At 49.1% G+C, this 57,671-nt stretch carries 50 protein-coding genes (1 of these 50 running past the window's edge); 29 read left to right on the top strand and 21 right to left on the bottom strand.

Going from position 1 to position 57,671, the window contains the following annotated elements; translation table 11 throughout:
* Positions 1 to 341: 341 nt before the first annotated feature.
* A complete protein-coding gene (locus DFP97_RS26955; RefSeq protein ID WP_114383781.1) occupies positions 342 to 2,141 on the top strand; it encodes an ABC transporter ATP-binding protein in 1,800 nt (599 codons plus the stop codon).
* A 240-nt stretch (positions 2,142 to 2,381) separates the two neighbouring features.
* Here the strand turns inward: DFP97_RS26955 and DFP97_RS26960 are convergent, their stop codons facing one another.
* The 4 genes from DFP97_RS26960 to DFP97_RS31005 form a co-directional block, all read right to left on the bottom strand.
* A complete protein-coding gene (locus DFP97_RS26960) occupies positions 2,382 to 2,960 on the bottom strand; it encodes a hypothetical protein (protein ID WP_114383782.1) in 579 nt (192 codons plus the stop codon).
* Positions 2,961 to 2,962: 2 nt separating this feature from the next.
* Positions 2,963 to 3,442: an RNA polymerase sigma factor gene (locus tag DFP97_RS26965; protein ID WP_114383783.1), complete on the bottom strand. Its 480-nt coding sequence runs from the start codon at positions 3,440 to 3,442 to the stop codon at positions 2,963 to 2,965.
* 208 nt (positions 3,443 to 3,650) lie between these two features.
* The gene (gene serS, locus DFP97_RS26970; protein WP_114383784.1) at positions 3,651 to 4,934 is read right to left on the bottom strand and encodes a serine--tRNA ligase; all 1,284 of its coding nucleotides are present in this window, start codon (positions 4,932 to 4,934) and stop codon (positions 3,651 to 3,653) included.
* A gap of 68 nt (positions 4,935 to 5,002) precedes the next feature.
* Positions 5,003 to 5,149: a hypothetical protein gene (locus DFP97_RS31005; protein ID WP_181873699.1), complete on the bottom strand. Its 147-nt coding sequence runs from the start codon at positions 5,147 to 5,149 to the stop codon at positions 5,003 to 5,005.
* Positions 5,150 to 5,300: 151 nt separating this feature from the next.
* On the opposite strand from DFP97_RS31005, the gene DFP97_RS26980 reads away from it, so the two are divergent.
* The 5 genes from DFP97_RS26980 to DFP97_RS27005 all read left to right on the top strand — a co-directional run bounded on the left by DFP97_RS26980 (position 5,301) and on the right by DFP97_RS27005 (position 9,759).
* A complete protein-coding gene (locus tag DFP97_RS26980) occupies positions 5,301 to 6,974 on the top strand; it encodes a GAF domain-containing sensor histidine kinase (protein WP_245976619.1) in 1,674 nt (557 codons plus the stop codon).
* Positions 6,971 to 7,624, top strand: a complete 654-nt coding sequence (locus tag DFP97_RS26985) for a response regulator (protein ID WP_114383786.1) — start codon at positions 6,971 to 6,973, stop codon at positions 7,622 to 7,624. Before DFP97_RS26980 ends, DFP97_RS26985 begins: the two co-directional genes overlap by 4 nt.
* A gap of 177 nt (positions 7,625 to 7,801) precedes the next feature.
* Complete coding sequence (locus DFP97_RS26990) at positions 7,802 to 8,350, top strand: NADPH-dependent FMN reductase (protein ID WP_114383787.1); 549 nt, start codon at positions 7,802 to 7,804, stop codon at positions 8,348 to 8,350.
* Positions 8,347 to 8,697, top strand: a complete 351-nt coding sequence (locus DFP97_RS26995) for a VOC family protein (RefSeq protein WP_114383788.1) — start codon at positions 8,347 to 8,349, stop codon at positions 8,695 to 8,697. Before DFP97_RS26990 ends, DFP97_RS26995 begins: the two co-directional genes overlap by 4 nt.
* A gap of 492 nt (positions 8,698 to 9,189) precedes the next feature.
* Positions 9,190 to 9,759, top strand: coding sequence for a hypothetical protein (locus DFP97_RS27005; protein WP_147275101.1), 570 nt, complete (start codon positions 9,190 to 9,192; stop codon positions 9,757 to 9,759).
* A 23-nt stretch (positions 9,760 to 9,782) separates the two neighbouring features.
* Here DFP97_RS27005 and DFP97_RS27010 read toward each other — a convergent pair whose 3' ends face one another.
* The 3 genes from DFP97_RS27010 to DFP97_RS27020 all read right to left on the bottom strand — a co-directional run bounded on the left by DFP97_RS27010 (position 9,783) and on the right by DFP97_RS27020 (position 13,770).
* Positions 9,783 to 11,780, bottom strand: a complete 1,998-nt coding sequence (locus DFP97_RS27010) for a GTP-binding protein (RefSeq protein WP_114383791.1) — start codon at positions 11,778 to 11,780, stop codon at positions 9,783 to 9,785.
* A gap of 159 nt (positions 11,781 to 11,939) precedes the next feature.
* Positions 11,940 to 13,343: an MATE family efflux transporter gene (locus tag DFP97_RS27015; RefSeq protein ID WP_114383792.1), complete on the bottom strand. Its 1,404-nt coding sequence runs from the start codon at positions 13,341 to 13,343 to the stop codon at positions 11,940 to 11,942.
* Between the two features lie 214 nt (positions 13,344 to 13,557).
* Positions 13,558 to 13,770, bottom strand: coding sequence for a hypothetical protein (locus tag DFP97_RS27020; protein WP_114383793.1), 213 nt, complete (start codon positions 13,768 to 13,770; stop codon positions 13,558 to 13,560).
* A 271-nt stretch (positions 13,771 to 14,041) separates the two neighbouring features.
* On the opposite strand from DFP97_RS27020, the gene DFP97_RS27025 reads away from it, so the two are divergent.
* From DFP97_RS27025 to DFP97_RS27080, 12 genes are all read left to right on the top strand, one after another.
* Positions 14,042 to 16,156, top strand: a complete 2,115-nt coding sequence (locus DFP97_RS27025; protein WP_114383794.1) for a multicopper oxidase family protein — start codon at positions 14,042 to 14,044, stop codon at positions 16,154 to 16,156.
* 135 nt (positions 16,157 to 16,291) lie between these two features.
* Positions 16,292 to 16,795, top strand: coding sequence for a hypothetical protein (locus DFP97_RS27030; protein ID WP_114383795.1), 504 nt, complete (start codon positions 16,292 to 16,294; stop codon positions 16,793 to 16,795).
* Between the two features lie 122 nt (positions 16,796 to 16,917).
* Positions 16,918 to 17,412, top strand: a complete 495-nt coding sequence (locus tag DFP97_RS27035; protein ID WP_114383796.1) for a hypothetical protein — start codon at positions 16,918 to 16,920, stop codon at positions 17,410 to 17,412.
* Between the two features lie 106 nt (positions 17,413 to 17,518).
* Positions 17,519 to 18,238, top strand: a complete 720-nt coding sequence (locus DFP97_RS27040; protein ID WP_114383797.1) for a DUF421 domain-containing protein — start codon at positions 17,519 to 17,521, stop codon at positions 18,236 to 18,238.
* A gap of 79 nt (positions 18,239 to 18,317) precedes the next feature.
* A complete protein-coding gene (locus DFP97_RS27045) occupies positions 18,318 to 20,585 on the top strand; it encodes an ATP-binding protein (RefSeq protein ID WP_114383798.1) in 2,268 nt (755 codons plus the stop codon).
* Between the two features lie 123 nt (positions 20,586 to 20,708).
* Positions 20,709 to 22,304 (top strand): histidine kinase N-terminal 7TM domain-containing diguanylate cyclase, encoded by a 1,596-nt coding sequence (locus tag DFP97_RS27050; protein ID WP_181873700.1) that lies wholly within the window; start codon positions 20,709 to 20,711, stop codon positions 22,302 to 22,304.
* Positions 22,305 to 22,341: 37 nt separating this feature from the next.
* Positions 22,342 to 23,709: a TrkH family potassium uptake protein gene (locus DFP97_RS27055; protein WP_114383800.1), complete on the top strand. Its 1,368-nt coding sequence runs from the start codon at positions 22,342 to 22,344 to the stop codon at positions 23,707 to 23,709.
* A gap of 145 nt (positions 23,710 to 23,854) precedes the next feature.
* Positions 23,855 to 24,532, top strand: a complete 678-nt coding sequence (locus DFP97_RS27060) for a futalosine hydrolase (RefSeq protein ID WP_114383850.1) — start codon at positions 23,855 to 23,857, stop codon at positions 24,530 to 24,532.
* A complete protein-coding gene (locus tag DFP97_RS27065) occupies positions 24,529 to 25,368 on the top strand; it encodes a 1,4-dihydroxy-6-naphtoate synthase (protein WP_114383801.1) in 840 nt (279 codons plus the stop codon). The genes DFP97_RS27060 and DFP97_RS27065 overlap by 4 nt, the downstream gene beginning before the upstream one ends.
* Before the next feature lie 231 nt (positions 25,369 to 25,599).
* Positions 25,600 to 26,310, top strand: coding sequence for a hypothetical protein (locus DFP97_RS27070; RefSeq protein ID WP_114383802.1), 711 nt, complete (start codon positions 25,600 to 25,602; stop codon positions 26,308 to 26,310).
* Entirely contained in the window at positions 26,307 to 26,852 is a 546-nt protein-coding gene (locus DFP97_RS27075) for an RNA polymerase sigma factor (RefSeq protein ID WP_114383803.1), read from the top strand. The genes DFP97_RS27070 and DFP97_RS27075 overlap by 4 nt, the downstream gene beginning before the upstream one ends.
* A complete protein-coding gene (locus DFP97_RS27080) occupies positions 26,845 to 27,099 on the top strand; it encodes a hypothetical protein (RefSeq protein WP_114383804.1) in 255 nt (84 codons plus the stop codon). Before DFP97_RS27075 ends, DFP97_RS27080 begins: the two co-directional genes overlap by 8 nt.
* Before the next feature lie 446 nt (positions 27,100 to 27,545).
* On the opposite strand, the gene DFP97_RS27085 is transcribed toward DFP97_RS27080, so the two are convergent.
* Together DFP97_RS27085 and DFP97_RS27090 are read right to left on the bottom strand one after the other, a co-directional pair.
* Positions 27,546 to 27,926, bottom strand: coding sequence for an ArsR/SmtB family transcription factor (locus DFP97_RS27085; RefSeq protein WP_114383805.1), 381 nt, complete (start codon positions 27,924 to 27,926; stop codon positions 27,546 to 27,548).
* Position 27,927: 1 nt separating this feature from the next.
* Positions 27,928 to 28,356, bottom strand: a complete 429-nt coding sequence (locus DFP97_RS27090) for an SRPBCC family protein (RefSeq protein ID WP_114383806.1) — start codon at positions 28,354 to 28,356, stop codon at positions 27,928 to 27,930.
* Between the two features lie 437 nt (positions 28,357 to 28,793).
* Here DFP97_RS27090 and DFP97_RS27100 point away from each other — a divergent pair, with 437 nt between their 5' ends.
* Together DFP97_RS27100 and DFP97_RS27105 are read left to right on the top strand one after the other, a co-directional pair.
* Entirely contained in the window at positions 28,794 to 29,513 is a 720-nt protein-coding gene (locus tag DFP97_RS27100; RefSeq protein WP_114383807.1) for a 3-ketoacyl-ACP reductase, read from the top strand.
* A 132-nt stretch (positions 29,514 to 29,645) separates the two neighbouring features.
* Positions 29,646 to 30,212 carry a beta-class carbonic anhydrase gene (locus DFP97_RS27105; RefSeq protein WP_114383808.1) on the top strand — a complete coding sequence of 189 codons (567 nt, stop codon included), beginning with the start codon at positions 29,646 to 29,648 and terminating at the stop codon, positions 30,210 to 30,212.
* 83 nt (positions 30,213 to 30,295) lie between these two features.
* Here DFP97_RS27105 and DFP97_RS27110 read toward each other — a convergent pair whose 3' ends face one another.
* Complete coding sequence (locus tag DFP97_RS27110; protein ID WP_114383809.1) at positions 30,296 to 31,075, bottom strand: APH(3') family aminoglycoside O-phosphotransferase; 780 nt, start codon at positions 31,073 to 31,075, stop codon at positions 30,296 to 30,298.
* Positions 31,076 to 31,218: 143 nt separating this feature from the next.
* Between DFP97_RS27110 and DFP97_RS27115 the strand changes: the two genes are divergently transcribed.
* Positions 31,219 to 31,986: a DeoR/GlpR family DNA-binding transcription regulator gene (locus DFP97_RS27115; protein ID WP_114383810.1), complete on the top strand. Its 768-nt coding sequence runs from the start codon at positions 31,219 to 31,221 to the stop codon at positions 31,984 to 31,986.
* A 232-nt stretch (positions 31,987 to 32,218) separates the two neighbouring features.
* Here the strand turns inward: DFP97_RS27115 and DFP97_RS27120 are convergent, their stop codons facing one another.
* Positions 32,219 to 33,133, bottom strand: coding sequence for an NAD(P)/FAD-dependent oxidoreductase (locus tag DFP97_RS27120; protein WP_114383811.1), 915 nt, complete (start codon positions 33,131 to 33,133; stop codon positions 32,219 to 32,221).
* A gap of 251 nt (positions 33,134 to 33,384) precedes the next feature.
* Between DFP97_RS27120 and DFP97_RS27125 the strand changes: the two genes are divergently transcribed.
* Positions 33,385 to 34,353: an MraY family glycosyltransferase gene (locus DFP97_RS27125; RefSeq protein ID WP_114383812.1), complete on the top strand. Its 969-nt coding sequence runs from the start codon at positions 33,385 to 33,387 to the stop codon at positions 34,351 to 34,353.
* A gap of 66 nt (positions 34,354 to 34,419) precedes the next feature.
* Here DFP97_RS27125 and DFP97_RS32005 read toward each other — a convergent pair whose 3' ends face one another.
* The 9 genes from DFP97_RS32005 to DFP97_RS27170 all read right to left on the bottom strand — a co-directional run bounded on the left by DFP97_RS32005 (position 34,420) and on the right by DFP97_RS27170 (position 51,429).
* Positions 34,420 to 40,602 (bottom strand): rhamnogalacturonan lyase family protein, encoded by a 6,183-nt coding sequence (locus DFP97_RS32005; RefSeq protein WP_114383813.1) that lies wholly within the window; start codon positions 40,600 to 40,602, stop codon positions 34,420 to 34,422.
* A gap of 161 nt (positions 40,603 to 40,763) precedes the next feature.
* Positions 40,764 to 41,852, bottom strand: coding sequence for a GerAB/ArcD/ProY family transporter (locus tag DFP97_RS27135; RefSeq protein WP_114383814.1), 1,089 nt, complete (start codon positions 41,850 to 41,852; stop codon positions 40,764 to 40,766).
* Positions 41,853 to 41,869: 17 nt separating this feature from the next.
* Positions 41,870 to 42,097, bottom strand: coding sequence for a hypothetical protein (locus DFP97_RS27140; protein WP_114383815.1), 228 nt, complete (start codon positions 42,095 to 42,097; stop codon positions 41,870 to 41,872).
* Between the two features lie 6 nt (positions 42,098 to 42,103).
* On the bottom strand, positions 42,104 to 43,336 hold the full coding sequence (locus DFP97_RS27145) for a Ger(x)C family spore germination protein (RefSeq protein WP_114383816.1): 1,233 nt from the start codon (positions 43,334 to 43,336) through the stop codon (positions 42,104 to 42,106).
* On the bottom strand, positions 43,314 to 44,921 hold the full coding sequence (locus DFP97_RS27150) for a spore germination protein (protein ID WP_114383817.1): 1,608 nt from the start codon (positions 44,919 to 44,921) through the stop codon (positions 43,314 to 43,316). The genes DFP97_RS27145 and DFP97_RS27150 overlap by 23 nt, the downstream gene beginning before the upstream one ends.
* Before the next feature lie 174 nt (positions 44,922 to 45,095).
* A complete protein-coding gene (locus tag DFP97_RS27155) occupies positions 45,096 to 46,352 on the bottom strand; it encodes a TolB family protein (protein WP_114383818.1) in 1,257 nt (418 codons plus the stop codon).
* 144 nt (positions 46,353 to 46,496) lie between these two features.
* A complete protein-coding gene (locus DFP97_RS27160) occupies positions 46,497 to 47,807 on the bottom strand; it encodes an ABC transporter substrate-binding protein (protein WP_114383819.1) in 1,311 nt (436 codons plus the stop codon).
* A 126-nt stretch (positions 47,808 to 47,933) separates the two neighbouring features.
* Positions 47,934 to 49,577: a response regulator transcription factor gene (locus DFP97_RS27165; protein WP_114383820.1), complete on the bottom strand. Its 1,644-nt coding sequence runs from the start codon at positions 49,575 to 49,577 to the stop codon at positions 47,934 to 47,936.
* Positions 49,570 to 51,429 (bottom strand): sensor histidine kinase, encoded by a 1,860-nt coding sequence (locus DFP97_RS27170; protein WP_114383851.1) that lies wholly within the window; start codon positions 51,427 to 51,429, stop codon positions 49,570 to 49,572. Before DFP97_RS27170 ends, DFP97_RS27165 begins: the two co-directional genes overlap by 8 nt.
* Positions 51,430 to 51,581: 152 nt before the next feature.
* Here DFP97_RS27170 and DFP97_RS27175 point away from each other — a divergent pair, with 152 nt between their 5' ends.
* The 6 genes from DFP97_RS27175 to DFP97_RS27200 all read left to right on the top strand — a co-directional run bounded on the left by DFP97_RS27175 (position 51,582) and on the right by DFP97_RS27200 (position 55,958).
* Positions 51,582 to 52,472 carry a carbohydrate ABC transporter permease gene (locus DFP97_RS27175; RefSeq protein WP_114383821.1) on the top strand — a complete coding sequence of 297 codons (891 nt, stop codon included), beginning with the start codon at positions 51,582 to 51,584 and terminating at the stop codon, positions 52,470 to 52,472.
* Positions 52,472 to 53,311: a carbohydrate ABC transporter permease gene (locus tag DFP97_RS27180; protein WP_114383822.1), complete on the top strand. Its 840-nt coding sequence runs from the start codon at positions 52,472 to 52,474 to the stop codon at positions 53,309 to 53,311. The genes DFP97_RS27175 and DFP97_RS27180 overlap by 1 nt, the downstream gene beginning before the upstream one ends.
* A 117-nt stretch (positions 53,312 to 53,428) precedes the next feature.
* A complete protein-coding gene (locus tag DFP97_RS27185) occupies positions 53,429 to 53,935 on the top strand; it encodes a hypothetical protein (RefSeq protein WP_147275102.1) in 507 nt (168 codons plus the stop codon).
* The gene (locus tag DFP97_RS27190; protein ID WP_114383824.1) at positions 53,907 to 54,509 is read left to right on the top strand and encodes a hypothetical protein; all 603 of its coding nucleotides are present in this window, start codon (positions 53,907 to 53,909) and stop codon (positions 54,507 to 54,509) included. The genes DFP97_RS27185 and DFP97_RS27190 overlap by 29 nt, the downstream gene beginning before the upstream one ends.
* A complete protein-coding gene (pyk, locus tag DFP97_RS27195; protein ID WP_114383825.1) occupies positions 54,506 to 55,576 on the top strand; it encodes a pyruvate kinase in 1,071 nt (356 codons plus the stop codon). Before DFP97_RS27190 ends, pyk begins: the two co-directional genes overlap by 4 nt.
* Positions 55,577 to 55,757: 181 nt before the next feature.
* Positions 55,758 to 55,958: a hypothetical protein gene (locus DFP97_RS27200; RefSeq protein WP_114383826.1), complete on the top strand. Its 201-nt coding sequence runs from the start codon at positions 55,758 to 55,760 to the stop codon at positions 55,956 to 55,958.
* A 178-nt stretch (positions 55,959 to 56,136) separates the two neighbouring features.
* Here the strand turns inward: DFP97_RS27200 and namA are convergent, their stop codons facing one another.
* On the bottom strand, positions 56,137 to 57,168 hold the full coding sequence (gene namA, locus DFP97_RS27205) for an NADPH dehydrogenase NamA (RefSeq protein ID WP_114383827.1): 1,032 nt from the start codon (positions 57,166 to 57,168) through the stop codon (positions 56,137 to 56,139).
* A gap of 160 nt (positions 57,169 to 57,328) precedes the next feature.
* Here namA and DFP97_RS27210 point away from each other — a divergent pair, with 160 nt between their 5' ends.
* Positions 57,329 to 57,671: the 5' portion of an Lrp/AsnC family transcriptional regulator gene (locus DFP97_RS27210; RefSeq protein WP_114383828.1), read on the top strand. Its footprint extends 95 nt past the window's final position; 343 of the gene's 438 nt are visible here — the first part of the coding sequence; the start codon lies at positions 57,329 to 57,331; the stop codon falls past the right edge of the window.

The raw sequence follows: 57,671 nt of genomic DNA on the forward strand, positions 1-57,671 counted from the left end.
TGGGTTACCTATCTCCAGAGCAGTTTGAAGCTCTGTACAAAAAAAGTATTAGCTAATTGCTCTTATTTAGTGTCCACTTTCTTGACTGAGGTCCAAAGTTACTTTTAACCACAAACATGACTTGTCCAGTTCACGAGATTAATTAGGAATGGTGCGCACCTATGCTGCCATGTGAATGAAACGGGTTTGGTGTAGGAGCGATATGGACAGAGAATCCGTTATTGAGTAAAAAAGGTTTAAATTCACCAAATAAAGGACGTGCGGTCCACTCAACTTGGAATCATCTTAAAATCAATGTCTTGGATTAAATTGTTTAACTCATTATAAGATCGGAGGATGGCATGAGTCTCCAACCTTTATCCAAAGGCACTTCTGAAGCCCCAAGAAAATCTGTCTTTTCCTTACTGAAAGACCGGACGTTCCATGATCTATTATCTATTATCAAAAAGTACAAATGGTATTACGTCAGCGCGGTCGGATCACAGCTATTGTTGACCGCTGCGGCGCTGCTGTTTGCCGACACAAGCCGCCGGTTGTTCAACATGGCGCCGAATGTGCCCCGCGGCTCGCTTGCGAATATTTTGCTCGTATTTGCATGCATCGCCGTTTTCCAGCTCGTCTTTACCTTTATAAACAACTGGATCCGTTCCGCGCTCAACGAGTCGGTCGTCTATGAGATGCGGCGCAACATTCTCGGTCATCTTCAGCGTCTTCCACTCTCCTTCCACGAGCATAATCACAGCTCAAACTCCGTTAATATCATGCATAATGAGCTGGAAATCGCCAAAAACTTCATCGTCTTTGATGTGCAGCGGCTTATTGCTCTGCCGATTTCTTTTATATTTGTAGGTATATATCTTCTCTCCGTACACCCGATGCTCGGTCTGATTGCTATTGCGATAGGCCCGCTGCAAATGTTGAGCAGTCTGGTTTTAAAAACGAAATTCAAGCAAGCGGCAGAGCTGCAAAACCGCGTCACGCGGGACGTATTCTTCACCATCGGCGAAACGCTGCACGGTATCCGTGAAGTAAAATCGAATCAAATGGAAAATAACGTGGACAGCCGAATGGCCGAAATCCAGCAGCGCGGCGTGGCTTACAATGTACTGTTGACCAACATCAGCACTATCCGCTCTATCGTAAAAGATCTGCCTGGGCATCTCGGCTATATTGCCGGAATCGGTATCGGCGCCGCCTTAATGGCTGCAGGTGAGATCGGTGCAGGCGGTCTCGTCGCATTCATCACCTTGCTGGATAAGGTAGCCGAGCCATTCACGGTGCTCGTAGACACGATTAACAATTTACAACGGTCCGTTTCGGGAGCGAGGCGATTATATGAAGTTATGGATATGGCCGAAGAGGATACGATGACGGGGCAATCGCTAGCACCGGGAGCGCCTTCCGTCAGCTTTGATGAGGTCGCGTTTCAATATGTGGAAGGAACAGCGACTCTTCAAAATTTATCCTTCTCTATTCCGGCAGGAAGCTCTCTTGCCTTGGTAGGTCCGAGTGGGGCAGGCAAAAGCACGATTGTTAAGCTGCTTTACCGCTTCTATGACCCCGAGCAGGGAACGGTCACGCTTAACGGCAAGCCGCTTGAATCGTATGCGATTCATTCGGTACGCGAGCGTATGGCGCTTGTATCGCAGGATATATTTTTATTCGACGGTACCGTGGCTCAAAATATCGAGGTGGGAAGACCCGGCGCCACCCGTGATGAAATTATTCGTGCCGCCAAGCTGGCCCAAGCCTATGATTTCATCGAAGCGCTGCCGCGCGGAATCGATTCGGAGATTGGCGAGAGAGGGATTAAGCTGTCTCACGGCCAAAAGCAGCGTTTGTCGATTGCGAGAGCCATTCTTCGGGACGCATCACTCCTCATTCTTGATGAGCCAACATCGGCGCTCGATGTCGAGACGGAAGCATCGTTTCAGCGGGACCTTGGAGAATGGGCTTCAAATTGCACAAAAATCATTATCGCACATAGACTCTCCACGATCCGTGAAGCGGACTTCATCGTGTTCATCGATCAAGGAGAAGTGGTCGAGTCCGGCACAGCCGAGCAGCTGCTGAGCAGAAACGGACGCTTCCGCAGCTATTGGGAGAAGCAAAGCGGCGGTATGTATGCTGAGATAACATAGTTCCTTTTGTTAGGAAAGGAATAAAGTCTTAGTTGGGTTTATTGACTTTTGCGGTTTCTGAATAGACAGACAGTCAACCTCTGAGAGAAATAAGTATTAGATTAAGCAGAATAATAATACAGCGGCAGCTTGGGAAATAATGTCCTAGACTGCCACTGTTTTATTGCTATAGGCTAAAATGCGAGAATCTTGGAGTTTGGTCGAAAAAAAGGGACCCCGATTTCGGGGCCCCGCATATCCTTAAAAGTTGTTGTAGATCGCGTCGGCCGTTACTTTCCCGCTCGTGACATCTCCCGAGGTGAAGCCGGATACCGTGTTGCCTACTTTAAACTCCTTGCTTACCAGTTGCTCTGACGGGTCCGGAGCCGTAGGGCCCGAAATGCCGTAAGTCGTGTTTTCCGTTACCGTTACCCACAGTTCACCGATCCGGAAGCTTTGGCCGTCAGCGCTCACTTCTTCAATGACGCCGTCGATGTTAACCCGATGCTTCGCCGCAGTACCCTGTCCCGGGTTATTACTTTCTACGATGCCGCTAATTGGGCCTTTTACGATTGGGTCAGGGGTAGAGCCGTTGCCGGTTTGGTTAACTGCATAAATGCCCAAAGTTAGTACCGCACATGCCGCAATACCAGCCGTCCAGATGGCCGCCTTGCTTTTCTTTGCTGCCGAATTCGTTGTTTTCAAATGAATCTCTCCTCTACGTTTATCGTTATCGATCTGTTTGTGCCCTTCAACGTTTAATCGTTCAAGTGTGCGTTCTTGAAAGTCTTCACTCATTTTCAATTTGGAAATGGCCGATTTGTAACTTGATTTCTTCATATTCACAAATCACCTCCTAATACCCCTTTAAGCTGATTACGTCCGCGCGCAAGCCAAGTCCCTACGGTTGCGGGCTTGGTATGAAGAATGTCCGCTATTTCTTCCAAGGAGTAGCCCTCATAATAATGCAGATGGATGGGGATACGGTATTTCTTGTCAATGGTCAATACAGCCTGCAGGACCATATTTTCTTCCTTTGGAAGGTATGACAGGTTGTCCGGTATCGGGTTCCGGCTTTTAAACCAGCCCGTCTTCAATGTGTTCTTGCATTTATTGATCGTCGTTCTGATTAACCAGGCTTTCTCATGTTCGCCGCTCTCAAAGGCGGGGGATTTCTGGAGGTAGGCCAGGAACACGTCCTGCGCCACTTCCTCCGCGTCGGCAACGTTTTTGAGATAGGCGAACGCTATCTTGACCAGGCTGTCGGAATAGTTGACCACGGCTTTGCGAACGGATTCATTGAGCTCATATGAATCGTGCACCTTAAGTCCCCCTTTCACTAGAAATACAATTGAACAGCCCGTTATTTTTCATACTGCTAAAAAAAGATTTTGGGATTTTGGTTTAAGACGGCTCCCGTTACAGTATGTCCTTCTGCAAATTCCGGCAACAGTACGCGAGCTCCTGACCCCAATAATAGGAAAAGCGGCAGCCATGGACGAAATAAAGTCCTAGACATGCCGCTTTTCTTTATTTACCTTGGGTTAACCGTTTCAATCCATTCATATAAGGCTGCAACGCAGCCGGAATACGAATCGAGCCGTCCTCTTCCTGATGATTTTCGAGAAGCGGAATAAGAATCCGCGGGCTTGCTACTGCCGTATTGTTAAGCGTGTGACAGTACCGCAGTACACCGCTATCGTCTCTATAGCGGATATTCGAGCGGCGCGCTTGGAAGTCGTGCAGGTTCGAAGACGAGTGCGTCTCCCCGTAAGACTGCCTGCTGGGCATCCACGTCTCGATATCGTATTGCTTATACGTTTTCTGCGACATGTCGCCGGTACAAACCGCCATAACCCGGTACGGAAGCTCCAGGCATTGCAGAAGCTGCTCGGCATTAGCCGTAATTTCCTGCAATAACGCTTCCGAAAGTCCGGGATCCGCTTTACATACGATGACCTGCTCGACCTTAGCGAACTGATGAACACGGTATAAGCCATGGACGTCCCTGCCTGCCGATCCGACCTCGCTCCTGAAGCAAACCGATGCGGCAGCCAGCTTAACCGGATTTTCGACGTCTACGATCTCATTTGCATAATAAGCGACCATCGGAACCTCCGAGGTTCCGACGAGCCATTTATCCTCATCCGTCAGTCGATAGGTTTGATCCTCCCCTAGCGGAAAAAAGCCAGTATGACTCATCGCTTCGGTACGAACCATCAAAGGTACGTCGAGCAATGTGAAGCCTTTTTGGATAAGCAGATCAATAGCCAGCTGCTGTACAGCCCGGTGGAGAAGTACGCCTGCTCCCTTCAAGTAATAGTTGCGGCTTCCCGCTACCTTTACACCGCGCGGGATGTCGATCATATCGTGAAGCCCGCCCAGGATCATATGATCCTTATGCTCAAAATCGAAGCTTGGCGGTGTTCCCACTCGCTTCAATTCCAAGTTTTCCGCATCCGAACGCCCATAGGGAGTGTCAGGCGAAACCACGTTTGGAACGAGTTCGAATAGCTTGTCAAATTGCCGTTCAGCGTCTGCAAGCCCTGCTTCGGTAATGCACAGAATCTCATTGATTTCTTTTACATTCCGCTTATTTTGCTCAGCTTCATCAAGAGCTCCCTGCTTCACAAGTGTACCGATATGATACGACAGCTTGTTCCGGGCCTCCCTTAGAGTATCAGCTTCCTGCTGAAGCAGGCGTTTCTTCTCATCCCATTTCAGAAGCTCCGTTATGGAAACCGCAATCCCCTTCTGATTCGCCACCGTTTGAACCTGCTCGCCATTCTCCCTAATCCATTTCATGTCCAACATGCCACCGCGCTCCTTTTCTCATAAAAAATACAAAAAGCGCCCTCATCCCTATGGGACGAGGAGCGCTTTTACTCGCGGTGCCACCCAAATTGACCAAACAGCCAGGCAGGCTGTTCAATCCTCTTTGCTCCGCGATAACGGGCGGGTCCGGTAAACTTAGGGGGAAGTTCCTTCTTCCCCTTGACGAGAACGCCTCCAAGTTGGATGCTCTTCATTGGCGTGATCCGATGTTTAATTTTTTGTATTATATCGTATTCGGCTGAAGATATACAAGTGCTAAATGGCAATGATATTGGAAATTAAAGGTTTTAGTCCGCTGTTTCACGAATACCATACTAGGAATAAACGGAACGGAGGAACGGTAACGTGGCGGAAGATCTTCATGTACAGGAGCTGGCAACACTCAAAACGATAGCAGAGACATTAAATCAATCCAATGACCTGAACTATATGCTGGATGCCGTATTAGACAGGCTGCTCGAGGTAACCGGGCTTTCCTTCGGCTGGATTTTTCTTGCGGGCAAAAATAATGAGTATGAATGCGTTGCGGACCGCAATCTGCCGCCTGGCCTGCTCTATAAAGAAAAACAGCTGATGCAGTGCGGCTCCTGCTGGTGTCTCGACCGCTATTACGATGGCCGGCTCAAAAATGCCGTCAATATATTGAGCTGCAAAAGACTTGAAATCGCAAAAGCAGCAAAAAGCGGAGATACATGCGGGTTCACCCACCATGCGACCGTACCGCTCCGTATTGGCGAGCGAAAGTTTGGCCTACTAAATGTTGGAGCACCTGGAAAAGAGCATTTTACAAACGAAGAACTAGCGCTGCTCCAGGCAGTAGCCTTTCAAATCGGAATAGGTGTCGAGAGAATGAGACTGCATGAAGCGGAGCAGCGAAGAGCGGAGCTATTTGCCCGGCTTGGCGAGTTCAGCCGTTCATTAACAGCTGCTTTTAGCGGGGAAGATGCTCACTCACAGTTAACGGAACGCGCCATGCTGCTGATCGGCGCACATTTTAATTGGCCGTTGCTGGCATTGGCGGAGCGCTCGGGACATGATTTTTCGGTGCGTATGACTCGCTCAGGTGATCAAGAGCTAGCATCTAATATACGCATACCAATTACACAGGCCGAATGGCTGGTCCAGGCTTCGCGTACGCATAGTTATCAAGAAATAGATATCTCCGCGCTTAGCAATGAACATGAGCTTATCGGGCTATTTCCGCCCATTCAATCGGCAATGGCAGCTCCGGTAGCGTTCGGCGGCAATGCGGCATATGGAGTGCTCCTCATTGGTCATAACAAGACTGACGGATTAAATCAGGCTGATGGTGCGGTCTTGGAGGCCATCGCCGAGCATATGGCTATCGCCTTCGAAAACGCGCGCCTTGAGGAGAACCGCCGGGAGCTAACGCGGCTGGAGGAGAGAAACCGATTAGCCCGTGATTTGCACGATTCCGTATCGCAGATGCTGTTCTCGATCAGCATGACAGCCAAAGGAGTCGAATCTTTTTTGGAGGACAATCATTTAGATACAGCCAAAAGTGCTGTTAAAGACATGCAGGTCTTGTCCCGGGAGGCATTGAAGGAAATGCGCTCGCTCATTATGCAGCTGCGGCCTGCAGGTGTGGAGAAAGGTCTTTTAACTGCATTGATCGAGTACGGTACACGGCTTGGCTTACAAGTAAACGGGCAAGCAGACGGTGTTTTGGCGTTAACGCGCACAGTTGAAGAATCATTATGGCGTATCGGTCAAGAAGCGTTGAATAACGTCTCTAAGCATGCCCATTCAAAAAAGGTCGATATTACGTTGTCTGTCAGCTCTAACGATATCGTGCTAAGCATTTCGGACTCTGGCCGGGGTATGGTGAAGAAAAGGAAGTCAGCAAAGCTAGGTTCATATGGTCTGTCCATCATGCAGGAACGCGCTGAAGCTCTTGGCGGCCGGTTTCGCCTGACCAGCCTGCCCCAAAAAGGAACGACTGTAGAGGTTATCATTCCTCTTTCATCTGATTCAGAAGGGAGACCCCGAGAGAAATGACGATTAAATTACTATTGGCCGATGACCACACGATGGTACGCCGCGGTCTGCAGGTATTTTTATCCACGCAAACGGATTTGGAGCTGATCGGCGAGGCGTCGACCGGACAAGAAACGTTAGAGAAAGTAGCGGTTTTACAGCCCGATGTCGTATTAATGGATATTAATATGCCCGGCATAAACGGCATTGAGGCCACCAAGCAAATAAAGCTACTGCATGCTCAAGTAAAAGTAATCATACTTACTTCCTTTTCCGATCAGGATCACGTCCTCCCTGCCCTTCGCTCCGGCGCCAAAGGATATTTGCTCAAAGATATCGAACCGGAGGACTTAGCCCGCGCCATCCGCAGGGTATATGAGGGAAAAGTAGAGCTTCATCCTGAGATAGCCGGTCATCTGGTGAACCAATATGCCGAACCGGATCAAACCGCATATCCTCCAACCGATGACAGCATTTCGGAGCTAACGAAACGGGAGCAAGATGTACTTAGACTTATTGCGGCCGGAAAAAGCAACCGATCCATTGCCGAAGAGCTGTTCATTACGGAAAAAACAGTGAAAACCCATGTCAGCCATGTTTTAAGCAAGCTTGGGATGAGTGATCGCACGCAGGCTGCCATTTATGCGCTCAAGCACGGGCTGGACAAATAAAGACAGCATTTTTTGAAATCAGACTAAAGTCGTAGAGCATTCAGCCAATGGTTGCATGCTTTTTTAACAGGAAAATCATTCTAATTGTGGACGTCATGCCGGTGACAGAGTGGTACGATAAAACCAATCAAATCGACATTCACCATTCACAAATTGTAAAAAGAGAGGGTAATTCCTATGAAAATTACGATCATTACCGGCAGCAACCGGAAATCTGCGACCAGCACGCGTCTCGCTGCGCATGTAGGACAGCTTATTTCGCAAAAAGGACATAGCGTCGTGCTGTTTGATTTATTTGAGCGGCCATTGCCTTTCTATTCGCCCGATGGCGTGGATCAGAACCATGAATCCATCCATCAATTAAGGCAAGCTATGCAGCAGGCCGACGGGGTCATACTCGCATCGCCTGAGTATCATGGCAGTATATCCGGGGTATTAAAAAATGCGCTGGACTACCTTGGGCAGGAGCATTTTCACGGTAAGGCCGTACTGTCCATGAGCTCCTCTGGCGGAGCAGTCGGCACCAGTTCGCTGCAGCAGCTGCAGGCCATCGTGCGTAATTTGCACGGCATCAACTCGCCGGAGTGGATTTCGATTGGGGGAGCGCAGCGCAATTTACTGTCGGAAGGATTGAACGGCTATGAAGGAGGCGGGCAGGAGCTCCATGACCGCATTCATCGCGTAACTTCATCATTCCTTGAGCTGGCGGCGATGGTACGCAAATGAAAATCAAAGAATCGGGATTGATCTTGTTTTTGGAAAACTACGAGGAAAACGTGACGTTTTATACGGATAAACTTGGCCTTCCCCTCAGAGAAAGAAAAGAAGGGCTTTCGAAGCTTGATTTTGGCGGAAGCTACTTAATGGTCGAACATAAAGGCGTATCGAGTGTTACAGAAAAGACGAGGGCCCAAAATCCAACCGTCATACGGATAGAAGTCCAAGATTTCAATGAGGCTATAAACGAACTTAGAAATCGAGGCGTAACCGTACAGGTTCATCGGTTTGACTGGGGGACCATAGGAGCCTTTACGGATCCGGAAGGTAATCGGATAGAAATAAAGGATTATTAAAACATGTGATGTTGTCTGATGAAAATAAAGGTTTAGACTAATCAGCATAAAGATGCAGCGGCAGCTTCAGAGTCTGAAAGTTTTGATATGAATACATTCGGCGCTATAATTATCGCAATTAAGCCCATGCGTGGTGTTTAGATATTTATGATAATCTTGATCTGATGGTGTCGTAAAAAACATCATAGTTAATAAGAAAACAATTGCCAAAATAACGTATCTTTTTTTCTTTATATTGATGTCCCCCTTAACGTTTGAAATGACCATCAATTCCCCTTTTTACTTGAATTCTATTTGTGTAAATTGTTGCACTCTACCCTAGAACTTTATAAACAATGTACTTTCACTGTTCCATTATCATCTTCCAACACAGCATTTTAAACTTACTCTCGCCACTATTTATGGTTGAAAATGTTGCGGATGGTTTAAGATGGTTACAGGAAGGGTATACGCCATAAGCCGCCCTTTCCACCATTCGTGAAGGGGGAACTTATGATGATTAAATGGATATTTGAGCCTTTAATGATACATAAGAAGAGCATTGCCGCATGGACAGCATTTGGAATAGGATTGGCATTATTGACAGGCTGCGGAAATTCAACACCGAAAGATATGGTGAATCCCGTGCCAAGCGCTGCCTCCTCCACAGCTCCGGCAATTACAACTGAGGAAACGCCAGCCATGAGCAAGGAGGACAACCCGTTCGCTGCCGCAGGCATTGACGATCCGAAAGCTTTTATCAAAATGTTCGAGATTGCCAAAACGGCTGTAGCAATCGGTGATAAGGAGGCCGTTGCTGAGCTTGTTCTATTTCCGTTAAGAGTGAATGCTGAAACTTCCAGGGAGGTAACCTCGAAAAAGGAGTTTATTGATCAATACGATACAATTATCACCGATCCGGTCAAAGCTGCGCTTGCTAAGCAGAAAGTGGATGAACTATTCGTGAGGGACCAAGGCGTGATGGTCGGGGCTGGCGAGATCTGGTTCGGAGCATCCGCGGAGGAGCCGCAGGTCTATGGCATTATAGCCATTAACCTTGCTGCGGCCGCCTCTCAGGAATAGCTTTCGGTCTTTAACGATTGCGGCTATGATCCGGCAAGCGCTTTGCGAACGGACAAAATATATTTGGATTGATCAAGAGGGTTAACGCCCCGTCGTACCCGCTCCGCTTGTACGTCCGGCGGACATTCTCGATAGCCTGCGAAAAAGGTAGACAAAGCTCCTCGGCCCTTCGTGAGAGAGCCGAAGCGCGCGGGGAAATCAAGGGACGTTGCGACTGGCAGTGTCCCTTCAATTTCCATCCGTTCTTGCCGAACGACAGGCGTATCGAACTCGCCCCGCATTAGAATAAGCTCATTCATGAGCTTGCCGCCGGTCTCCTCCGGCACGGAGAGTCGGAACGAAAGCATCGGCTCAAGCAGCTTAACCCCGGCCCGCGATAATCCATCCATGATGCCCATCGGAGTGGCAACGGCAAAATCAAGCGGATGCGTGTGCCACACATGGTGCTCGCCTTCTATTAACGTAACCTTCAAATCCGTTACTTCCCAGCCGAACAGCCCTTGCTGCAGCGCTTCCGGAACACGTCTAGCTACTTCATTCTGATAGCTATCAAGCAATCGTTCAGAGCGGACGACGGATTGGTAGCTGAGTCCGCTGCCGCGTTCGCCCGGTTCAATCGTAAACCGCAAAATGGCCCAGCAAGGCTTCGGCATCGTATAGGCAATAAAGCCTTCACCTGCTTGCGCCGGTGTTTCTTTATAGATGACGGACGGCGAGCTAAAGTCCGCCTTCAAGCCGTAACGGCTGTTCAGAACATGCGTCAGCACCTCGATCTGAATCGGCCCCATAACCTTGAGGTGCAGCTCTCGTTGCTCCTGCAGCCACTGCAAATCGAGCAGCGGGTCTTCATCCGCCAGCTCTTGAAGCGCGGTGACGACGGCCGGATACTCGGCTTCATTGCTCCAGCGCACCTGTACCGTCAGCAGCGGAACCGCGAGCCGCGTCTCACCGGGAACATAAGCGGCGCAGCCGATAATATCGCCAATTCGCACCTGATTCCAGCCGCATACGGCAGCGATATCGCCTGCGGCCAGCTTACCGACATCCTCGGCCTTCTGACCGTCGATTTTCCGAATTTGCGTCACTTTCTCTTCAATCTGCTGCGTTTCGTTACGAACCGAATCGCGGTTGCGAATAACGCCGCTGTATAGGCGCACGTATGCGATTCGCCCCATTGCCGAATCACGCTCAATGCGGAAGACGACACCCGATAGCAGTCCGTCCTCAGAGACGGAAGGCGGCGGCAGTAGTGTAACCATCGCTTGCATTAACGGCTCGATGCCCATTCCTTTGTTCGAAGCGCCGAACAATACCGGGAACAGGTCCGCGCTCCGTGTCAGTGAAGGAAGCGCATGGTTCAGCTCCGATTTCGGCAAGGTGCCGATGTCTAAATACTGCAGCAGCAGCGATTCGTCCCGATCCGCTACGGTTTCCTCGAGCAGCTGCTTATAGGCTGCCGCTTCTGACCGCGTACCAGCACCTGAGTCAAGCAAGCTATCTGCGCCGCTAAAGCTGTCCTCCACGCCATTCGGAGCTTGTACCGGCGCTGCCTGAGGCGACAATAACCGCCGAATTTGCTTCAGTGTTCCGAGTGGATCTGCTCCGACACGGTCCATTTTGTTCACATAGATAAGTGTTGGCATATTTCGTTCCCGCAGCGCATGCCAAATGACCTCCGTCTGCGCCTGCACGCCCTCCACAGCAGAAATAATGAGCACCGCCCCATCCATAACGCGCAGCGAACGCTCAACCTCCGACAGAAAATCGACATGACCCGGCGTATCAACGAGGTTAACGGTTACTCCATTCCAAGTGAATCTTGTTGCAGCCGCTCTTACCGAAATGCCGCGCGACCGTTCGACCTCCAGATAGTCAGTCTGAGCCGTACCTGCGTCTACGCTGCCGAGTGAGCGAATACGGCCGCTATGAAAAAGAATTTGCTCGGTTGTTGTCGTCTTCCCCGCGTCAACATGAGCGAAAATACCAATATTCCGAATATATCGTGGGTCATTAAGCTCCATTATCCTTGTCTCCCTTACTCGCTGCTCCTCCCCATATCCTACCTCTGATAACGCTTTGCGGCAATAAGAAAACGGCTTACCAGGAAGATGCCCGATAAGCCGCTTAGATAAAAGCTACATTACGATTGCACGACAGACGGCTTCTATCACGCATAACGATTAAGTCTGCACGGCAGCCGCCCTCTCCTTATGATCGCGCTTGACCAGCGCATGCTGCTCCCACGCCCTGCTCTTCCAGCGGAAAAACATAATAAACGCACGCAACCACTCATCCGCCGCGATGGCCAGCCATATGCCCGCAAGTCCCAAATCCAGCTCAAAAATAAAGAAGTAGCCTAGCGGAAGACTCATCGCCACCATGGAACCCATGCCGATCCACAGCGGATATTTTGCATCTCCTGTCGCCCTTAGCGAGTTGACGAGTATGATATTAATCGTGCGTCCCGTTTCCAGCACAATGCTCAGCAGCAGCACGTTTACCCCTAAACGGATAATTTCCTCATCGTCCGTAAACATTCCCATGAGCGGCTCACGGAATACGATAACAAGCACGACGGCAACTAGAGTTACCCCGCTTGCCCAGCGCACACTTTTCCAAACCCGATGATAAGCTGCCGTTTGCTCGTTTGCGCCAACGAGTCTGCCGACGATGATCGCCGTTCCCATACCGATCGCGAATGCGAACAAGTACGTAAACATCGAAATATTGTTAGCGTAATTTTTGGCTGCCAATGATGCTGCGCCCAGAAACGTCGCATAATACAAGAAGACGATTTGGCACGTTTGGTACATCACCTGCTCGAGCGCGGACGGAATGCCGATCTTCAATATTTTAAAAATGTACTCCTTCGACATATTAACATAATAACGAAGCTCTACTCTGACGGACATAATACGATACAGCAGCCAGAAGAAGACGACAAGCGCCAGCAGTCTGCTGATTACCGAAGAGATCGCCGCACCTTGAACGCCCATCTCAGGAAAGCCCAAGTTGCCGAAAATAAGCAGATAGTTACCAATAATGTGAATCACATTCATCCCAAGCGATACGTACATCGCTTCCTTCGTAAAGCCGTGTACACGAATAATAGCCGATACGGAATTGATGATGGCCTGTAGGAAGATCATCCCGCCTACGATCGACAGATAGCTTTTCGCATAAACCAAAATGTCGCCCTGCAAATTCAACATCTGCAGCAAATGACCGCCGAACAGCACAAACGTCATGCTGATGATTAACCCGACTACTAAATTGAGCGTAACCGCCAGCGCTGATATTTTCGCAGCTTCTATAAATTTGCGGGAGCCTATATATTGCGCGACAACAATCGATGCCCCGTTGCCGATTACTTCCAAAAGCAAAATCGCAATATGCAAATATTGATTGGACGCCCCAACACCCGATACCGCATCGTCGGAAATAGCGCTTAGCATAAGCGTATCCGCGATTCCCATCAGCATAAACAAAAAGATTTCCAAAAATATGGGCCACGTCAGGAAAAACAGATTTAACCCCTTCTGCTCCTTATCCCCTTGTCCGTTCTCGGCTTCCGCCGTTGTCATGATGCCACCTTCTTCTATGAAAACTAAAGCACAAGGTATCGTAGCATATTAAGATCTGTATTGCACGTTAGAATCGCTGTTTTACATTATAAAAATTATGGCAAGCTTCCGTCCGCACATAAAAAAAGACTATACCTAAGTCGTCGACACGACTCGTGCACAGTCTTCTTCTTTATGATTTAAAATGATAGATATCATTATTGCTCTTCAGACGTTAATCAGCAGCTTCTTCCTCTGCTGCCTCTTCTTCTTCCTCAACTTCTTCTGCAGCTTCCTCCGCAGCTTCTTCTAATTCCTCTTCCAGATCAGCCTCAGCAGACTCTACTGCTTCGGCTTCTTCAACCGCTTCTTCTGCTGGAGCCTCTTCCGAAATAAGTTCTACGGTCTCTTCCGCACCTTCTTGAACTATTTCCTGTTCTTGGCTCATATTATTCACCTCCTACTTCTTAATACCTTAATTGTAGCGCTTTCATAGATCTAAACAAGAGGTGTAAATTGTCGTTTTATAGGAACTATTTTCGTTATTTGTTGCGTTCGCGTTCATTCGACTTCAATACCCGTCAGAGGTCTAGGACTATATTCAGACTTACGGCGGTTTTTCGCGTATGACGAACTGGATACGATAATAACGACTATTAACAGGCTTTCGGAAATGAATACACAGTCTTACGAAGTAATACTTTTGGGAGGGTATATGGATGTTTTCACTACTCATAAGTTTGGAGCTTGGCGCTTTACTATTTTTTGTTATTTTCTCCTTTATAGCGGCGGGCAAAGCTTCAAAGCTCGTCTATAACGGAACGGAAAAGCAGCTCTATCGCAAGACGCGAAAAATGTTATTTTGGTCTGTCAGCCTCACCCTGCTTGCGGCTGCAATGGCAGCTGCGGACACTATGCTGGCAATGACCGCCCATCCTTTATTTTGGCTGGATAGGCTGCTGGTTCGTACCCCTTTGGCCGTTATTCCGGTTGCGCTTATTTGGGTAAGCTCGTTTCCGCGCCTTCGCAAGCTTATGCAGCGCACGAGCGGGCGCACGGACACGCCGCCTGACGTCGCCCGCCGCCGCCTTGCTTCCGAGCCGGCCTTCATTATGCCTTACCGGCTGGCAGCACTTTGCTCATTAGCGTTATTTTACTTTGCCTTCGTTCCTCCTATTCCGTTCCAGTGGACGGCTGTTACGATGCCGGTTACCGTGCTTTTATTCATCGCCTGCTTGCTCTGGATGCTCCAATCGCGCCAAAACCAGCTTGCCGCTGAAGCCCCTCTCGCATACCGGCCATGGCGCCGCAGAATGAAGCACACAGGCGTTCTTCTGGCTGCAGCAGGACTAATCAGCATTCCGTTTCTAACGGCAATGGAAAACAGCCGCTTGCCTGACCGGCTTAGCATGATGTCAGGCAAGCTCGACTACGGCACGATTGGCTCCTCTTTGCTAAATGGAAAACAGAATCAAAGTCACAATCACATCACTAAACCATCAAGCAGCACGGCAGCGGCTGCCGTCGCTTCAATCCCCGTTACAGAGCTGACGGGTCCGCGCACCGGCAAGGCGGATCGTAAATTCACACTTACCGCGCAGCATAAAACAGTTACGTTAAGCTCCGGCAAGAAGGTGGAGGCTTGGACCTATAACGGCCAAATTCCCGGTCCTGAGCTTCGCATGAAGGAAGGCGAGCTGATCGAGGTGACGCTCCTTAATAAAGATATTGAGGACGGCGTCACCCTCCACTGGCATGGGCTGGACGTTCCGAATGCCGAGGATGGCGTTGCCGGCGCAACGCAAAATGCCGTTATGCCCGGCGAAACCTACACGTACCGCTTTATAGCAGAGCAGGTAGGCACCTTCTGGTACCATTCGCATCAGCAGTCCAAAGAAGCCGTCGAGAAAGGACTGTTTGGCGCGCTTATCGTCGAGCCTGAGACGAATCCTTCTGATCCGTATGAAGACATTACGGTCATTACGCATATCTGGGACGGGGCCGGAATGGCCATCGGCGCTGACGACACGCTGCAGCGCAAAGCGATTGCGCCCGGCACGCTTGTTAAGCTGCGGCTTATCAACACCGATGATTGGGTGCGGCAGTCCTATATTTTAACAGGGGCGCCATTCAAAGTGACAGCAATCGATGGAACCGACCTAAACGGTCCAACCGAGCTGCAAAATGTAAGTTTGGATCTGCTAACGGGCGGGCGATACGATGTAATCTTTACGATGCCCGACCACCCTGTCTTCCTGCGCATCGGCAGGGGCAAGTCACTCGGCATACTCATGAGTAAGGATGGCAGCGGCGACATTCCGAAGCTGCCCGCTACGACCACCTTTGACCCAACGCATTACGGAACAGCTGCAGAAACGCCATTCAATGCCGAAAGTACGTTCGACCGCGAATTTATGATGATTTTGGATAATCGGTTCGCCTTCTATAACGGAAGCTTTGCTGCCTATGATACGATTAATGGCGCGGTATTCCCGAACACGCCTATGTTTATCGTAAAGGAAGGGGAGCTCGTGAAAACAACGATCGTCAACCGCAGCTCTGTCGAACATCCGATGCATCTTCATGGTCACCATATGCTGGTGCTCTCCCGCAATAATGAGCCGGTCACAGGCAGTCCCTGGTGGTCTGATACGCTCGATGTAGCACCTGGTGAAATCTATGAGGTTGCCTTTATCGCCGACAATCCCGGTATCTGGATGGACCATTGCCACAACTTAGTCCATGCGTCAGCCGGCATGTCGATGCACCTTATGTACGAAGGCATCACATCCCCTTATGAAGTCGGAGCGAACACTCACAATCATCCGGAGTAGCGAACACGCGAGTACGCGAACCAACCTGGACTTAAGTCCAGTTCGCTCATTTACCTCCAGCAGGAGGACAATATTTTCCAGGTTATGCTATGCTGATTGCAGCTAATAAAACGAGGATAGGAGTGCTATAAACCGATGAATATGAGAACGATTGGCGGGCTCGTCCTGCTGCTGCTTGGCGCTTACTTATTTCTGAACCAAGGTGAAGCCTTTGGCCCCGGCAAAATATTCGCCTACTTCTGGCCGTCACTATTCGTCATCCCGCTCGGACTCTTCTTCCACTGGCTTTACTTCGCCATGATCGGCCGCAAAGCAGTAGGCGTATTGATTCCCGGAGGTATATTGTTCACCGCCGGCGTCGTCTGTCAAATCGCCATGCTCTTTAACAACTGGGGTTATATGTGGCCGGGCTTCATCCTTGCGGTTGCCATCGGATTGTTCGAATTCTATTGGTTCGGCAATCGCAACAAATGGCTGCTTATCCCGATCAATATATTAACGGTACTCTCGCTGCTCTTCTTTGCGGTTTTTTCGATCGGCTCCTTCTACAGCAAGTACGTTCTAAGCCAGCCTATCATTGCCATCGTGCTCGTTCTAGCCGGAGCGATGATGCTGCTCAAGAAGAAGAAAGACATTTAACGTGTCCTCCTCCGCATGTTGGACTGCTGCATGGTTTGTCATACCGCGGTATGTTATAATCACAAGCATCGCAATGACAGCTGTAGTTTGCCAAGCAAACTTTGAGGAGGAGTAAGGAATCGATGCTAACTTTTGAACAAAAGCTTTCTATAATTGAAGCCTTTCCTGAATTGCAGCGGAAGGACGTATCCCTCGGCCGCACGAACTTCCATTATGAAGAAAGCGCGCATGAGAAGAAAACGGTCGTGTACCATCTGCATCCGAACGGCAACGGCTATGTATTCGCGGGCTTACTGGATGGTGTTGCGACCGATGACAGAGGCTTGGTCAATATTCGCGACTTTAGCTCCGAGGAGCTGCGTTCGCTCATCGAGCGGTCCATAAGCTCACTTGCTGCCGCTCCCCCTGAGAAAGAAGCCTCAGCCAAGAAAAACAAAGCCTCGGGACGCAAGCCTCCGCAGGAGGAGCGTTGGATCGGACCGGACAATGCGACGCTAACGCTGCTGTTTGAGGAGGATCTGTGGTATTTGTATGCGGGTCTAAATTTGGAATCGGCATTCGAGACGTATGAGGAAGCCGAGCAATATTTAGAAGAGGAACAATTTACGCGGGCTTAACCGAGCGCAATACACACATCCGCTTTTCTGCGGATGGATACAAGCGGACACCAGTGGGGAAACATATTTCTGTTTCTCCATTTTTTTGTTTAGGCGGTGACCGGATTTGAGCTTTTTCACCAGTCAGGAATCGTTAACGGCTGTTCAATGGGTTTTACGCGCTGTTGTCGGGTTTGTGTTCTTGCTGTTTGCAGCCAAGCTTATGGGACAACGCGCCATCTCGCAGCTGCGCTTCCTAGATTTTATTATCGCTCTCCTAATTGGAAACATTCTCGCACACCCTTTATCCGACGAGAGTCTCGGTCTTGAAGGTTCCATGATTACGACCTTTGTTATAATCTTGCTTTATATCTCGATGACCTGGCTCAGTCTCAAATGGCATCATTTCAAACGCTTCCTCGATCCGCTGCCGCTTACCCTTGTTAAAAACGGAGAAATTCAAATGAAAAATATAGCGAAAGCTAGAATATCGATTGATTTCCTCTTCTCGGAGCTTCGCAAGGAGAAGGTAGAGAATATCGAGAAGGTTGCGCTTGCCATATGGGAACCGGGCGGTACGATATCGATTTTTATGAATACCGCTTACCAGCCGCTCACGCCTTCCGATTTGAAATTGGACTCAGCCGCATTCTCCCATACCCGCCCGATCATTATGGATGGAAGAGCAGATACCGAGCTTTTGAGTCAGATCGGCAAAAATCGCGCATGGCTGCTGCAGAAAACCGGCCTGTCTAATTCCGACATACGCAGCATTGATCTGGCTACAATTGACGATAAGGACAATATTCACATTCACCTCGATCCAAGCAAAATTGTTAAGGATTAATAAAGGGCAAAACAGGATTTTGTCGACCCGTGTCTAATACTGTAGTATGTGCACCATAGACTCGGGGGAGGAAATTCTGTTGTCGATTAAAGCGAAGCTCTCATTCTCCATCTCGCTTATAGTAGCTATTATTTTAACGTTAAGCATATCCATCTATTACTTTTCTTCCAAAGCCGAGGTGCAGGCTACTCTTGAACAGCAGGTAAACAATATCGCGAAACAAATTAGCGTCACGATTGAAGCGTCGGAGAGTGCCAGACAGTCTATGGAAGAGACGATGGGCGAGAAGCTGCGGATTGCTGCTATTGCGGCGAAGGATGAGCTTGATCCTGATATTGGTAAAATCACAAACGAGCAGTTGGTTGAGCTAAGCCGCAAGCTAGGTGTCGATGGTATTACGTTGTGGCAAAGGTTTGGCGATGACGTTATCACTCTCAAGTCATCCGAGCCGAACGAAATTAATTTAAGCTCCAAAACGTGGGGTTATTGGCACACCGCGTTTCTTCAGCTTTTCGAATATCAAAATGTCACCATTCCTGAAGGGCAAAAGCTTGAAAATTATTGGTCGGGGGCTTTTGATTACTCCACTTCTGATCCAAAGCAAATTAGAAAGTTTGGCAACTATTACGACGGCACAACTAACTATATGATCAATCCCTTCGTTAACGCTCAAGTGCTGTTTGATTTCGACTATTCGATCGGGACGAATGCCATCGTCAATAAAATCATTGCAGATCAACAGGATCTATTAGAAATTACCGGCTTTGATCCGCAATTTTTCGGAAAAAGCCCGATCATTAAGATAAAGCAGGGCATCCCGGTATACGACTTGGACCTGCGCGACATTCCCTTTGGCCGATACACCTACAAAGACATAAATAATGATTCCATTAATATTCAGCATGCGCTGGAAAGCGGCAAGGCGGTTACCGCTAAAAGCAGCGTAAAAAGCAAACGGGTTATGAAAACGTTTATCCCTGTTACGATTGACAAAACGTATGTCATCTGTGTTAGCTTTGACCATCAGGCTATTCTCAAGCCGCTTAACCGGCAGCTTCTTATGCAATCGCTGATCTCGCTCGGACTCGTTCTCATTACGATGATTGCGAGCTACTTCATTGCAGGCTTTATGATGCGCGGCCTGAATCAAATCTTACATAAAGTGAATGCGATCGCCGAAGGAAATTTCGGTGAAGTGATTACGATTCGCAGCAAGGACGAATTTGGTCTGCTCGCTTCCCGCGTCGATACGATGGGCAGTAATTTGTACAGCTATACGACGCAGCTGAAGGATGCGGCCGAAGAGCTGCGAAGCACGAAGCAATATTTAGAATCGTTCGTTAATCATACGTCCGATGCGATTCATGTCGCCGACTTATCGGGGAATGTCATTCAGGTCAATAAAGCCTTTGAGATAATGTACGGATGGAGCGAGCTTGAAGCTCTCGGTCAACCGTTAAACAATGTGCCTGTTGAATATTTAAGCGCCCAGCAAGAGCTCGTGGCTACCGTACTGCGCGGCGGATCCGTTACCGATTATGAGACGGTGCGGTTTACGAAGTCAGGCGGGCTCATTGATTTAAGCATTACGGTCTCCCCTATCCGCGATGAACTCGGGGTCATTGTTGCTATTGCCTCCATCTCCCGGAACATTACCTCGCGGAAGCAAGCGGAGGAAATGATCCGCCGCTCGGAGAAGCTGTCTGTTGTAGGGCAAATTGCGGCAGGCGTTGCGCATGAGGTGCGCAATCCGCTCACCACGCTGCGCGGCTTCGTGCAGCTGCAGAAGCAAACCGGATCCATGTCTCAAGAACATCTCGATATTATGCTCGCGGAGCTCGATCAGATCAATATGATCGTCAGCGAGTTTCTTGTATTCGCCAAGCCGCAAGCCAACCGTTACCAGCCTGTAATCGTTCAAGACATTATTCGCGATACTATTCTGCTTCTTGACTCGGAAGCGAAGCTGAGCAACGTCCAGCTTACGCTGCGTGCCGAAGCTGATTTACCGCTAGTCATCGCGGAAGCTAATCAATTAAAGCAGGTTTTCGTAAATGTGATGAAGAACGGGATGGAAGCGATGAGCGGCGGCGGAGATCTTACCGTCGAGCTCGCGAGCCATACGAACGATAGGATCGTTCTGCGGTTTACCGATCAAGGCTGCGGCATTGCCGAGAATGATCTGCTCCGGCTTGGCGAGCCGTTCTTCACGAAGAAGGCAAACGGTAATGGCCTCGGGCTGATGGTCAGCCAGCAAATTATCGCGGGACACAAAGGCAGTATTATTTTCCACAGCAAGCCTGGCAAAGGAACCTGCGTCGAAATTTCGCTGCCCACGGCAAACTAATTCATCGCTTTTGAATAAAACCGCGAGCCTATGTTAAAATGTCTCAGAAGCGGCTAGCCTTACGAGTGGCCGCTTCTCATTATCAATACAACTATTTCGTTACTTTTGGAGTCCTTTATGTCGATGTCTATGAATTCCCCTATTTCCCAATACATTATCATTGTTATTATTTCCGGTGTCCTTAGCGTGCTGCTTGCCATATACGCCTATTTCAACAAGAGCAACTTCTCAGGCATGAAAGCGTTTATGTGGTCTACTTCCCTATCTGCTGTATACACGTTTGCATTCGCCTTCGAGCTGGCCAGCGATTCACTTCGCGATATCCGCTTCTGGATAAATATCGAGTACCTTGGAATGCCATTCATCGCTCCGTGCAGCCTGCTGCTTGTGATGCATTATGTTGGACTGGATAAATACACCGCTCCCAAAAAAGTATGGATCCTGTTCGTCATTCCCGCCATAACTTTAATAATGGTTACTACGAATGAATATCATCATTTCTTTTACAAGCTGCTCTCTTTACGCCCTGATGCGCCTTCGGCGATGGTCGATATCGTTCCCGGGCTCTGGTACTATGTGCATGGCAGCTTTACCTCCGGTACTATGTTTGCCGGCTTATTTCTGCTCATCAGCTATTGGATAAAGACGAAAACGCTTTACCGCAGGCAAATGACGACAATGACGATAGGTATTTCGCTTCCTATGCTTGGATCGCTGCTGTATGTGCTCGGGCTCACTCCGCTCGGGATGGATCCTGTTCCAATCTTACTGTTCTTTACGTCTGCCCTATACGTTGTATCCATCGTTACATCCGGGATGCTGGCTGTCGCCCCGATTGCGCGTGAGCATATTTTCGAAAGTATGCGGGACGGCGTCCTTGTGTTTAATCTGTCCAACCAAATCATCGACTACAATGGTGCTGCGGCACAGATCATTCCGGCTCTCACGCCGTCAGCTATTGGCAAAAAGCTGGAGCATGTCTGGAAGCGCGGCGCCGAAACAGGCGCCTTCTCCTTCGGCCTCGATTTAAAAGATGAGTACGAGCAGGAGCTGAAGTGGATTCGGGGAAAAGAAACCTATTATTACCGGATCCGCGCCTCGAACCTGCTTAAGCCGGGGGGGGAAATTGTAGGCAGAACGATCGTAATGATTGACGTGACCGAGCATACGCAGCTTCAGAACAAGCTGCGCCATCTTGCCGAAACCGACGGCTTGACTGGCATTTATAACCGTGCTTTTTTTATGGAAAGAAGCAGAGAGCTGCTGGAGCAAACCCGCCGGATGCAGCAGCCGCTCTCATTCATTCTGTTTGATGTGGATCATTTCAAGGAAATTAACGACCGTTACGGTCATGGCATCGGTGATCTCGCGCTTCAGCACATCGTAGGCATCTGTAGGCAGCACCTTCAACCGGGAGATCTATTCGGTCGTTACGGCGGTGAAGAATTTGCGATATGCTTGCCGAATACGACGCTTGCGCAAGCCTGTCAGAAGGCTGAACAAATACGCAAGCAAATAGCCGCTAGTCCGCTGCAAGGCTCATCTCAGCCTATCTCCATCACCTCCAGCTTCGGTGTGACGGAAGCCCGCGCTGCTGCTGTGCCGCTGGAAGTGCTGGTTCGTGAAGCGGACGTCGCTTTGTATCGGTCAAAGCATAGCGGACGCAACACGGTTACCTTGGCGCGTAACGATGATACACATGCAAATGAAGTAATATAACCATACTAGCAGCAAAGAGATGGGTGGAGTTGATTCCATGCTTACAATAGCTGTCCTGCGCAAAAAGCTGCATTTTCGACCGAGTCCGCCGCAGGTGATGATGATTGGCTTTATTATTATTATTTTGATCGGCGCACAGCTCTTATCAAGTCCCATATCATTCACTGAAGGCACCTCAATTCCGTTTCTGGATGCTATATTTATGTCCGCCTCCGCTACTTGCGTAACAGGACTTACCGTCTTAAATACTGGCAGCCATTTCTCCATATTCGGACAAGTTGTAATTATTCTGCTTGCACAAATTGGCGGCTTAGGATTTATGACTTTGGCGACATTATTTGCACTGATGTTTCGCAAACGCATTTCATTTCGCGAACGTCTCGTGCTGCAGGAGTCGATGAACTATGGCTCTACGGAAGGCATCGTTCGGATGATTCGCAAAGTGCTGCTCTATGCCCTTGTCATAGAGCTCACAGGAGCCGTCTTGCTCAGCAGCTACTTTATGCTTGAAATGCCTGCCTTGCAAGCCCTCTATTTTGGCGTTTACCACAGCATTTCTTTTTTCAACAATGCCGGATTCGATTTGTTCGCTCAGTTCCCTGATCGGGCGGCCAGCCTCATCCATTATGTAGAGGACCCCTTCATCAACATCGTCTCAATGCTGCTTATCTTTTTTGGAGGGATCGGCTTTATTGTCATTTCCGAGCTGGTGACCTTCCCGAAAAACAAAAAATTCAGCTTACACAGTAAGGTTGTTTTATCCGTTACCGGCATCCTGACCGCTATAGGAGCCGTTGTTATACTAGCGCTTGAATTTTCCAATCCGTATACGCTGCAGCCGTTATCGGCAACCGGCAAGTTTTTAGGTGCGACGTTTCAATCGGTCACTGCCCGCTCGGCAGGCCTCAGTACCATCGATCCGAGCCTACTGCGGGAGGTCACTCAGTTTTTTCTCATCATCCTTATGTTCATCGGTGCTGGGCCAGGCTCCACTGGGGGAGGCATCAGGGTGACGACGTTCGCGATATTAATCGGAGCAATGATTGCGATGGTGCGGGGAAAGGATGATATCGTGCTGTTCCGCTATCGCATTGCAAAACGGCAAATTCATCAAGCCATTATGTTTACCATGATTGCATTCTTTATTATTTGCGCGGCGACTATGCTTCTCACGATCACCGAGAGCGGATCGTTTCTTTCGATTTTGTTTGAAGCGACATCCGCCTATTGTACGGTTGGCATGTCTGCCGGCTTAACCGCACATTTATCGGATCCGGGAAAAATCATTATTATATTGCTTATGTTCGTCGGACGGCTTGGACCCGTTACGCTGGCCTTTGCATTAAATACACACTCAAAAAAGGAGCTGTACCGGTTCCCCGAAGGTAAAATTACGATCGGTTAGTTCAGAAGCAGGGGTCGGCGGTAGAGGGCATTTGCGTGAGCAATCTAGCGAATGATACTATGGCTATAATAAGGCTGACACGCAAGCTGATTGGTAGACAAAAGGAGATTACTGCTTTATGAAGCAAGCTTCACATACAGATTCAATGAATGACCGGGCGTCCGAGCTCCATAGCAGCGGGCAGCGCGTGCTCATTGTGACGGCCGTTCCCGCCGAAAGGGATGCCGTAATGCGCGGACTGCAAGGCGCGGATTATGTTGACGTAATAGCGGCCGGTGTTGGTTCGGCCGCTGCTGCTGCGGGCACGGCGACCGCGTTGGCGGGCGGTGATTACCGCTTAGTGATAAGCGCCGGCATAGGCGGCGGCTTTGTAGGGAAAGCCGCGATAGGCTCGCTCGTGGTCGCTGATGTTATGGTTGCCGCCGACCTCGGCGCGGAAACGCAAGAAGGCTTCCTCAGCCTGAACGAGCTCGGATTTGGCTCAGCCCGCATAGCCGCAAGCCCCGATTGGAGCAGCCGGCTATTGGATGCGTTGCATTCTTCCGGGCTTCCCGTGATGAACGGACCCGTGCTTACCGTATCGACGGCAACCGGTACTGCCGAGACAACCGCTGCGCTTGCGGCCCGCGTTCCCGGCGCTGCCGCCGAAGGAATGGAAGGGCACGGCGTTGCAGTCGCCGCCCAAGGGCGCGGTATTCCGATTGCGGAAATCCGCGCAATCTCGAATGAGGTTGGACCGCGTGACCGCGCGGCATGGCGGATCGGGGAAGCATTAGCCGCATTAGAAGCGGCAAGTCAAGCATTACGGGAGGTACTCAAATGAAAATAGCCTATTCCCCGTGTCCCAACGATACGTTCGTCTTTCATGCTTGGACTCACGGTCTAATACCCGGCGCTCCTGAGCTGGAGGTAACTTACGCGGATATCGATATTACGAACAATTGGGCTGCTAATTCCGAAGGTCCGGAAGTGATGAAAATTTCATATGCCGCGCTGCCATGGGTGTTGTCTGATTATAAGCTGCTGCCGTGCGGCGGCGCTCTTGGCAGAGGCTGCGGACCGCTCGTATTGACGAAGGGCGGAGCAGTGGATACGAATAATCCCGCGGCTCTAGCAGGAAAACGCGTAGCTGTTCCCAGTGAGCGGTCGACCGCCTACCTTTTATTCCGGCTATGGGCTGCTCGCCAAGTGCCGGAAGGCGTCGGTGAAATAGTCGTGATGCCCTTCCACGAAATTATGCCCGCTGTTCGCGACGGCAAGATTGATGCAGGCCTGGTTATTCATGAAGCCCGTTTCACTTACCGATCGTACGGGCTGAGCATGTTGATGGACCTCGGAAGCTGGTGGGAATCAGACACCGGCCTGCCTATACCTCTCGGAGCAATAATCGCCCGCCGGTCGCTTGATGCCGGCGCGATTGCCGATTGGATCCGCGCTTCCGTCTACTATGCATGGACTCACCCGGATGCGTCGCAAGCCTATGTCATGCAGCACGCCCAAGAGCTCGCTCCGGATGTCGCACAGGCGCATATCGATCTCTACGTCAACGCGTTCACCGCAAACTTGGGCGACGACGGATATGCCGCAGTAGCCGCCCTGCTCGGACGGGCGGCCGAAGAAGGGCTCGTGCCCGGCTTCGATCTGTCGCTGCTGCGTTAGTCGGAAGAAGTGGCTGATGTTCAAGGAAATAAAGTATTAGACTGACCCTAATAATAGAAACAGCGGCAGCTAGGGACTGAAGTCTAGACTGCCGCTGTTTTATTGTTATCGTGTTCCGTCATTCAAGATACAGAAATTTTTTTGAAAAATCACCTCAAGTCCCCAACACTTTTCGAGTTGGAGCGTTTTCCTTCATGTATGGCAATTCAATCTTGAAATGGAGGAGTTACAATGGAAGAGCTTCAAGTGAACGGGACTACGATCGAGAACATGGGTGTACTTGATTTAATCGAAATGAAACCTGAAGATCTGGGGGCCGTTTCGCTCATCCAAAATGTCGGTCTTATTCTGGCACCCGAATCGTTGGTCGGCGCTTTAATGAAAATCCCTCAGAAAAACGTCGGATTAACGGTCACGCTCCCGTCGACAACCGGTAAAATCAAGCTGCTGAGTGGACAGTTTACCGTAAACGGCGAAGTATTTGCGAACCGCTTGGGGTCACCCGAAGACATTCTTGTCGTCACCGGCCAAATTATCATCACTTCTACGATTGAAACGGTTGGCTTCAAAGAAGTCATCGTGGCGGGCCAATTGATTGCTCCCAAAAAAGCGGAAAGCGGCTTGGTCGCCGCAGTCACTCGAATGACCGGCCAAGTCGCGTACTATACTGCAGAAACGCCGAGGCTGTTCGTCGGAGAGGATACATTCTCGAAGGCGTTTTTTGATTTCATCGACGACAAGTTGGCGATGGTTTTTGTCGGGTCGTTTGAATTCGAATCTGATGTTGATGCTGCCTTGCTGAAGCAGAAAGTCTCGGAAATAGTCGTGATTGGCGAGTTGAAGGCTCCGAAAGAGCTGATCCCGATCCTCCAATATCTTGCCAGCGTAAAATTGGGATCGATCATCGGTATAGATCATGCGGTGATTCAAAGCCAACCATGAAGCAGGATTTATTCCATGAATTGTACACCGGCTGCTCCAAGCAGGTATACGCTTATCTGCTGGGACGCACAAGCAGCAAGGATACGGCCGCGGATCTGCTTCATGACGTTTTCCTTCGGATTTGGAACAGGATGGAAGTGGCAGAACGGATTCCCGCTGAGCAGCGTTTGTATTGGATATTCTCCATCGCTTCCAACCGGGTGAAGGACCATTACCGGAATTCCGGAAACCGGAAGCAGGCGGAGGAACAAATTCGAGGCCGGCACCAAGCAACCCCGTCTGGAGACCTGTCATCGCTTTTGGCCGCCCGCGAGCAATTTAACGAGCTGGAATCGGCCATTGGCGGCCTTCCGGAGGAGTTCAGGTGCATGCTTATAATGAAAGCCGTGGGCGGGATGAACAGCAATCAGATCGGCGATGCGCTGGGCATCCCCGCCGGAACGGTTCGCTATAAACTGTCGCAAGCCCGAGGGCTGCTCGTCAGACAGCTAGGACTGCTGGAGACTGAGGCCGCGGCAGGAAGGAGGAAGACCAATGGATAACGAAAACGCCGGCATTCTGCTGCCTGTCGAAACGGACAGACGATTTGATCAACTTCTGGCAGACTGGGCAGTGCATGCACGTTTGTCGCCAGAGAAAGAGATTGAAATCTACGAACGCATCTTCGTCGTTGAAGAGGATTTGGGCTATGACTGGTGGCGGCAACTGGTTGACGGGTTTTCTTTCAAAGCTTCGAACGTCGTTCCGAAATTCGCTTTCAAGGGAACTTTATTACCATCCCTTGTATAAAAAAACGGATGGGGTTGTCTCAAAAGGTATTAAGACCTGAGAGACAACCCCTATTTACGTATATAAAGCTGACTTTAGTGTGTGTTAAGAATCGAAACGGATTCATGACTAGCTTACAAGGACCTCTTTCACACAATTAACGGATCTGAGGTCCGCATCTTAAAGCGAGCTGTTTCTCAAGTGAGCCTACTAACTTTTGAGACAGCTCCATTGACGACTTTCTTCGGATTTTCTCCAGCTTTGAGCGTGTACGGTACCTTCCAGTCAGATGATTCTTTCACGATTTCAAAGAACAATTAACAGGAGGATTTCCTTTAATTAAAGCAACACAATCGACATCTATCCACTTATCCACAGATTTATCAACATTTTACCCACATCATGTTGACTGAACTAATTTTCCATAACAAAAAAAGCCCCAAAAGGGGCTTTCCAATATCGTTATTCTACTCCTTCGAATCTCGCTCCACTACAGTAAGGGGACCAAACGCATCCGCAGCATGGGGATCGTCTGATTCTACATACCGCTTCAACACCGACAATTTATTTTCCCAATACCGTTCATAGTAAGCGAGCCACCGTTTCAACTCGAGCAAAGGCTCCGGATCCAGCCGATAGCGCGTCTCCCGCCCGACCTTCCGGTCCTTCACCAGTCCAGCGTCAGCCAATACCCGCAAATGCTTGGAAACGGCCGTTCGGCTCATCGTAAAATGACCGCTAATGACGGTCACCGGCATTTCCTGATCGCCAAGCAGATGCAACAGCTTACGGCGCGTCGGGTCGGCGATTGCTTGAAACACATCGTGCTTCGGTGCTGGCTCAGCCATCTTAAGCCTCTACATACTTGCTAAGCTTCTGCACCAAGCCGACCCAGCCATGAGCCATTTTCTCGCGTACGAGCGCATGCGCTTCTCCGAATTCCGTAACCTTGTCCGCATCCCAGCCGGAGTGGATAAGGGTAAACTCCGTTTTGCCATCCATTTCGTTCAGCTCAAACGTCAACGTCCAATCCTTGCCCCATTCAAAAGAAAGCCGGTTAGGCGGATCGATCTCCGTTACTTTACAAGGAGATTTGCCGAACTGGCCCGCCTCCAGATGAAACTCATAACCCTCTTGCGGCTTGAAATCATTAGGCATGAACCATGCGGCAATGCCTTCCGATGTGGCTACAGCATCCCATACCTTCTGGATTGGAGCGTTAAGCTCAAGTGTTTGCCTGATATCATGCAGCGTGCCTTGCGTATTGTTGTTTCCCATTTTTGATTACCTCCATTAAGTATGCAGACTAATTTGTAAGCCTATATTTATGAAACCTTTTGGTTTCATTTCGTCATTATACGAAACCTTATGGTTTCATGTCAACCATACATATTTAGTTTACCCATATCGGTTCAAATACCCTATCCATTAAGCAAAAGCTTAGTTTCGAGGAGGACAAAGGATAACCGGCTTCCACTTTCCGCCTATCACCATTAACGTTAACTCCACCGTTTCTTTAAAATGCTGGTCTCCCAAAATAAACGACATCTTTCGTACAAAAATGATACTAACTCACTATAAAGTTGGTACTTGCTATAAGTGTGAGAAAGACTAATAATGAATGGCACAGCCTATTCTTTCTTGATAAAAAGTGTAACACACTCGCTTCATACATAACCAAGCAGGCTGATAAAGAAATTCAAGGAGAGGATCGTATGGAACTAAAAAATAGAGCGGCTATTATCACAGGTGCCGGAAAAGGAATCGGTAAAGCAATCGCTGCCGCGCTGGCTGAAGAAGGAGTAAACCTCGGATTAGTCGCCCGGACGAGTGCCGACTTGGAAGCTTTGCAGGCTGAGCTTACGGATACATATGGGGTAAAGGTAGCCATAACGGCAGCGGATATATCCGTCAAAGCAGAAGTGGATCGAGCGGTCGCCTCGCTAAAGGAAAGCCTTGGATCTATTGATATTTTGATTAACAATGCTGGAATAGCGTCATTCGGCACGCTCCTTGATATGGAGCCGGAGCAATGGGAGCGTATCATCCAAACCAACCTGATGGGAACGTACTATGTCACTCGCGCCGCACTGCCAACGATGGTAGAGCAAAGCAGCGGCAGCATTATTAATATCGCTTCGACTGCCGGCGAGCGCGGTTTTGCCACTGGCTCCGCTTATTGCGCTTCGAAATTCGCCGTCCTTGGCTTAACGGAAGCGCTTATGCAAGAGGTTCGCAAATCCAACATTCGCGTGACAGCTCTCACGCCAAGCACGGTAAATACAGAGTTAGCAACAAATGCCGGACTCAAAATAGGCGATGAAGACCGTATGATGCAAGCAGAGGATGTTGCCGAGCTCGTTCTAGCCACCCTCAAGCTGCCGGATCGCGTATTTCTCAAAAGCGCAGGCATATGGACAACAAATCCGCAATAACGCTTATTCGCCCCTAGCCCTAACAAGGCTGGGGGCTTTTGTCATATGGGACAGAGTTGACTCTCTTGGGTTTTTTATGAATAATAATAACTATATAGATAAATAGAGAGCCTTGTGCTAGGAGGGAATCATATGTCCATCGTTCCACAAATTTTGGAGTTCAACAAGCAGTTTGTCGAAGAGAAGCAGTATGAAGCTTATTTGACTGACAAATTTCCTGAGAAGAAGCTGGCGATTCTTACTTGTATGGATACGCGGCTCGTCGAGCTGCTGCCTAAGGCCTTGAACTTGCGCAATGGCGACGCCAAATTTATCAAAAATGCGGGTGCGATTCTAACTCAGCCGTTCGGAAGCGCGATGCGCAGCATTTTGGTCGCGGTCTATGAGCTTGGGGCACGTGAGATGCTTGTCATCGGCCATCACGGCTGCGGCATGACGAACCTTAATATTGAAGGCATGGTCAGCAAGTTTGCCGGTCACGGCATCGATCCTTTAGCGGTTGAGACGCTTGAAAATGCAGGTATTCGCATGGATAAATTTCTCCGGGGCTTCAGCAGCTCCGAGGAAGGCGTTATGCACAGCGTCAAAATGATTCGCAAGCATCCGCTCTTCCCGAAAGACATTCCGGTTCATGGCTTAATCATCCACCCGGAAACAGGCGCGTTAGAGGTTATCGTTCAGGATTATAGAGAAGAGTAACCGCTTCTTTGGGAGGAGAATTTAAAAAAGAGCAGGGTGCCTCATGCACCGTGCTCTTTTGTTTATAATTGTAGCCAACCCCGCTAAAAGAACTCGTCCAGCAGCTGGTAGTAGCTGATTTTTGCATGATCCGGCTCTCTGATGCCGTACTCTTCAAGAAAAGCCGCAACATGCTCTTCGCCAAAGTTATATATGATGCTCCTAACCGCCAATGCTAAGTCCTGATACCTGTCGGCAATGCCACCTCTTCCCCAGTCTATAAATCCGCTGATCTCGCCATTTTGGAGTATGATATTGGGCAAGCAATAATCGCCATGCGTGAACACCAAATCCTCCGCGGCAGGCCTTCTCTCAAGCAGCTCTTGGAACAACGCTTCCGCCTTAGCACCATTCCGGGCCGAGTCGAAATCCTCCTCGTCTACAAGTCCGTGCTCCGCCCTGCGTCCTGCTTCCGCAATAACAGTATCCAATCTGCGGTCAAACGGGCAGTCGTCTATGCGAACATCGTGCACGGCTCTCAGTCCGACCGCCAACTGCCGAATAAGCTGCGGCAGCATCGTTTCATAAGACTTATCCGAAGCGTCCAGTCCTGCCACTTCCGATAGGAGCAAGTACTCATTGGAAGCATCCTTCTCATAAAAGAGTACTTCCGGCACGGGCAGTTTGCCTTGCAACCACTCCATTCGTTCTTTCTCAGCTCGCAAGCTCTCAACCGCATCAACTGAGTGTATTTTTATGAAATAGTTACCCGAAGCACCTGTCAACCGGTACGTTCTTGATTCGGAAAGACCAATGGTCACCCTATTCCACTCACATCCTTTAGTCAGCTTCATCAAACCTTCCGGTAATAATAACTCCTGCATCAACACTTCCCCACCTTCCTATAAAACAAGAATAAAGACGATTAAACGAGAACAAACATGAAACAATATCATTGACAAAACCGAACAAACTTGAATATACTGGAAGCATCACCGGTGACACATTGAATTTGGAGGCGTTCCATATGTTCTCTGACGAACGGCGCGACAAAATTTTGGAGCTGCTTGATAAGGACGGACGCGTGCTTGCCAAGGAGCTGGCTGATTTGTTTGAATTGTCCATTGATTCCATTCGGAGAGACCTCTCCATTATGGAGGAGAAAGGGCTGCTCAAGCGGACGCATGGAGGAGCAATCCCTGCTGCGAAGGTTAGAAATGCACCACTGCCCCCATCACTGCGTTATCAAGGTGGCGCACCACATCAACATGCCATATCGAAAATGGCTGCATCCCTTATTCAAGAAAAAGATACGGTCTTTATCGGCAGCGCAGGCATTCATTACGGCATGCTGCCATTTTTACCGAACGTATCCTTTACGGTTGTTACAAACTCCATCAGGATCGCAGATGCTCTAAAGGAAAAAGAAGCGATAGATGTTTACCTTATTGGGGGAAAAGTTAAAAATTCCGGCAACATCACCGATACACTTGCAAATGAATTCCTCAGGCAATTCACCATAGATCTTTGCTTTATTGCTGGTGGCGGAATTTCAAAAAACGGTGTGAGCACCGCTACTCCTGAAGTCGCTTCATTTAGCCGCGCCGCAGTTGAGGTTTCAAGAAGAACGATCTGCTTAGCCCCTCATGAAAAGCTGGGTGTAGACTTTTTTGCAAAAGCAGGGCCTATCACCGACATCGATCTCCTTATAACGGATGAAGAATCCAGCATAGAAGCGGTCGAGGGAATCGAAAGCAAAGGGGTCAAGGTCGTCATAGCTAAGATCAATGAATGACTAAGAAAGGATAGCCCCTACCCTTAGCCGGTAGATCTATCAGCAGCTGTGGAGCCGCATGATCGGCTCCTTTTTATTTCGCAGGACTTATACCGTTCACAAGAGCCCTCTATCACGCTCATTGCCCGGTTGCTATATTGGATATTTCCATTAACTTTAATGATCTCCAACCTACCTTGCACCTTAAACTGTATTTTACCAGTATAGAAGGGCTGCTGCAGACGAAAGCAGACTAAAAGAGACGTTTACAAAAATCCTCATTCGTCAAATCCGTATTAACTCCAATCGCGGCCTTGCTGCCTTCGCCTGCGGCGATTACGAGCTGGGCGGGCGCTATAATGGAAGAATCGCCGGCAGCGTATACGCCTCTGACGCTCGTTCTGCCGAAGTCGTCTGTGACAAAGCCGCCCTGCGGAGTCATTGCACAGCCCAATTCTTGCCCGAAGGATGCTGCCTGATCCCATTGCGGGGAGACGAAACCGCCCGCCCGCTTCACCTCTGTGTTATTTTCAAAAACAACTCTGCTCAGCAAGCCGTTCTCTCCGATAAGCGCTTTGATGCGATACGGATTAACCTGTATACCCTTCCGACCGAGCAGCCCACGCTGCTCCGGGCTTAAGCTGTTCGATCCGTTCGTACAAACGAGTAGATCTTTACTCCAATTGTAGACGATTTTGGCCGTATGAAACACATTCGCGCTTTCTGAAATAACGACTAACGGCTTATCCCGCAGCTCCCATCCGTCGCAGTAAGGACAACTGAATAAGCTTCTTCCATAAAAGTCATGGATGCCAGACACCGCCGGCAATACTTCTTTTAATCCGGTTGCTAAAATAATCATGCGCGCATGGAACAAGACGCCGTTGCTTGTTTTTACCTGAAAGCCTTTTTCAACAGGTATTACTGCTGTCACCTTGTCCGGCTTTATCGTAACGGATGGATACCTTGCAATGTCCTGGTGGGCAAGACTGCGAAATTGCCGCGGCCCAATGCCGTCACGGGTAATGAAGCCGTGCGACTGATGAGTCACAGCGTTTCTCGGCTTATTATGATCGAATAAAATAACATATCTCCTTGATCTGCCTAACACTAACGCTGCATTTAGCCCCGCCGGTCCTCCTCCAATAATCACGCAGTCCATCCACATATCTATCGCTCCCATCCCGCTTGCAAATAGCAGAAACAACCTTTGTAACGAATCGTTTCAAAATAAAGGATCGCTTATTTCTATTCAAAAATACGAGGAAGGATGCTATTCAGCGGCATTTGACTGCGCTCGGGCAAGCGGATTAATCAATTAGCCTTCTACATTAATATCTTCTCACATTAGTTTCCTTTAATCGACATTTGCCCTATTGAATTGTATAATCCTGTTGTTGATTTATTAAAAAAACGGTGGTGACGATCATTTTATACGCAATTTCTTTATTAGTATCCTTTGCAATCGTTTATCTACTGATTCCTCCGTTCGGGAGGCTGGCATTCCGGCTTGATTTTGTGGATAAGCCCAGAAAAGACGTCGAACGCAAACTGCACCGGGAGCCGATTCCGCTCACGGCAAGCTATGTCATATTTATCGGTTTTTTTATTACTTATTTGGTCGTAACGAGAGATTTCTCCCTGCAGACAGGAGCTTTGCTTTTAGGCGGCATTTTATTGCTGATCATCGGAACTGTAGATGATTGGTTCAAAACGAAGGGTAAGGATTTCCCGTCCCTGCCGAAGTTTATCGTACAAATATCGGCAGCCGTGCTCGTCTATTCTTCCGGTATTGCCTTCAACGGGTTTTACAACCCCTTTTCCGGGGAGTATGTGCTGCTTCCGGTGGTCCTGCAGTTCATTCTTACGATTTTGTGGATCTTCGGCGTTACGACAGTCATTAACTTTTCGGACGGGATGGACGGGCTTGCGGGGGGACTGTCGGCAATCTCCGCCGTTACGCTGTTCGTTGTCGCCATGGCGAAAGGGCAATCCAACTCCGCCGTTATGGCTATTATTTTAGTAGGTGTTACGATAGCATACTTACGTTATAATAAGCCTCCCGCTAAAATTTTCATGGGGGATGCTGGAGCAACCTTTATCGGTTTCATCCTTGCGGTTATCGCTCTTGACGGCGCCTTTAAGCAAGCTACCGTCATCTCGCTATTTATCCCGATACTCGCGTTAGGCGTTCCGATCTTCGATAACTTGTTCGTAGTCGCCAGACGGATGCTGCAGGGCAAAGCCATCTACCAGGCAGATGCAAGCCAGGCGCATTACCGTTTACTGAGAGCGGGACTCAATCATAAACAGGTCGTTATGTTTCTTTGTTTAATCAGTACATGTCTGTGCTTATCATCCATCATACTGCTGCTCGTGCAGATCTAATAACTATTAAAAATAGCAGCCCGCAAGCCGAATGGACCAGCTTGCGGGCTGTCTCTTTTCAAATACTTACTTCTTCACCGTAACCTTCAAAATACTGCTCTCCGTTACGCCGCTGTCGTTAGCCAGCTCCACCCGGTATTCATACGTACCGACAGCACGACCCGTGATGCTGGTAAATGCGGTTTGAGCTTTCGGTGAATTCGCCGTTAGCGTTTGCGTATCAATAAGCACGCCGTTCTCATAGAGCCGGTAGGTCGTTCCGTTGGTGCCCCACCACATGTTCATTGTTACTTTGTAATTTCCGTCGCCATCCCAGTTGTCATTGGACAATACCGGTTTAGCGGGAGAAGCATCCTTGACGGTTACGATATGCGAGCCGCAAGAGGTCGTTCCGTATGAGTTACTTAGCTCGCACGTGTACGTGTAAGTGCCGTTTGGCTTGCCGGTAATGCTCGTTGCCGCTGTCTGCGCGGAAGGCGAGTTATCGGTCAGCACCTGCGTATCGATAAGCGCCCCGTTCTCGTACAGCTTATAAACCGTACCATTGTTGCCGTACCACATGTTCATTGTAACTTTGTAGCTGCCGTCTTGTAGTCCGGTGTCATAACCGTTGTCATTGGATAACACCGGCTGGCCTGGAACACCCTTCGCCTTCTCGGGGCCTGTTACGATAATCGTTACAGTCTCGATTGTTTCCATGCTATCGTTGTTCACCGCTTTAGCGGTAAACGTATGGATGCCGGCAAGTCCCGCGAAGGAAAGCTCGCTTCCGTTCGTAACCGGTGCTCCATCGAAGGTGAGTCCCAGAATGCGAATACCGGACTCCGGATCCTCTGCTGTCACTTGAACGGCCCATACATCCGATTCTGTATACTGCTGCTGCGGCAAGCCCCCGATGACAGGAGCCGTCGTATCCTCAATCTGCTGCGGTGCGTTCACGTATTGAATGTTCGGCGCCGCAGGCTGCTCCATGCCCGCTCCCAGATAGAAGCTCGTATGCGGCGGCTGGTTGTAGCCAACGTTCTGCCACGCTACGCCCAAACGGTAAATAGGATCATGCATTAACGTACGGATACGATGCTCGGTCACGTCCGTTGTCGTATAAATACGCAGCTCTGAGCTGTCTGTTGACCGCCACATCACTTCCTCGCGCCAGTCGCCGAACAGGTCGGCCTGCAGGCTCGGATTCGCTTTGGTTGAATTGTTGGATGAAGCGCCGGAGGCCGTTAACAGGTTATTCGTCGTTTCATTGACATAATCCCACTTATCGACGCGGTTGCTGTCCTGCAGCTCGCGCAGCAGATCGCCATCCCACCAAATGCCGAAGTTCGTCGAGGAAGGAATATTAGTCGTCAGCAGTTCTCCGCGCGCGTTGTATAGACCTGTAATCGGAATATGCTGCTCATTTGTAATGGTCGCCGACCACATTTCCTCGCCGATATGATTCGGATCGATATCAGCCGACATGCCGCGGCCCGTATCGATTCCGGTATGCACGCCCCAGACGATTTCGCCACTAGCGGCATCGCGCATTTCCATGCCATAAGCGGAATCGGTATGCTCGTGCACGTCAAACAGCTCCAGTCCCGGTCTTGTCGGATCAAGGTCGCCGAGATGCATCGCATCGCCGTGGCCAAGCCCCGTATTGTACAGCGGCTTACCATCATCATCGATTGCCATCGCGCCGAAGGAAATTTCATCCTTGCCGTCACCGTCTACATCGCCGACCGACAGGTTATGGTTGCCCTGCCCCATATACGTTCCATAGCCTTCATCATTCGTATCAAACCGCCATTGCTTCGTCAACTTACCTCCTTCGAAGTTATACGCTGCAATAACCGTTCTCGTATAATAGCCACGGCTGAAAATCAGGCTAGGATGCTCGCCGTCAAGGTATGCGATACCTGCCAGGAAACGGTCGACCCGGTTGCCGTATGCATCGCCCCATGCGCTGACGTCGCCACGCGGCGGATCATACGCAACGGTATCTAACGCACCGCCGGTCAAGCCGTCAAACACGGTTAAATATTCGTTGCCCAGCAGCACATAGCCGCTGCTGTTCCGGTAATCCGCACTCGCGTCTCCAATGACATTTCCTTGACCGTCAATGGTGCCGTCCGCTGTCTTGAACGTAACTTCGGCACGGCCATCGCCGTCCAGATCGTATACCATAAATTGCGTGTAGTGAGCGCCGGCACGGATATTCGGACCGAGATTAATGCGCCATAGACGTGTTCCGTCCATTTTATAAGCATCCATATAGACAATACCGGTGTAACCCGCTTGCGAGTTGTCTTTACTGATGGAAGGAGACCATAACAGCACAATCTCGTGCTGACCGTCGCCGTCCAAATCGCCAACACTTGCATCTCCCGCGTTATAGGTGTATGGTTGACCGTCCTTTGTATAAGCGTCGGCAGGCTTCTGCAGCGGCACGGACAAATATTGCTGCTGCCATACGCCGAACTCCCCGGATGCCGACTTCTCCTTGCCGTTAATGACCGAAGTCAGACGGTATTTGGACGTATCCGTACCTGCCGCATCGAGATAGTTTGTGCTGTCCGTTATAAGTGCCGTGTTTATTTTCACGCCGTCGCGGTACAGGTTAAAGCCGATTGCTTCCGGATCAAGTCCAAGCAGCCTCCAGCCGATATAGTTGCCCGTATCCTTCTTAACTGCTACCGGCGCGCGGTCTAAATACTCCATGCCGCGATAAAGCGTCGTTACCACTGGCGTCTCCAAGCTTGCTGACTGCTCGGAAATGCCGCCTGCGTTAACCGAGGCTACTTTGTAATAGTATGAAATCGTCGTAAGAACGGTTGTATCGGTGTATGCAGCTTCCGTTGATTTGCCAATTAGCGTATACACGCCGTCCGCTTTTTTGGAACGGTAAATATTAAACATCCGCGCATCGGCTACGGCATCCCAAGTGAAGGTAACATCGTTTTTGTTCGTCGATTGTACCGTTAAGCCTGTCGGCACGGCTGCCTTCACTACGCTTGGATCGATCATTGATACGTTAAGCGCATTTGAAGCAACCGATTCGAAGCCCGTGCTTTCTACGGCTGTGACCGTATAGACGTAATCCAAACCTACATCCGCTGTCGTATCGGTGAATGCAGCAGCAGCCGTTTCAGTGAGAAGCTCGGCACTGCTCGCAACGGTAGCTTGACGATATACGCGGTACGTGGATGCGCCGTTTACTTCTTCCCAAGATAGACTAGCAGAGATAGGATCACTGCCAAGCTCGAGACTAGTCAGCGTCAAGTTCGTTGGAGCAAGCAAAAGCGGCGTTATTTCAATACCGTTCAAATGAGCGGTTTGGCCGCTGAATATGAGATTCATTTGGCCGTCTTTAACGGCAACTTGGTTAAATACCTTCTCCGCAATATTTGCTCTGCCGGAGGCAATCGTTCCGTAATCTTTGCCTTCAATGTTAACATTCGTTCTAGTTGAGCCAATCCAGTCCCCCGTGTAGGTCTTGACCGAATAGTAGCCGCTCGGCAGGTCTACCTTAAATTCATAGCTGCCGCCGAAATAAGCAACAAAATCTCTGCGCAGCGCATCCGTAGCGGTGCCGCGGTCCCGGTCAATCATACCCGTGCTTGACGTTAGTCCATAGCCCAGCTCCTGCGTATAGATAATGCTGCGGGTTACTTCGGTATATCCAGCGGCAACTGGAGCTCCCACTGGACCGAAGTCGAAGCGATATTGCGCCGATTTGGTCGTAATCGCTACCGCATCCGAAGGCTCGGATTCGCCGCGTCCGTTAACGGCCGTTACTCTCACCGTATACGACTGGCCTTCCGCCATGCCGCCAATCGTTAAGGTCGGAACGGTTGCTGTTCCGATCATCGTATAAGCGGTATCGGGTTCCGATGCTAGCTTACGGTATATTTTATAAATATCGGTATTGGCTGAAGCATTCCATCTTAACACTGCGCCCGCGTTGCTGACGCTTCCTGCTGCCAGTCCGGTTGGCTTAGACGGTACGGCATCCGGCTGCTCGATTTCCTTCACGAAGCCAGCGAGCGGCACATCCAGCTGCTGGATGCCTCCGGCAAGAAGGCGGGCGAGTTGAATGGCTCCATACTCCTGGAAGTGCGTATTATCCGCTGAACCGTTCGGGAACGCCCCGTAAATGCCCGGTTCTACGTGGAGAAACACGGACAGCGTCGCTTGCGCGCCGATGGAATCGTAATAAGCTACGCTGAGCGTGCTTAAGTCGACCAGCTTCACGTCAAGCTCAGCCGCCACTTCCTTCATCGCCTTCACATATTCGGGGAAGCTCACGTTGAATTTGCCCGTTTCCGTGTTAAAGTCTCTGCGTCCCATAGGCGTTACGAGGATAGGCGTCGCACCGCGCTGTCTCGTGCCGTTAACATACGTTTTTAAATAGTTTTTATAGTCGGCTGGCGATGCGTACCGTTCCGGCACGCTAATGGTTGCATCGTTATGGCCGAATTGTACGAGGAAATAGTCGCCAGGCTTAATCACGCGCAAAATTTCATCCAAGCGTCCCTCGAAAATAAACGATTTCGAGCTGCGGCCGCCGATCGCGTGATTTTTGAACGTGACATCATTGCTGAAAAAGCGTTGAATCATCTGACCCCAACCCGCTTGCGGCTCCCAGTAAGGATCATAGGTCTGTACCGTCGAGTCGCCGGCGAGGTAAACCGTTGGAAGCTCGCCAGCTTGACGCGCTTGCTGCTTCGTAATGACAAGCGCATTGATTTTCGGAGCCGAGCCTGTAAACTCCAGATTTAACTGACCGTCTACCAGCGCAATTTGGAAGTCCATTTCGAGAAATTGTCCGGCCGCTTTGCTTGTCAGTTGCACCTTCTGGATCGTCTCGACCTTGATCGCGATTTCAGAAGCTTCCGCGCTGTCGCCCGCTATGAGCGATACCGTGTAGTCGCCGTTAGGCAGATCAACGTTAAATGCTGTATTTTGCGGCACGGTAAAATCGGATCGGAGGGCATCCGCTGTCCCTCTATCGCCTGCGCTTACTTTAGAAACGTCGGTAAAACCGTACTTTAGCGCAGAGGTGTAGGCTGACGTGGAGGTTACCCGTATATAGCCTTCAGCCAAAGCGCCTGGCCCAAAATCAAAGCGCTGAACATCACCCTCCGGCAGCGGAACAGGCGGTACATATACGGCGCTCTCCGCTGTATTCGACACACCCGAATCTCCGCGTTCATTGAACGCTATGACTTGATAATAATGCGGGACAGAGGTGTCTGCGCCCGTATCAGTGTAAGACGGAGCATTCGATTGACCGATTTCCGCAAAAGGTCCCGGAGCCGCTTCGGAACGGAGCACCTTATAGCCTGACGCACCCTCCGTTACTGTCCAGCTCAGCTGCACGGATGCCGCTTGCACCTCGCTGACCGTCAACCCCGTCGGCGCCGATGGCGCCGCAAGCGCTGGAATTTCGGTTACCGTTACCGATGCGCTGGGCGCAGACTCCAGTCCGGCTGCGTTTACTGCCGTTACGTAGTAGGTGTAGCCGCTGCCTTCCGTCACGTTCGTATCGACAAAAGCGGTTTCCGCCGATTGGCCGACCGGCTCACTGGTTCCGCTGCCTTCAGCCCGGTACACCTTGTAAAGGACGGCATTCGCCGCGCTGTCCCACGCAAGCGACACGTCATTCGGCGTCACGCGGGTGACCGCGAGACCGGCTGGCGCATCCGGCAAAACAGGCATAACCTGCTCGATAATAAGGCCGTTAAGATAAGCGGAACCTGTGGTTGCCGAAAGACCAACAGTCAATTGGCCGTCATTCACAGTTGTTCGGTAAGTCGCTTGCACAACCGCTTGCCTCGCGGAGATCGTTCCCGCCGCAACGCCTTCCAAGGCTACGTTGGTTTTGGTCGTGCTTGTACCGGTTAGAAGATCGCCGGAATAGACCGTTACGTCATATTCGCCGTTTGGAATATCAACGAGAAACGAATAAGATGTGCCGAGTACAAAATCATTTGTCATTTCATCGCCGCCCGAGCGTTCTCTTGAGGCTAGCGCCATGCTGAGCCCGTAGCCAAGCTCCGCTGAATAAAGCTGCGAATCACTAACGCCCGTATAGCCTGCCATTACCGGGCTTGATGCCGGACCAAAATCAAACTTCTTCACAAGCTGCTCCGCATTCGCGCTTGCTTGCTGCAATCCAACCGGCAACGCCGACAGCAGCGTCGTCCATACGACAGCCAAAGCTAACAGCATAATAAATAGACGATTTCTACTTCTTCGCATATTAAGGTTATCCCCCGCTTTCGAATAATGAAATTCATTTATGCAGAAGTTTCTAGATGTAGTTTAGTAAGCGCTTACAATTTTTCTATTTAATATTAACTCCGAAATACAACTTTTAACAATTTAAAAAACCGTTTATTCTAATTAAAAAACCGATTTTTTTATCGTTTTTTTCTAACTGCGGCAATCCCAAGAAGCGCTAATGGGAAAAGGAGTCCGAATGTTAGAGCATAAAACGGCCACACCGTTGTATCGAACGAGATAAGGTAGCTTAAATTCGGAGCAATAATAATGGACACAGCATATAGGATCATTCCCATAGGCAGCGTAAGCGGCCGGTAATCCGAAAGGTTTAACGTCTGCGAGAGCGATAAAACCGTTATGTAAAAACAAAGGATCAGCTTAAAGAAGATCGTTATAAACCAGACCCCGGTAATGATGGCCTCGACCCTTTGGATAAATTCGCCTATTTCTATTTTTTTGGCCAATTCAAAGCTGGAATAAATTTCGCTGGACGTATTCTCTGCTCCCATCACTAAAATGCTGAGCAGCGTGATCACGAACAAGACAGTCCCCCCAATCAACGTTCCCGATAAAAATGCTTTTCCTGCTTGTTTGGGCTGCTTTACTTTCGGAAAAATCATCAGCAATAAAACAAGCTCCAGAAAAGGAAATCCAATATACGGAAACGCAGCGCTAAGTATAGGCTTTACCCCTTTTCCGAACACGGGCTCTACATGTTTGAGTTCAAAATTCGGAACAAGCAAAAGGATGAATACGCAAAACAACGCAATAACGAGCGGAAAAAAAATGTCCGCGGTACGCGCTATATTGGAAATACCATAATAAATACCAATAGCCACTATACTCAGATATACGAAATGAATCGCCTGCATTGGCGTTTCCACTAACATAGAACCGGTGAGAAAATCGCCGAGATTTCGCAAAACGAGAGACGTTAAGATAAAGGCATAGGTAAACCATAGAAAAGAAACGAGCGTACCCAGCCATCTACCGCAAATTTCCTTACTAAATTCCACCAAAGTTCTGCCAGGGAATCGGCTCCCTAAAGCACTGTAGAGCCATACGAGCAAAAGACCGGCAAGCAGGCCGACAATAGAGGAGATCCAAGCATCTTGTTTGGCTTCTGCAGCAAGTATTCCCGGAACCAATATGATGGAGGTGCCTATGATGAATAGGGCTGTCAATTTTTTAAATTGACTCGCCTGAATAGGGTCATTTTCGGGCATTCGGGTCACGCTCCCTTTTACTTTCCTAATATCGTTTTACTTATCGGTTCGTAAATAAGTTTTATCCATTCGAGCGGACTTGGCACATTAACCCCCAAACTCACCGCTATGCATAGTACGCTCCCGGCAAGAAGCAATAAGGAAAATGCCCACAGCTCCTTTCGCTTGTTCGCTTGTTTAAGGGATGGAGCTTCGATAGCAATCATCATGATTCCGACTGCCAAAACGACTGCAACACGCCACATTCGCTATTACTCCCCCATTCTTTCGGATAAGGATTTTGTGGTTTTAAACATTTTATCAATCTTGGATTCTACTTGAATATTTACCTGCAGCGTTGAAAATACCCGGTCCCAATCGCTTTTTACCGACTCCCAATATCGGGGGTACTTTCGTTCAAATTCCTCGCCGAATCCGAATATATCCGACTTATATTTGTTTTGCATTTTTTTTACCACGGATGTGATGGAAGCCTCAATGCTATTTTGAGTCAGGCTTTCCAATTCAGATATAGCAGCCGGTTTTGTAAAGTCCAGCTCGCATTGCGCATCAGTGACTACGCCTTTTGTTTTGAGCTTGATATCGATGACCGGCTTGCCTTCCTTCATGGCTGCCTTCATTTTACTCTTCGTGCCGAGGAGCTCCACCGTAATATGTTTGCTCTTTCCTTCGGGACAAGCGAGGAGAACGGAAGTGCTCTTCACTTTGCCTTGCGTATAACTGTATCCCTGGCTTTCCTTCTCGCTTAACCAGCCGAGCAGCTTATCTTTTTTGAAAACAGCCAAACCGGTGTATTTCAATTGGGAAGGAGATGAAATATTTTCCACATTCCTTTTATCATTGCCGGCCCCGGCTTCTCCGATGACTACCACTCCAGTCGCAACCGCCTCTTTTCCTTTGCTGATAACGGTGGAAGTGAATTCATCAATTTTTATCGCTGCCGTTGCCCCCCATACCTTTGACGAGGTTTCAAGGGAAGCATTCAATTTGGTAGCCGGCGTTTTTTCCAGAGGCGTATATACTTTGAGAATGTCCTGCGCTTCGGCCCCCCGGGCAATTACGACATAAAAATCATTTCGGTACTCATGGTCTCTAGAGATGTGATCAAGTACTTTGCCCACACCTTTTTTCGCAAAATTCTCCCCAAAAATAAGCATTTGCATTTGACCGACATATATTTTTCTTGTGCTAATTGTCGTCATTCTTCTCGCAGCTTCCTGAAACCCGCCGCCGCGTTCCTGAAATAAAGTGACTGGAGCAAGCATAGAGGAGCCTCCCTCCTCGCCCGATATGGCTACTGGATTAAGAAGCTGATTGGATAGCAATATTTTCTTCCCTTTCTGATCCACGCCTATAGCCACGGAAACGGCCAGCTCATTCAATTCGCGGCGATTCCAGCAGCCGGTGACCATCGCAATGCCTAGAAAGAAAACGAATATGGAAAAGACTTTCCTTTTCGTACTAATCCCTCCTCTCGGACTCAAGGTTCTGTGCCTGCGGACCGTTCTCTCGAACCGAATTTTGACTGCTTATGCTTCGCGGACGTGTTAACATATTCCGCCAAGAAACGCGTATTCCCGCATCTTTTTTATCTTCAGGTATAACAGGGGCGTACGGGGACATGTAGTAAACGCCAAATGAACGCAGATGACAAAGATGCTGGACAATCAAAATGATCCCCGCGGTAATTCCGAACAATCCAAAGGATGCTGCCAGCCCCATCATCCCAAACCTTAACATTCGAATGGGAATGCCCATATTATAGGCGGGAATGACGAAGCTGGAGATCGCCGTGATCGAAACGACAATAACCATAACTGCCGATACAATTCCGGCTTGTACGGCCGCTTGACCGATAACGAGCGCTCCCACGATCGAGATCGATTGTCCGACCGCTCTCGGCAGGCGAATGCCCGCCTCACGCAAAAGCTCGAAGGTCACTTCCATCATGAGCGCCTCAAAGAAAGCGGGAAACGGTATGCCTTCCCGCTGAGCGATTAAACTTATTAATAATCCCGAGGGCAGCATGTCATGATGATAAGTCGTAATGGCAATGTATAAAGGCGGAGCCAATAAAGCTATCATCAAAGCAACATACCGCAGCAAACGTATGAGGGTGGATATGTCCGAGCGCTGGTAATAATCTTCTGCCGATTGAAAAAACTGCGTGAATAACGCCGGTACCAAGAGCGTAAACGGCGTACCATCGATGAGAATGGCGATGCGTCCCTCCAATAGTCCCGCAGCAATCACGTCGGGTCTTTCGGTATTATAAATCGTCGGAAAAAGCGTAAACCCTTTATCCTGTATGAACTCCTCGATATACCCGCTTTCCAATATCCCGTCAATTTGAATGCGTCCGATTCGTTCACGAACCTCTTTCAGCGCTGTTTCCATTGCGATACCGTTGATGTACATGATTGAGACGTTTGTTTTCGTTACCCGTCCGACGTGGAAATGCTCGAGCCACAAATTAGGGTCTTTGATTTTTCGCCGTACTAGCGCAATATTAGTTATTAGATTTTCAGAGAAGCCTTCCTTCGGGCCCCGTATCACCGTCTGGGAGGTCGGCTCCTGCACGCCGCGCTCTTCCCAGCCTTTCGATTCAATCAATAAACCGCAGTCGTTGCCCTCAAATAAGATAGCGGTATCTCCGGATAAAATGCCTTCCAGAAGCTTGTCAAAGCTCACATTATCCCGAATTCCGCCAACCGGCAGCAGCTTTTTTTTGATCAAATCTACTGGATCTGCCGGAGGCGAGAGCTCCGTTGTGGAATGCCCGTCACGACTGTTTGCCAGGAGAGGCTCCATGATGAATTGATTGACCAATTTGATATCAGCTAAGCCCGAGTTATAAATAACAACAGCCTCTACTCTATTTTCACTTTCTGAACACCATTCTCTTATCACGATATCCGGGCTGTTTCCGAGAATTCTTTTGATCAGTTGAATATTATCCTGCAGATTGGTTGTCAAAGCTTGTGTTTCATGAGTCTTTGATTGTTGAATGATAGTTGTTTGCTTACTTCTCTTCGACGTTTTGAAATTAGATGATTTGATAAATGCCATGTCCGCACCTCCCCCTGCATTCCCTTCTATTCAAGTTTCCCTCCATGTAAATTTTTCATGCAAAAGCAGCTTCTGTCCTTTATTCCAAGTGCAGAACAAATCACCCTACAACAAAAAAACTGCCCCTACAGTAGAGAAACTCTACCTTAAAGGACAGCCTTTTTCATAAAGTTGCTATTCTGAGTGACCAGCCCGTTTATAAAACTGCAGCACGGCGTTCCAGTCCCATTGCTCGTAGTAATGTGCAGCAGGATCGATACTTTTAATCCATTCAACCGCATGGCAGCCATTGGTGTTAGCGACAATGACATTAGCGATGCTGCCGTTATAGCGAATCCATGCCAGCTTCGGCGGAACAGACACCGGGTTATAAGCTCCAAAAGCGCCGGGAGGCTTTGTCAGACGCGACTGTTCCCCGCTAGCCAGCTCCACATCAACCAAAAAAGGTTTCTTCCGCTTCGCCGGATCACCCCACCGCTCCGCTTCTACCGCTCTAGACACGACAATATGCTGGGGCCCCCGCCATGTAAAGCTTTGATCCACATATCCTTTAGGGGTGTACAATGCCGATTTTCCGGAAACGACCTCCAGCACCTTCAGCTGCTTATTGACACTGGCTTCACGTCCAACCCCGCCGATGTATGCAAGCCGCGCACCGTCCGCTGCCCATTCAAACCACTGGTCGTTATTCGCCATTTGATCTAAAGTTCTAAATACGACGCCATCTGACCTTAGTACGCAGAGCGTATTGCTGTCAGCCGATAAGGAAGCGGTCGGCGTAGCCAGGAAAGCGATCCACCGCCCATCGGCGGACCATTTGAATATACTTGTTCCAATAGCGAAGAAATCATCGGACGGCTTCGGCAGCACATGTAGGGTTACGTATTTAATCGGGTCGGCTAATGCGTTCAGCGGTATTTGATACAAGATAACCGGTGTCCAGCCGTCGGACAGCAGCTCAGATTGTGTTGAAGCAAAGAAGCCCTTGCCATCCGGCAGCCAAGAGTAATTGCCGATCCTTTTTGCAGAGCTAAGCGGCTTATCTGGCCGCTTCACATCAACATATTGCAGCAGCTGCGGCGTTTGAAAAGCAAGCATGTTTCGATTAGGCGCCCATTGAAAGTTGCTTCCGCCCTCCGCCGATACAAGACTGCTCCGGCCTGTCTGAATCTGGATCAGCCAAAGCTCCTGTTCTTCTTCGCCCTTTGTATACGCGATCCATTCTCCATCGAACGACCATTTCGGATTGCGAATGAAAGGCCCGCTTGAAAGCTTCTTCTCAAGGTCGCCCTCCTTCATCCACAGGTCCCCGTTACGCACGAAAGCAGCCTTAAGAACACCGTCCTCTTTAGCAGCAAAGACGGAAGCGGCTCCAGCGATCATAGACAAGACGACAACGAGTACTACTATATAGCTTCGTATGACCTTCATAATCGGCCTCCCCTTTTACGGTTACGGTTCCCAAAGCTGATAGAAACATACGAAGGAAGTCGCACGCCCATGCAATGCCCGTTTATCTCCATAAACAACTTAACTCAGCACTGTAAAAGTGCTGAGTTAAGGAAAAGCATATTCTTACTGTGCGGAACCGAATTGAACCCACGCCTTCTGAATTTCATCAATCGCTTGATCCTTCGTTTTGCTGCCGCCGATGTAGGCTTGCATCAACTCACCGAACTTTTGGTGGAACGTATCAAGGGAGTAGTTAACCGTCAGGTCGCCGGATTTTTCCGTTTTCAAGATTTCTTCCATTTGCTTCGGCATATCCAGATCCGGAAGCGGAGCATCCTTGATCGGAGGAATAACCTTCGCTACGTTGGAGAACCAGCTTTTACCGTAATCGGACGTATACAACCAGTTGAAGAACTCAATCGTTTCTTTCGCTACTGCCGAATCTTTATTAATGCGAAGCGCTTGATCAGCGCCTGTAATAAGCTGCGATTGCTCGGCTTTCTCACTGACAGGGTAACCGGCAATGCCGATTTCGATATCAGGCGTAATTTTCTTGATCGCTTCTTCATCCCATGCGCCTTTACCTGTCATGAAAGCAGCTTTGCCGGAAGCAAAGTCGCTTACTTCAGCGTTGCTGTCGCGCTCAAGCGGTTTGTTCGTACCGTGCTTCACGGTCAGGTCGATAAAGTTGAAGAAGTTGTCGTTTAATACCGGGTGGTCCTTGAAGGTTGTTTCGCCGGCAATAAACTTGCCAACCAATTCCTTCGGCGTTGTACCTGCGTCTTCAGCAGCAGCATTCACGAAGTTCTGGAAAATATGCTTCCATACCCACCACTCTTTATAAGCGTTGGCGAATGGCGTAATGCCTTTTGCTTCAAGCTTCGCGATAGCGTCATTCATTTGGGAAGTTGTTTTTGGCACTTCTGTTATGCCTGCATCAGCAAGCAGCTTCTTGTTGTAGATCATCATCATCAGGTTTCCTTTAAGCGGAAGGCCGAGAATTTTTCCGTCAGAGGAGCTCATGTTGATTTTAACGGCATCTGTCATCGCAGCCGCAAGCGGCTCGTTCGTTAGATCGGCGCTGTATTCAGCGAACGTGTCGATATCTCCGCCTGCTGTCGTTTGGAATACGTCAGGCGTGCTGCCGGCAGCAATTTTCGACTTCAAAACCGTGTTATAGTCAGCCTGCATAATTTCAAGGTTGATCGTTACGTTCGGCTTTACCTTTTTGTATTCCGCAATGTAAGCATTGAAAGCGTCTGTGTATTCAGGAGAGGCGGTGAACATATTGATCGTAACAGGTTTGTCCGCATTCTCCGCGCCGTTGCCGGCACCTTCAGTGTTGCCTGCCGTGTTGTTATTGGCGCCGCAGGCAGCGAGTATGCCGATTATCAGCACGAGGCTGACGGACAGTGACAGAAATCTTTTTAACATGGTAATGCCCCCATTTCCCTCATTGTTTGTTGTTCTCGCTGCCTATTTTAAAGAAAATGAAAAAGGATATGAATGTACATAAGTGATGAATTAAGGGTAAAAAAGTGTATGGATTCGGCTAGTTCACTATTTATCCGTTCCGTTCAAAGCTCGGTACTCGGACGGTGATAATGAATAATAGTTGCGGAACGCTTTGCTGAAATAGTTCTTGTCCTTATAGCCGAGCATCTCGGAAATGTCCTGAATTTTGAGGCTGGAATCGTCAAGCAGTTCCTTCGCCTTGTCCATTCTGACCTTCTGGACATACTCGTGAATGCCGAAGCCAAACTGCTGCTTAAACAGCTTCATTAAGTATTCCCTGCTCAAAAAGTACTTGTCCGCAAACATCGAAATTTTAATTTCCTCAAAATAATGGTTATCGATATAGCTCTTAATATCGCCTACCTCAAACGGCTGATTCACGGTTTGCGATTTCCTGATTTCACCGCTGTAAAAGTCCAAAATACCGTGAAGCAGCTGTTCAAACTGCTCCAGCGTAGCAAAATCCGTGGAAATGCCTATGGCTCTTAAGGCATGCTCGCCGCTCATCGGCAGCTGCCCGGGATCAACGCCAAGCTCGAGCGCTGTATCGTTTAACAAAATAATGTACTCATGAAGCGCCCGGTCCGCTTCGCCGAAGCTGAACCCGTCCGAGGATTTCCACTTTTTCACGAATTCGCTAAGTATCGCTTTCGCATGCTGCACATTACCGCCTTCCAAAGCATTTCGAATGGTCGGAATACGGCTAGTTAACGATTGATTGTCCTTCACGGCTGAAGCTCTATCAGCGGCACCTGTCACGACCGCACCTTTAAGCTTTAATAGATCTATGGCGCTAATGGCCGCTTTCGCAGCCTCGTAGGACGAAGCAATTTCCATCGCATCATGGCTGGAATGGCCGATGCCAGCCGCAACGACTATACCGAACAGCTCCTTTAACGTCGCCGCTACCTTGTTCATCTGGTGGACTGAGCGGTAGGCGATATCCTCCGGATAACCGCCCTTCATCGTTAGAATAGCAATCATCTCCCGCTCCTGCTTCGGACTCGCGAAGCTGAAGGTTTGGAAATGGTCACCTGTGATTTCATTGATCACGTTAGCGACGGCAAAATGCAGCAGATCGGTATCCTCATTAAACCGGCTCTTCCTAATTTCCTCTAAATTAAGCACTCGCAGCACGACAGCCGAAAACCGGTTGCCGGGATCGTCTGCTCCGATCAAAGGCAGAAACGCTTCGTTGGTCTGGCTTTTGAAGCTCCGCTCAATGATCGACAGGTACACCTTCTCCTTCAAGCGCGGCAGCGACATGTTGAGTGTGATGTTGCGGTTAATAAAATCGCTGTCCTTCTTGCGTTTCGCATCTAATACATCGATAGCTTTGCGCAGCGACTGATTAAGATCATGCCGGTTAACCGGCTTCAGTAAATAGTCCACAACCTTGGAACGGATCGCTTGCCGTGTATATTCGAAATCGTTGTAGCCGCTAATGACGATCGTTAGCAGGTCCGGATAATCGCGCTCAATGATTTGCAGCAGCTCCATACCGTTCAACTCGGGCATCTTCATATCGATCATCGCCAAATCGATTTTATGCTCCGCCAGCATCTCCAGTCCGGCTTTGCCGTCGGTCGCCTCGAGCACCTCTTCTATACCTAATCCGTTCCAATCGCCCAATATGCGGATCGCTTCGCGCAGCGGCTCCTCATCATCAATAATGAGCACTTTATACATAGTTCACGCCTCCCCGCGGTAATAACATTTCCATTTCCGTACCCGTGCTATCCGTCCTTATTACAAGCTCTGCCGCATCTCCGTACAGCAGCTTCAAGCGCGTGTTCAGATTAACAAGACCGATGCTCCCGTTTTCGTTTTCACGGTCCTCCCACTCGTTTATGAACGAACTTCTCACTTCCTCCAGCCTCTCCGGAGCAAAACCAGGCCCGTTATCCCGTACCGAAATAACGGCATGCGACTCCGTCAGCTTGGCGCTAATATCGATCGTAATCGTGCTGGATACCTTCTCGAGCGCATGCTTGATGGCATTTTCGACGAGTGTCTGAATCGACAGCTTCGGAATTTCAAGCGCCAATAACGGATCCTCCCACTCGTAAGTAACTTGAAGCCTGCTGCCGAATCTCGCCTTTTGCAGTGCCATGTAATGCCCGATGTGCTTTAATTCCTCGCTGGCCTGCACGACATCCTTCCCGCTAATGCAATAACGCAGCGTCAAGGCGAGCGAATCCACCATATCGGCAATGTCAAATCTTTCGTGCTTCAATGCTTTCGTCGATATCGCTTGCAGCGCATTGTATAAGAAATGCGGATTAATTTCAGCTTCCAGCGCTTTCAGAATCGCGTTCTTCTCCACAAGCTTCATTTTGTACCGCTCATTAATAAGATCGTTGGTCCTCTTCACCATCTGATTGAAATGACGGGACAAATAAGCGATCTCGTCCCTGCCCCTGACCTCTGCCTCCGCATCGAAGTCGCCGACACTGAAACGGTTCATTTGGTAGGACAGCTTCTTGAGCGGCTTCGTTATGGCATTTGAGAAGTAGGTAACAAGAATGACGGCAAGCAGCAGAAACAACAATCCGATCGAAAAGCTGATATTCCGCGTCGTCGTTGCCGCCTCATAGATTTGCGTATAAGGAATCGGCTTAACGAGCTTCCAGCCCTCCTGCTCCCCAATGTTATATACGACAAGATACTTCTGCTCTTCCTCCGACCAGGTTAACCGGCCGTTTAAGTCACTTGTCAGCTTATCCGGTAAGCCGGAAGCGTCCATCCGTTTATATAAGGAAAGGTCATCCGTATAAAACGGCTCATTGTCCGGGCTTAGAAACAGCAGATGCTGCCCCTCATTGAACGGAATATCCTTCAAAATCTCATCTCTAACCGATGAATCGAAGTAAAAAGACAGCACCGCCTGCGGCTCCCGTGAAACGATGGAACGCAGCACGCGGTGGTAAGCCATGAAGCTATGTTCCGTGTCTACCGGGTAACCCGGATCGGATCCCTGCTGAACAAACGACTGATACGAACGGTTGAACGGACTGTTCATCGCTTTGTTATACCAGGGCAATCCGGTAATAGCCGGTGCTGAGCCTGTCCTTACCGTAATATTGTAGTTCTCCTGCGTAATGGAGTAATATTTCTGCTCACCTACCACGTACAAGTAAATGGCATCAAGATCATTACGGGAGTAATACAGCCCTCGCAAGTAATCCTCCAGGTACATCTTCGACGCGTAGTCCTCCGATTCGTGCATGATCGCGTATGTAATTTCGTCGTACCGGATCTGGGGCAGCGACAACTGCTCCATCCCTTTCAAATAATCCTCCATATTCTGATTGACCAGCAGCAGGTTGTTCGACGTGCTTGCGATGCTATTCGCGACCGACTCCTTCTGAAGCATCTGATAAGAAATAAACGTGAGCGATCCGACCACAAGTATAATAATGGTCGTGAACAACAAAACAAGCTTGTTTACGAGCCTCCTCGACATACGCTCCAGCACCGCCAAAACGGCTTTTACAGCTTTATTTATAATGATTTTCACGATCCTTCCAAGGCTCGGCATTCCGTTCACCTTTTTACCCCTAACTGTTTTGTTAAATCCATTTTTGCGCATGGGCGGCTGTTTTATAATACACATTATAGCTTAAACGGATTTGCTGTATAGGTGCGCAAACAAGCGCCGATACATGAACCGTGAAGAAAAGAGGTGCGTTGATGTTTAAATCAATAGGGAGAAAATGGAGCGAAAAACTCGAATTCGGCATCTTCACCTTGCCGGTTTTAATTTGTATCGCCGTAGCGTTCTATATCCCGTTCGCGATGACGATCCGCTATTCCATGACGAAGTGGAACGGTATTTCCAAGCACCCGACATTTGTCGGTCTTGATAATTTCAAACAAATTTTTATGGGCGATACGAACTTTGCGAACTCCGCGTGGTTTACGATTAAATACGCGGTTTTGTATATCGTGCTTGTGAACGTACTCGCCATTTTGCTTGCCGTCGTCCTTGACATGAAGCTGAGAACATCGTCTTGGCTGCGGGCTGCTTTCTTTATTCCGTATATTCTTAGCTTGGTTATCGTCGGATTCATTTGGAAGTTTATTTTCATGCAGGGCTTTGAATCGCTCGGGGAGAGCACAGGGTGGGGAATATTCAATCTAAGCTGGCTGGGTGAACCGGGGCTTGCGTTTATATCCATCCTGCTCGTTTCCATCTGGCAGTCGATCGGATTTTATCTAGTTATTTATATTGCCGGCTTGCAATCCGTGCCGGATGATTTGAAGGAAGCTGCAACCGTAGACGGCGCCGGCCCTGTACGTCGCTTCTTCAGCATTACGCTGCCGCTGCTTGCGCCATCCATTACGATCTCGGTATTTATGGCTTTGACGAATTCCATTAAAGTGTTCGACGTGATCCTGTCGCTGACCGGCGGCGGACCTGGCGGTACCACTTACAGTATCGCTTATGACATTTACAGAGACACATTCCAGAATAACCTTTACGGCTATGGAACGGCGAAGGCGCTCATTTTATTCGTGGCGGTTCTGATCGTTACGATCATTCAGTTGACGATCTTCAAACGCAGGGAGGTTGAGGCCTAATGAATAATCATAGCAAGTCAAGAGCAGGACGTATCTTTCTTGAGATCGTCATGGTTCTTCTGTCGCTCGTCTTTCTATATCCGTTGTTCCTGGCCATCAACAACTCGCTCAAGAGCTTCGGCGAGGTCATGACCGACGTTGTCGCATTGCCAAAGCAGCTTATTTTCGAAAACTATTCGTATGTATGGTCATTTATCAACTATCCAAAATTGTTCCTAAACAACTTTATCATTACCGGAGTAGGACTAGCCGGCATCATACTTGTCTCTTCAATCGCGGCCTACAAGCTGGCGAGAACGAAAACGCGCTGGAGCGCGCTGCTCTACCTGCTCATCATTATGCCGATGCTCATCCCGTTCCAATCAATCATGCTAACGGTGCTTCAGCTGGCTAAGGATTTGAACCTGTCCGAAAGCACATGGGGACTCGGCGTTCTGTACTGGGGCTTCGGAGCACCGCTGGCCGTATTTATCTATCACGGCTTCGTGAAGGGCATCCCGCAGGAAATTGACGAAAGCGCGACGATTGACGGCGCTTCGGGCTTCAAGCTGTTCTTCCTGGTCATCTTTCCGCTGCTGAAGTCGGTTACGACGACCATTGTCATCATCGACGTCATGTGGATTTGGAATGACTTCCTGCTGCCGCTCCTGATGGTTAACGGCTCGCCGGATACGAAGACATTAACGCTCGCTGCCTACACTTTCGTCGGTCAGTACACATCCGATTGGCAATATGCAATGACGGCCATGGTCATGGCTGTGCTGCCATCGATCATCGTGTTCATCTTCCTGCAGAAGTACATCGTCAAAGGCGTTGTCGCCGGCGCGGTGAAGGGTTAATAAATTTACAAAAGAGCTGTCCGTAAGGTCGATGACCTTGGGCAGCTCTTTTTTCATACATATTTTCCCTCAAGTGAAGCATGATATCTGTGATATCTTAAACTGAAAGGGGAACACATGATGCTGACCTTCCTAATCGCATTTTTTTTCAGTATGATCAGCATCGCTTTTATACCCATTCTGCGAAAGACGCTGCACCCGCTGGAAATATTGTCATGCGGCTTGTTGATGGCATCTTTAGAGCAGTTCGCTTACGCCGTACTCACGGTGAACCTGCAGCTGGTGAAAGCAAGTGAAAACCCGTTCGAATTTTTTGCATTGAAGCTTGAGCAAGTTATCCTCGCGCCTATTATTATTCTGTTTGGTTTATTTGTGCTTTTTTCCGATTCGAGAAGGCCTTTAAGTAAAGCGATAGCATTGGCAGGCACCGTTTTCGCCCTTTGGGGCGTTCAATATTTGTATGATCTAAGCGGAACCATTCAATTTGTAAAATGGAGTTGGGGATACGATTGGATCAAAGATGCTGCATTGCTTGCCATTTCTATTGGATTTCTAGCGCTTTTTCGCAAATTTTTACGATGGCAGGAGGTTTCCCATGATCCTGTACCCTCCGATTCACTTTGATGCAAACGAATGGTTCATCCTGGTCATATCCGTGGCTTCATGGGGTATTTTCCTGCTGCTGCCGAATCGGCTGTCTTACGTCACCTTATTCATCATTTGGCTGTTTAACGGACTGCTGGCATTTACAGCTGACTTTTCCCTTGGCGTCAAGCCATTCGATCTTTACGATTTCGGCGACCGGCCTGAATTCGAGTGGTTCGATGTCATTCTCTATCTGTTTACCTATCCGCCTACACCGTTTTTCATGCTGCACTTCTATAGCAAATGGAGGCCTACTGGATGGCGCTTCGTCGGATATATTCTATTATTCAGCCTAGCGACGACCGGGCTCGAAGGAATCTCCACTTATGGGTTCCACGTCTTTACCTATAAGGGCTGGAAGCTTTGGTACTCTGGTCCGATCTACTTGATCATTTTTTCCTTGAACTTTCTGGTTTATCACTTCGTGCAGCGTTACGTGCCGGAAAGAAAAAATAATTCGCCGTTTAAGAGACGATATGGATCAGCTGTCTTTGAAAGTCATTATCTAAATGGTGAAGGCGGTAATAAAAGCCTCAGGAGGACTAAAACATGACTATTGACGTAATTTGTACGATCGGACCGGCCAGCTCCTCTTCTGAAGTTGTAAGGGAGCTGATTCTTGGCGGCATGACGGTTTCCCGATTGAACCTGTCTCACGGCACCCATGAAAGTCATAGGGAAATCATACGCCACTTAAGGGAAACCAGCCGTGAAATCGATATGCCGATCCGCATCCTAGGTGATCTGCAGGGTCCAAAAATCCGGCTGGGCGAGATTGAAGGGGACGGCGTATGGCTCGAAGAAGGGCAGCCGTTCGAACTATTGGTTACGCCCGTTACCGGCAACGGCCATAGAGCGAATATCGACTACCCGGGCATTACGGGGGAGATTGTTCCAGGCGCATTCATTCTTATCAATGACGGGGCGGTCAAGCTTGAGGTGACAGACGTTAGCTCCGAACGGATAACAACCAAAGTGATAGTCGGCGGTCAAATAAGCAGCAACAAAAGCGTCAATTTTCCCGGAACCAAGCTGAATATTCCCGCTCTGACACAAAAAGATCAAGAGGATCTTGCGTTCCTGCTCAAAGAAGGGATCGATCTGATTGCTTGTTCATTCATCCGCCAAGCCGCCCATTTGGAACAAGTGCGGGACTTTTGCCGATCCTTGTCCGGAACCGTTCCCAAGCTCGTTGCCAAAATCGAAACGGTGGAAGGCGTAAAAAATTTCCGTGACATCGCCGCTTTATCAGATGGCATCATGATTGCAAGGGGGGATCTCGGGGTCGAGCTGCCGTTCGAGCAAATCCCGTTTATTCAGAAAGCGCTCCTCAGGGAATGCAGGGCGAACGGCACCTACGTCATTACGGCTACCCAAATGCTTCAATCTATGATTGACGAGCCCGTACCCACCCGAGCCGAAGTGACGGATATTTTCCAGGCGGTACAAGACGGCACAAATGCGGTCATGCTGTCGGCCGAAAGCTCGGTTGGCAAATATCCGATCCAGTCTGTCAAGGTACTGAAGTGCGTTTCCCATTATGCCGAGGAGATCGCCGTTCGTGTGAAGTCCTACACCCTTGATGACGTTTACGCTCGCTTTCCATTTAAGGACATGTAAAATCGTTTCCTTCGAATCGTTCAGTCTGATGGAAAGCAACATCAATATTTACGATAGTCATCCAAAAGTGTAATAAAAGGAATCTCCTAACATCGTTTACCTCTAATAACACGACTAATGGTATATTGTGGGAGATGGTATAGTTTTGTACAATAGTAAGAAACTTCTGGAGGGTTTTGATATGAACCTGGAAAGAATCGTGCTATTGATGGCTGTTTTTTTAATGGGATATATATTTCTAATAACTCCTTTACCAAACATCTTGTTAATTGATATGGTCGGAATTATTGGAACAGCTCTAGAATATTTAATTAGTTTAGCAGGATTTATTATGATGGTACTAAGCGCCATATCATTATTAAAACTTATGCTAAAAAAATAAAACCTTAAAGGTGGCGTCGATTTACTGCGATGCCACCTTTTTATGTGCCCAGTATAGGCGCATCTAAGATTAAACTCCTGAATGGCGAAGGCAGTAATAGCCATAGCTTAAGGCAAGAGTGTCCGCGAGGTGGAATCTGAAGGAAACCAACGGTACACATCATTTTGCAATCCTTATTTCAGCTCTCATGCACCAGTTCTTTGGCAAACCAGTAGCCTTTGTAAGGAACCGGCTCCGCCAGCTTTACGCCAAGCTGCTCCGCTGCCGTTCGCGGCCAGAACGGATCTCTCAGAAAAGGTCTGCCGACCGCAATCAGATCAGCCCGCCCGTCCTGCAAAATTTGCTCGGCCTGTCCGCCGCTCGTTATGAGTCCAACAGCTGCGGTCGCCATACCCGCTTCACGTTTGATTTGCTCGGCGAATGGAACCTGATAGCCCGGATATACATGAGGCTTTGCCGGCAGTACGCCCCCGCTGCTGACATCGATCAGGTCGACACCCTGCTCCTTCATTAGACCTGCGAAATAGACGGCATCCTCGATGTTGTTGCCTTCCGCACTGTATTCATCAGCTGAAATCCGTACGAATAACGGACCTTTCCAGCCGAGACGGATTTCCGCAATAATCTCGCGAAGCAGCTGATAACGCCGCAGCCTCGTACCGCCGTATTTATCTTCGCGCTTGTTCGTGTAGCGGGATAAGAAATCATTAATGAGATATCCGTGGGCGGCATGAAGCTCAATAACGTCTACCCCTGCCGCCGCCGCTCTTCTTGCCGCATCCCCGAAAGCGGCTACGGTTTCGGCAGCCTGCTGCTCAGACAGCGCTTCGGTCGCGCGACCTTCATACGGGATACCGGAAGCTGAAACGGCCGCACCGGCGATCTTTCTTTTGCGCCCCGCGTGCCATAGCTGAATACCTGCCTTAGAGCTCGATTGATGCAGAACCTTAACCAAGGCTTGCAGCTTCGCCCCTTGCTCATCGTTCCATAGACCAAGATTCCCGTGCAAATCCCGCCCCTGTTCCGCAACGGCCGTTGCCTCCAGCATAATCAGCCCCGCTTGACCAAGCGCGCGCGCTCCATAGTGAACCATGTGCCAATCCGTCAATATGCCGTCATTCAATGCAGCCACCGTACCCATTGGAGCCATCATAATCCGGTTTTTGAGCTCTAACCCTTTTATCGTTATCGGGCTGAACAATAGGCTCATAGCCTCCACATCCTCTCTCATTCCACTGTACTTTATATAGCTTTATTTTATATGATAAAAACAAAGCCTTACATGCGAAGAGAAAGGTATTTGGGGCAGCTGACAAAGGATTTAAATGAATTTTAACTTCATTGCTTATAATTTAAAGGAGGCTATTCGAATGGATAATGTAGATAAACAAATTCTGTTGGCGCTGCAGGATCAAGCCCGGCTCTCGATGACGGAATTAGGTAAAATGGTCGGCTTGTCTCAGCCCGCGGTTACCGAAAGAGTGCGGAGATTAGAAGATCGGGGAATTATTGAGCAATACCGGATGGTCGTATCTCCGGAAAAAATCAACAAGCATTCGATTGCCTACCTGCTCTTTAACACGAAGGATTGCGATAAATTTATTGCCTTCTGCGAAGATCATCCGGATGTGCTGGAATGCCATCGAATCAGCGGCGAATATAACTATCTGCTCAAAGTCGTTTCGGACTCGACCCGCTCCTTGGAAGCTTTCA

This window comes from Paenibacillus prosopidis (assembly GCF_003337375.1).
In the GTDB taxonomy this organism is placed as follows: Bacteria; Bacillota; Bacilli; order Paenibacillales; family Paenibacillaceae; genus Pristimantibacillus; species Pristimantibacillus prosopidis.

What these genes read in the sequence shown, in the direction of transcription:
- DFP97_RS26955 (WP_114383781.1), top strand. Translation starts at nt 342, where the DNA reads ATGAGTCTCCAACCTTTATCCAAAGGCACTTCTGAAGCCCCAAGAAAA.
- DFP97_RS26960 (WP_114383782.1), bottom strand. Translation starts at nt 2,960, where the DNA reads ATGAAGAAATCAAGTTACAAATCGGCCATTTCCAAATTGAAAATGAGT.
- serS (WP_114383784.1), bottom strand. Translation starts at nt 4,934, where the DNA reads ATGTTGGACATGAAATGGATTAGGGAGAATGGCGAGCAGGTTCAAACG.
- DFP97_RS31005 (WP_181873699.1), bottom strand. Translation starts at nt 5,149, where the DNA reads ATGAAGAGCATCCAACTTGGAGGCGTTCTCGTCAAGGGGAAGAAGGAA.
- DFP97_RS26985 (WP_114383786.1), top strand. Translation starts at nt 6,971, where the DNA reads ATGACGATTAAATTACTATTGGCCGATGACCACACGATGGTACGCCGC.
- DFP97_RS26990 (WP_114383787.1), top strand. Translation starts at nt 7,802, where the DNA reads ATGAAAATTACGATCATTACCGGCAGCAACCGGAAATCTGCGACCAGC.
- DFP97_RS26995 (WP_114383788.1), top strand. Translation starts at nt 8,347, where the DNA reads ATGAAAATCAAAGAATCGGGATTGATCTTGTTTTTGGAAAACTACGAG.
- DFP97_RS27005 (WP_147275101.1), top strand. Translation starts at nt 9,190, where the DNA reads ATGATGATTAAATGGATATTTGAGCCTTTAATGATACATAAGAAGAGC.
- DFP97_RS27010 (WP_114383791.1), bottom strand. Translation starts at nt 11,780, where the DNA reads ATGGAGCTTAATGACCCACGATATATTCGGAATATTGGTATTTTCGCT.
- DFP97_RS27015 (WP_114383792.1), bottom strand. Translation starts at nt 13,343, where the DNA reads ATGACAACGGCGGAAGCCGAGAACGGACAAGGGGATAAGGAGCAGAAG.
- DFP97_RS27020 (WP_114383793.1), bottom strand. Translation starts at nt 13,770, where the DNA reads ATGAGCCAAGAACAGGAAATAGTTCAAGAAGGTGCGGAAGAGACCGTA.
- DFP97_RS27025 (WP_114383794.1), top strand. Translation starts at nt 14,042, where the DNA reads ATGTTTTCACTACTCATAAGTTTGGAGCTTGGCGCTTTACTATTTTTT.
- DFP97_RS27030 (WP_114383795.1), top strand. Translation starts at nt 16,292, where the DNA reads ATGAATATGAGAACGATTGGCGGGCTCGTCCTGCTGCTGCTTGGCGCT.
- DFP97_RS27035 (WP_114383796.1), top strand. Translation starts at nt 16,918, where the DNA reads ATGCTAACTTTTGAACAAAAGCTTTCTATAATTGAAGCCTTTCCTGAA.
- DFP97_RS27050 (WP_181873700.1), top strand. Translation starts at nt 20,709, where the DNA reads ATGTCTATGAATTCCCCTATTTCCCAATACATTATCATTGTTATTATT.
- DFP97_RS27055 (WP_114383800.1), top strand. Translation starts at nt 22,342, where the DNA reads ATGCTTACAATAGCTGTCCTGCGCAAAAAGCTGCATTTTCGACCGAGT.
- DFP97_RS27060 (WP_114383850.1), top strand. Translation starts at nt 23,855, where the DNA reads ATGAATGACCGGGCGTCCGAGCTCCATAGCAGCGGGCAGCGCGTGCTC.
- DFP97_RS27065 (WP_114383801.1), top strand. Translation starts at nt 24,529, where the DNA reads ATGAAAATAGCCTATTCCCCGTGTCCCAACGATACGTTCGTCTTTCAT.
- DFP97_RS27070 (WP_114383802.1), top strand. Translation starts at nt 25,600, where the DNA reads ATGGAAGAGCTTCAAGTGAACGGGACTACGATCGAGAACATGGGTGTA.
- DFP97_RS27075 (WP_114383803.1), top strand. Translation starts at nt 26,307, where the DNA reads ATGAAGCAGGATTTATTCCATGAATTGTACACCGGCTGCTCCAAGCAG.
- DFP97_RS27080 (WP_114383804.1), top strand. Translation starts at nt 26,845, where the DNA reads ATGGATAACGAAAACGCCGGCATTCTGCTGCCTGTCGAAACGGACAGA.
- DFP97_RS27085 (WP_114383805.1), bottom strand. Translation starts at nt 27,926, where the DNA reads ATGGCTGAGCCAGCACCGAAGCACGATGTGTTTCAAGCAATCGCCGAC.
- DFP97_RS27090 (WP_114383806.1), bottom strand. Translation starts at nt 28,356, where the DNA reads ATGGGAAACAACAATACGCAAGGCACGCTGCATGATATCAGGCAAACA.
- DFP97_RS27100 (WP_114383807.1), top strand. Translation starts at nt 28,794, where the DNA reads ATGGAACTAAAAAATAGAGCGGCTATTATCACAGGTGCCGGAAAAGGA.
- DFP97_RS27105 (WP_114383808.1), top strand. Translation starts at nt 29,646, where the DNA reads ATGTCCATCGTTCCACAAATTTTGGAGTTCAACAAGCAGTTTGTCGAA.
- DFP97_RS27110 (WP_114383809.1), bottom strand. Translation starts at nt 31,075, where the DNA reads ATGCAGGAGTTATTATTACCGGAAGGTTTGATGAAGCTGACTAAAGGA.
- DFP97_RS27115 (WP_114383810.1), top strand. Translation starts at nt 31,219, where the DNA reads ATGTTCTCTGACGAACGGCGCGACAAAATTTTGGAGCTGCTTGATAAG.
- DFP97_RS27120 (WP_114383811.1), bottom strand. Translation starts at nt 33,133, where the DNA reads ATGTGGATGGACTGCGTGATTATTGGAGGAGGACCGGCGGGGCTAAAT.
- DFP97_RS32005 (WP_114383813.1), bottom strand. Translation starts at nt 40,602, where the DNA reads ATGCGAAGAAGTAGAAATCGTCTATTTATTATGCTGTTAGCTTTGGCT.
- DFP97_RS27135 (WP_114383814.1), bottom strand. Translation starts at nt 41,852, where the DNA reads ATGCCCGAAAATGACCCTATTCAGGCGAGTCAATTTAAAAAATTGACA.
- DFP97_RS27140 (WP_114383815.1), bottom strand. Translation starts at nt 42,097, where the DNA reads ATGTGGCGTGTTGCAGTCGTTTTGGCAGTCGGAATCATGATGATTGCT.
- DFP97_RS27150 (WP_114383817.1), bottom strand. Translation starts at nt 44,921, where the DNA reads ATGGCATTTATCAAATCATCTAATTTCAAAACGTCGAAGAGAAGTAAG.
- DFP97_RS27155 (WP_114383818.1), bottom strand. Translation starts at nt 46,352, where the DNA reads ATGAAGGTCATACGAAGCTATATAGTAGTACTCGTTGTCGTCTTGTCT.
- DFP97_RS27160 (WP_114383819.1), bottom strand. Translation starts at nt 47,807, where the DNA reads ATGTTAAAAAGATTTCTGTCACTGTCCGTCAGCCTCGTGCTGATAATC.
- DFP97_RS27165 (WP_114383820.1), bottom strand. Translation starts at nt 49,577, where the DNA reads ATGTATAAAGTGCTCATTATTGATGATGAGGAGCCGCTGCGCGAAGCG.
- DFP97_RS27170 (WP_114383851.1), bottom strand. Translation starts at nt 51,429, where the DNA reads ATGCCGAGCCTTGGAAGGATCGTGAAAATCATTATAAATAAAGCTGTA.
- DFP97_RS27175 (WP_114383821.1), top strand. Translation starts at nt 51,582, where the DNA reads ATGTTTAAATCAATAGGGAGAAAATGGAGCGAAAAACTCGAATTCGGC.
- DFP97_RS27180 (WP_114383822.1), top strand. Translation starts at nt 52,472, where the DNA reads ATGAATAATCATAGCAAGTCAAGAGCAGGACGTATCTTTCTTGAGATC.
- DFP97_RS27185 (WP_147275102.1), top strand. Translation starts at nt 53,429, where the DNA reads ATGATGCTGACCTTCCTAATCGCATTTTTTTTCAGTATGATCAGCATC.
- DFP97_RS27190 (WP_114383824.1), top strand. Translation starts at nt 53,907, where the DNA reads ATGATCCTGTACCCTCCGATTCACTTTGATGCAAACGAATGGTTCATC.
- pyk (WP_114383825.1), top strand. Translation starts at nt 54,506, where the DNA reads ATGACTATTGACGTAATTTGTACGATCGGACCGGCCAGCTCCTCTTCT.
- DFP97_RS27200 (WP_114383826.1), top strand. Translation starts at nt 55,758, where the DNA reads ATGAACCTGGAAAGAATCGTGCTATTGATGGCTGTTTTTTTAATGGGA.
- namA (WP_114383827.1), bottom strand. Translation starts at nt 57,168, where the DNA reads ATGAGCCTATTGTTCAGCCCGATAACGATAAAAGGGTTAGAGCTCAAA.